Origin of the sequence: Vibrio sp. 2092 (genome assembly GCF_033339635.1) — a bacterium.
In the GTDB taxonomy this organism is placed as follows: Bacteria; Pseudomonadota; Gammaproteobacteria; order Enterobacterales; family Vibrionaceae; genus Vibrio; species Vibrio alginolyticus.
This window is the reverse complement of sequence record NZ_JAWOUY010000006.1, coordinates 282946-323626: the sequence shown is the minus strand read 5'-3', so window position 1 is coordinate 323626 and position 40681 is coordinate 282946. Positions and strand designations below refer to the sequence as shown.

Below are 40681 nucleotides of genomic sequence, written 5' to 3'. Positions count from 1 at the left end.
CTACAGTGAGTTTAAAAGCGAGGGAGTAATCGCGCTGAGTTCTTTTAGTTGTTGATTTCATAACACTCTCCAATTTTTTTGGGGGGGAAAGTGTCAACCTTATTTAGGACGGCACATAGATGTGAAAAGCGGCTCAATTGAGCCGCTTTTTTTTGCGGTTGGTTTTTTCTTGGGCTAATTACTTAACTTTCATGACGTAACCACATTTTGTGCATACGTATACTTCCTTGATGCCCAGCAGCTTTTGAAAAAAACTGCGCGGTACGCGTTGTAAGTAAGCACCATGTGTACACACTTCAACTTCCATATTCATGCTGTTTTACATTTGTGCTAATTAATGGGCGTAAATCAGTATAGAAAAATAATGTGTCGAGTTGTCGACAGTTTTGCAAAGCGGACGAAGTAAAGTGACGATATGAGAAGTAAGTAGAGTTGCTAGTTAATTATTATGTTTATCAATAATTTTGTATGGATTGTTCTACTATTTCAACGGGTTGAATCGTTCATTCAATAGTTTAGGTGATAAAAAAGCGACGTTGATTTCGTCGCTTTTTTCAATTCTCGTGAATTAAATATTAAACAGCGTTTTGGCATTCTCAGTCGTTATGGCATCGATGGTTGCGATGTCGACATCACGCAAGTCGGCAACACGTTGTGCAACGAGAGAAGTGTAGGCTGGTTCATTACGTTTACCACGGTGTGGCACCGGCGCTAAATATGGACAGTCGGTTTCTAAAATGACCCACTGCATATCCAAATGCGGAATGACTTTATCCATCCCGCCATTCTTAAAGGTTGATACGCCACCTAAGCCTAAGTGGAAGCCTAGCTCATTGATTGCTTGTGCTTCTTCTAAGCTGCCTCCAAAACAGTGGAATACACCACGCAGACGACCATCTTGCTCTTGTCGTAGCAAAGTGAGTGTTTCTTCAATCGAATCACGAGTGTGGATAACGACCGGCAAATCCATCTCTTTTGCCCAGTCAAGTTGAGCTACGAACGCCATTTCTTGCTCAGCACGATAGGTTTTGTCCCAATACAGGTCGATACCGATTTCGCCCACCGCAATAAACTTGTGTTTCTCAAACCAGCCGCGGATGATCTCCAACGTTTGCTCAACGTTGTTATCCACATAGCAAGGGTGCAGCCCCATCATTGAGTGGCATACGTCAGGATATGCCGCTTCGGTTTTTAGCATGGGCTCAATTGAGTCCAGATCGATGTTTGGCAACAGGATTTTATTAATGCCTTGCGTTAAGGCGCGTTGTACTACTTCATCGCGGTCGTTATCAAATTCGCTAGCATAGATGTGCGCGTGGGTATCGATCATCGTTACTCTCTGTGCTTCATGGTTGGTTTCGTATTCGAAGTATACTTGAGTGTGAGTGCTGGGTCATTTTCAGTTTTTTTCATTACCTTTTTCCAGATTGTCACTCGCAACATGCATCAAGAGTGATATGATTTTGTTCACCAGATGATTTGATCATCATAACCGTCCAGACAAGGAGAAAATGGTGTCTGTATCAATTCAAGGTCCATTCCCTGCACGCCGTATGCGTCGTTTACGTAAGCACGATTTTAGTCGTCGTTTGATGGCTGAGAACCAACTTTCTGTTAATGATCTGATTTATCCAATGTTCATTCTTATGGGTAAAGATCGTCGTGAGAGCGTGGAGTCCATGCCGGGTGTAGAGCGTTTGTCGATTGATTTAATGCTAGAAGAAGCACAATACCTTGCAAATCTAGGCGTTCCAGCAATCGCGCTTTTCCCTGTCGTAAACCAAGACGCTAAAAGCTTATGTGCTACTGAAGCCTACAACCCAGAAGGTTTGGTTCAGCGAGCAGTACGAGCGCTTAAAGAACACATTCCTCAAATTGGTGTAATCACAGACGTGGCACTCGACCCATTCACGACACATGGCCAAGACGGCATCATCGATGAAGATGGCTACGTAATGAATGATGAAACCACAGAAGTATTGGTTAAGCAGGCTTTGTCTCATGCAGAAGCTGGTGCTGACGTAGTCGCGCCTTCAGACATGATGGATGGCCGAATTGGTAAGATCCGCGAAGCATTAGAAAACGCGGGCTACATTCATACTCAAATCATGGCTTACTCGGCTAAGTACGCATCGAACTACTACGGACCATTCCGTGATGCGGTTGGCTCTTCTTCAAATCTAAAAGGCGGCAACAAGAAAAACTACCAAATGGACCCTGCAAACATTGACGAAGCGATCCATGAAGTGGCGCTAGACATCAATGAAGGTGCGGACATGGTGATGGTTAAACCTGGTATGCCATACTTAGATGTAGTTCGCCGAGTTAAAACCGAACTTCAGGTACCGACGTTTGCTTATCAGGTGTCTGGTGAGTACGCGATGCATAAAGCGGCGATCATGAATGGCTGGCTCAAAGAGCGTGAAATTGTGATGGAATCACTATTGTGCTTCAAACGTGCAGGTGCAGATGGCATCTTAACGTACTTTGCGAAAGACGTTGCTGAGTGGTTGGCAGAAGAGAATGCACAAACTGCTCAACACCTAAATCGTACTCCGGAAGCGACAGAAGAGTAATTATCGCTCAGTGAGAAATACCAGACCAACAAGAGTTGTTCGTCTGTATATACCCAAGTAACCTCAGGCGGATTACAACAGTAACAATCCAAGGTGCTTGGGTATTTTTATTTTGGAGAAGAGAACAATGACAATGCTGATTCGTGAAGGCACATTGGAAGAAGCACTTCAAGTTGTGGCGCGTGTTACCGAGTTTTCGAAAGGAGAAGCGGTAGACTCCATGACTCAACGTTTAGAAGAGAAAAACAGTTTAATCCTCGTTGCAGAAAAAAATGGCACGATTGTCGGCTTCAAAATAGGTTACGAATTAGAGGATGGTGTTTTCTATAGCTGGTTAGGTGGTGTTGTCCCTGAAGCTCGAAATGAAGGCGTGGCACAGCTGCTTTTGGAAGCTCAAGAGGATTGGGTGGCAGAACAAGGCTACAACACATTAAAAGTGAAATCTCGAAACCAGTTTCCGGCTATGCTTCGCTTGTTATTGAGAAATGGCTATATCATTGAAAAGTTTGAAGAAAAAGTAAATCTTCGAGAGTCTCGAGTGCATTTCATTAAAGCAATGTGAAAATAAATGAGATTTTTTCTCATTTAACTGTTGACTACGAAATGAGAATCATTATTATTAAGCCTGTCTTAGGGAATGAGGAAAGTTCACAAGGACGTTGAGTGACTTATTAACAGAAGTTAATTAACTGAAAGTTGAGAAGTGATGAAACATTTTTCCGAGAACTTGCACGAATTCTTTTTGACACGACATTGCTCACATTGCTTCCAGTGTAATTTATAGCTTCTTGGTTAAGCTGCTCTATTTACAGAATTTGCTTTACCACTTCTGCTAGGCGACCCCATTCGGGTCGCTTTTTTCTTTTCTACGATTTCTATTTGACGTCACTATTAATATCTTTTCCACATGCGATGATCATTTTAGGATCGTTGATCTTCTCGCCGTCATGCGAATTTATTATTATAAATCAATAGGTTGAGTTGGTGTTTTCTTGTGTTTTTTGTTATTGGATAACCAGTGGATAATTTCTATAAACAGAGTTATCCACAGGGGTGGTGTTTTCTTGAATAAAGTCGGAAAAATTTACGCGACCTAGATCGAGCGAACAAGATAGATTCAGATCAGCAGTCATGGCATCCTAGGCAGATCTCTCAAGTACTGAATTGGATACAGACAATTATGGCAAGTATTCCTGAAAATCCGTTGATCCTTATCGACGGCTCTTCTTACCTATATCGCGCTTTTCACGCCTACCCGGGCACCATGAGCAATGGTGAAATTCCAACTAATGCCGTTTACGGCGTCGTGAACATGTTACGCAGCATGATGCGTCAGTTTGCGTCTGAGCGCATCGCGGTGGTTTTCGATGCAAAGGGAAAAACCTTTCGTGATGATATGTATGCAGAATACAAAGCGAATCGTCCGCCAATGCCGGATGACCTGCGTTGTCAAATTGAACCATTACACAATGTTATTCGTGCAATGGGTTTGCCGCTGATCTGTGTTCCTGGCGTCGAGGCGGATGACGTCATCGGTACGTTAGCATACCAAGCATCACAAAAGGGCATGCCTGTATTGATCAGTACTGGTGATAAAGACATGGCGCAGCTAGTGGATGATAACATTACCTTGATCAACACCATGACGAACGTCGTAATGGATCGTGAAGGTGTGGTTGAAAAGTTTGGCATTCCACCTGAGTTGATCATCGACTACTTAGCACTGATGGGCGATAAAGTAGATAACATTCCTGGTGTACCGGGTGTCGGTGATAAAACAGCGACCGCACTACTGCAAGGTATTGGTGGTCTGACGAAGTTGTATGAAAACCTCGATGATATTGCAGGGCTTGGTTTCCGTGGTTCTAAAACCATGGCGAAAAAGCTCATCGACAACAAAGAAAATGCCATGCTTTCGTATGAGCTCGCGACCATCAAATTGGATGTTGAGCTTGAGGAAACGCCAGAATCATTGCTGAAAGCGGAACCAAATAAAGACGAATTAGTGAAGCTGTATGGCCAACTGACGTTTAAATCTTGGTTGAATGAACTACTTGAAGGCGGTTCTGGATCTGTGGAGGCCGTAGAGCTTGCAGGATCTTCACAAGCTTCTTCTTCTCAAGCCGAGATGGAAACTTCTGCGGTAACAATCGATCGCAGCCAATATGAAACAATTCTGGATAAAGAAACCTTCAATGCTTGGCTAGATAAACTTCAAACGGCTGAGCTGTTTGCATTTGATACGGAGACCGATAACCTAGATTACATGCTAGCGAATCTAGTTGGTTTGTCATTCGCTGTCGATGAAGGTATTGCGGCTTATGTGCCAGTTGCACATGACTATTTAGATGCGCCTGAACAGCTTGATCGTGATTGGGTACTAGAACAGCTGAAGCCAATTCTTGAAGATGCAGCGAAAGCAAAAGTCGGTCAAAACTTAAAGTATGATGCGTCTGTACTCGCTCGTTACGACATTGAGCTAAAAGGTATTAAGCACGACACGATGTTGGAATCGTATATCTACAACAGTGTCGGCGGTAAACACGATATGGACAGCTTGGCGCTTCGCTTCCTACAGCACAGCTGCATTTCTTTTGAGCAAATTGCAGGTAAAGGCAAAAATCAGCTTACGTTTAACCAAATCGAACTGGAACAAGCATCGCCATACGCGGCAGAAGATGCGGATGTGACCCTTCGTCTGCACAATCGCTTGTTTGCTAATATCGAGCAGGATGAAAGCCTGAAGACAGTTTACGAAGAGATTGAAATGCCGTTGGTGCCAGTTCTTTCGCGCATTGAACGCACTGGGGTCTTTATCGATGAAATGAAGCTGAGTGCGCAGTCGGTCGAGATTACCGCTCGCCTTGATGAGCTTGAAAAGAAAGCGTACGAAATTGCAGAGCAAGAGTTTAACATGAACTCGCCAAAGCAATTACAAGCCATCCTATTTGAAAAAATGGGTTTACCGGTTGTGAAGAAAACGCCATCAGGCACACCATCGACGAATGAAGAAGTTCTGCAAGAACTCGCGCTAGACTACCCACTACCAAAACTGATTTTGGAATACCGTGGTTTGGCGAAGCTAAAATCAACTTACACCGACAAACTGCCGAAGATGATCAACCCATCGACGGGGCGCGTGCATACTTCTTACCACCAAGCAGTGACTGCAACGGGTCGTCTATCTTCTACTGATCCGAACTTACAGAACATTCCAATTCGTAACGAAGCTGGCCGTCGTATTCGTCAAGCGTTTGTCGCGCCATCAGGGCATAAAATCTTAGCGGTCGACTACTCGCAAATCGAACTGCGCATCATGGCGCACCTTTCTGGCGACCAAGCTTTATTGAATGCATTCCGTGATGGCAAAGATATCCACGCGGCAACCGCAGCAGAAATCATGGGTGTTTCTATTGAGGACGTTTCAAGTGAGCAACGTCGTCGTGCGAAAGCGGTTAATTTCGGTCTTATTTACGGCATGAGTGCGTTTGGTTTGGCGAAGCAATTAGGCATTCCTCGTGGTGAGGCTCAAGCGTACATGGATACATACTTTGAACGTTACCCAGGCGTGATGCAGTACATGGAAGACACACGCAGCACAGCAGCAGATAAAGGGTATGTTGAAACGATTTTTGGTCGACGTTTGCATTTGCCAGAAATCAAATCGCGCAACGGGATGCGTCGTAAAGCTGCTGAACGTGCGGCAATCAACGCACCAATGCAAGGTACGGCAGCGGACATCATTAAGAAAGCGATGCTGTTGGTTGATCAGTGGATTCAGGAAGAAGGCAATGGTCGTGTGAAGTTATTAATGCAAGTACACGATGAATTGGTCTTTGAAGTTGAAGAGTCATCATTGTCCGAAATTGAAAGTAAAGTACAGAAATTGATGGAATCTGCAGCAGAGCTAAAAGTACCGTTGGTTGCAGAAGCAGGTCACGGTGATAACTGGGATCAAGCTCATTAGTCACTTTTAGACCAAAATAACCAATTAATTATGAGCCAGCGCACAAACGCTGGCTTTTTTTTGAGATTAAAAAAGCTAGCGCAAAGTTAACTTTGATGTTGCTTAATAAAAATTTCATGAAAAAAAACTACAAAAATTCTTTGCAATTCTGACCAATTGTTGTACATTAATACTCGTAGGGTACAGAGGTAAGATGTTCTATCTTTCAGACCTTTTGTTTCACGTTATTGGATTAGGCTGATTCAGCCGCCCCAGTCAGTTTTTGACTGGGGCGTTTTTTATTGGGCGAAAGAAAATTATTCTTTTGGATCAGCAGCTTAAAGTTAGCCTTCAAAAACCTTCTTTTTTGACCTTTCTAAGTCACTGCAAAATCTCGATTTTTCCTTCAAATTTATTGCGTTATTCATCCTGTAAATTTACGCCAGTCACACTATTATTTTTTCTTGAAAGAAACTAAGTTACATCTTTTTGAAGATTTGCTTGGCTTAACTGTCTGAATTGTAACGCTATTGGGTGTTTTTGGAGTGAATGTTTGGTGATACACAGGAAACAAGAGCGCTTTTTAACCTATTGAAATCGAATCTCAGTTCAGCAATGCTTCGTCACATAACAATAATTACCAATTTTTCTCTCCCGTTATCCCTGCCAGGAAGGCGGGGATTTTTATTGCCTGTTATTTAGTTCAGATAAACAAAAGCCCCACCAAATGGCAGGGCCGTGTCGAAGAAATTTAACAAATATTGTTAATTATTCTTCATCGCTCGCTGGTATCTCTTGTTCGTCTTCTTCTATCAGGTGTGCTAGTGCTGGTGCAAACCAGGTATCCAGTTTTGCACGTAGCTGATCGACACCTAATCCTTTCAGTGAAGAGAACACATCAACAGAAACGTCACCACCGAAAGTTTCTACTTGCTTACGAACTTTCAGTAGAGTTTGTTTGCGTGCACCACTTTTTAGTTTATCTGCTTTGGTTAGCAAAACTTGCACAGGAATGTGGCTATCGATGGCCCAGAAAATCATTTGTTGGTCGAGATCTTTCATTGGATGACGAATGTCCATTAGAACCACTAAGCCTTTTAGGCACTCGCGTTTCTGTAGGTATTCACCCAAAGATTTCTGCCATTTGTTTTTCATTTCTACCGGTACTTGAGCAAAACCGTATCCAGGTAGATCGACAATGTGACAACCTTCTTCTACTTTGAAAAGGTTGATTAATTGCGTACGACCAGGTGTCTTTGATGTCTTGGCTAAGCTTTTTTGATTAGTTAGACGGTTAAGTGCACTCGATTTACCAGCGTTTGAGCGTCCTGCAAACGCAATTTCGACACCTTCGTCTTCCGGCAGGTGACGAATATCGGGTGCGCTGGTGATGAAATGCGTATTTTGGTAATGAATTTTTACGCTCACTGTTAACTCCATCTCGACTTTGTGTAGTCGATTGATTACTTTTTTGTGAAAATGTGTAAAATAACCGTGCTCGGCATAAGGTCGCCTATTGTACCATGAGTGTACGCGGTATGTTCACATTCCGTGGTACTGGAAGCTTGATAATTATAATGGAATGTCATGAAGAAATTAGCGCTAATTTTGAGTCTTTTAGCCAGTTGCTCAGTATGGGCCCAAGGTAATATTGAGGCTGGTAAAGCAAAATCACAAACCTGTGTCGCCTGTCACGGAGCAGATGGCAACAGTGCAATAACAACGTACCCGAAACTCGCAGGCCAACACGCTAAGTATCTTGAGAAGCAGTTAAAAGAACTTAAGCTAGGCATGACAAGTGGTGGTAAACAAGGTCGTTACGATCCTGTAATGAGTGGTATGGCAATGCCACTGAGCGATGAAGATATCGCAGACCTATCTGCTTACTACGCTTCGCTACCAGTTTCAGAAAACTCAACACCTGAAGATGTAGTAGCAAAAGGCAAAACGCTTTATACCGCTGGTGATGCCGAGCGTGGCCTAACCGCATGTATTGCATGTCATGGTCCTCGTGGCAATGGTACTGAGCTTTCAGGTTTCCCGAAAATTTCTGGTCAGCATGCTGACTACATCAAAGCTCAGCTAGAAAAATTCCGTGATGGCGACCGTGGCAATGATATGAATGCCATGATGCGCGACATCGCGAAGAAAATGACAGACGAAGATATCGAAGTGCTGTCTAAATACGTTGGCGGTCTGCACTAATATACCTAAATCGCTCAAGATCCTGCATCTTGAGTTGGTTGGGTAGATGTCCCTACATCGTTCGAGCAACTTGTACAAAAATGCCCTAGTGAATCCACTAGGGCATTTTTGTTCGTGACAGATATCACAGTCGAGTTTGGATGCGAAAGCGATAGTTGGCTCGGCAGTTTGTGAGACATTTGCCATACTTGATGTTGGCTTTTTCTTGTTAGTGTTTTTAAGCTTTTGATTAAATGATAATTTTGATTTTTTAGAAAAATAGGCGGATTATTTTTTCAACCCATTACTTGTGAGCATAACGGGATGGCGTAAAGTAGAAGTCGTTCACAGGGAGTGAATGTAAGGATTTAAGACCACGGTTTAGGTCTCCAAGGATGTAGCTCGGATGCTTGGTGATTTAGAAAGGGATTTAGATAGGTAGGGAGCCTATCGGATAAGGATGGTCATCTCGTCTGACGGTTAAGACAGTGAAACGGATCAGGCACAGGAAGTTGCTCAGTAGACAGGAAGTAAACGGATAGCCAAAACTCATCAGGAAGATGAAAAACAACTCTTTTTGGCAGGGAAAGCTCTAAAAACAAAGGGATCATTGGTGCACCAAATGTGTGCAACACAGTTTCGCCAATTGATGGCACTTAGAAAGCGACAGTCTGACTGTCGCTTTTTTTATATCCGTTGACTTGCTCAGTCGTAACTTGAATTGAGATTACTGCACTTATTTAGCTTTATAGGTTGTAAACAAAGTTTTTTAATAAAAATTGCTGAAAAAATACTCAACAACACTCCAATCCGAGTTCACTTTCTGGTATGTTTCGCATCCCTGTTTGAGGAAGTCAGCATGCATACCTGTCCTTTATGCCAAAATCAGCGCACTCACCATTATTTTGAAGATAAGCGTCGTGAATATCTTCAATGTGAGCAGTGCAGCTTGGTATTCGTAAATCCAGACCAACGTTTGGATGCGGAAAGCGAAAAAGCTCACTATGATTTGCATGAGAACAACCCCGATGATTTGGGTTACCGACGCTTTTTGTCGCGTATTGCTGACCCGATCACAGAGCGAATTTCTCCACAATCAAATGGTATCGACTTTGGTTGTGGTCCTGGCCCAACGCTCTCCTTGATGCTGGAAGAGGCGGGGCACAACATGGCGTTGTACGATCTCTACTACCACCCTGATACGTCGGTTTTAGAAAAAACGTACGACTTCATGACAGCAACAGAGGTGATAGAGCACCTCTACCACCCAGATTTGGTGTGGAAGCAATGGTTGAATTTAGTTAAGCCAGGGGGCTGGATAGGCCTGATGACGAAAATGGTCATCGACGTGGAGGCTTTCAAATCATGGCATTATAAGAACGATCTCACTCACGTAGTGTTCTTTAGTCGTGACACGTTCCAGTTCCTAGCAGAGCGGGATAAGCTCGAACTCGAATTTATTGGTAATGATGTAATTTTACTGAGGAAACCCCAGTAATGAGCCGTAGTAAAAAATCTAGAAAACCGGGTGCCGCTGGTGCACCTGAGTTTGTTGTAACTCGTAACCGTACAGAATCTGATGTGGAAGGCCGTTTACGCAAGCGTGCTAAAAAGCGTAAAGGTCTGAAAACGGGTAACCGTAACTCAGAAGTTAACGAGCAGAAAAAGCAAGCTGCTGCACAAAATCGCGACCCGCGCTTAGGCAGCAAAAAGAAAATACCTCTGATTGTTGAACCTGCGAAGAAAATGACGAAGCAAGAGCGTCGTTTGTCGGCAGAGCAAGAACTAGAGATGCTAGAAAATGACGCGCAATTGAACGTGTTGCTAGACCGTATTGAAGCGGGTGAAAACCTGGGCACAGGTCTACAGAAATTCGTCGATGAGAAACTTGATCGCATTGAGAAACTAATGGACCAACTAGGTTTGTTGGAACCTGAAGAAGAGGAAGACTTCACTGCACCTGCTGAGAAAAGCACGCGCAACGATGATGACTTGCTGGCAGATTTCGACGACATTAATTTCGACGACTATAAAGGATAATTAAGCTATGAATGTAACCTTATTAGCTATTGCTGGTGTTGTGATTATCATCGCACTCGCTTCTTATGCAGGTTACCTTCTGCTTCAATTGAAAAAGCAAAAGGAATTGCAGCTGAAGCATCAAAAATTGGCGATAGACAAACGTAACGCCAACATTTTTGAGAATGTGCATACCTTGTGTCAGGCGGGCATTCAAGGTCAGTGTGATTTGTCTGAAATCAGCATCCGTGTTTACAACATCATGGACTATGTTCAGGGTGAAGACCGTGTTGATTTTGATAAAACATACCCTGCGATTTCTGAGCTGTATCATGTTGTGAAAGATATGGCGCGCGGTGAAGACCGTCAGAACCTTGCTAAGAAAGAGCGTATGCAACAAAACTTAGATCGCCATAAAGCGGAGCAGCGCTTAACGGATGCGATCATAGAAGAACTCAAAGTGTTGCAAAAAAACGTCCAGCCACTGAATAACCAAATCAATATTCAGATGATCTAATTCGTACCCCTGATGGTTTCCTTATCACCATTGGGGGTATCGTGATCACGCTAGCACTTCTTTGGTTTTATACTTAAAAAGCCGCCAACGGCTACCGTAGTTGCCATCGTCGTATGGCAAAATAGCGGTTTCTGAATATCGGGTGGCGATATACGTCTCCCTAGCATTTAACGGAAAGTACCACCATGTCGAATCAACATACTGAATCGAAACAGCAAATCGTCTGGGATCAAGCGGTGTTGGATAAGTACAACTACTCTGGTCCGCGCTACACGTCGTACCCGACTGCGCTGGAATTTCATGAAGCGTTCACCATTTCTGATTATGATATGGCATGCACTCAATACCCAGAACGCCCATTATCGCTGTACGTACACATTCCGTTCTGTCACAAGCTTTGTTACTACTGTGGATGTAATAAAGTCATTACGCGCCACTCGCACAAAGCGGATGAATACCTCGACGTGCTTGAACACGAAATTCGTCAACGTGCTGCATTACTTGTTGGTCGCACCGTGACTCAATTGCATTTTGGTGGTGGTACACCAACTTTCTTATCTGAAAAACAAATCACACGTGTGATGGACTTGTTACGCCAAGAGTTTACCTTTAGTGCGGATGCAGAAATCAGTATTGAAGTTGACCCTCGTGAAATTGAGCTAACCATGCTGGATCACCTTCGTGGTGAAGGCTTCAACCGTCTGAGCATTGGTGTGCAGGACTTCAACAAAGAAGTTCAGCAGCTTGTGAACCGTGAGCAAGATGAAGAATTTATCTTTGCCATGGTAGCTCGTGCGAAAGAACTTGGTTTCCGTTCGACTAACCTTGATTTGATTTACGGCTTACCGAAACAAACTAAGGCGTCTTTTGCGAAAACATTAGAGCAAGTGCTAGAAATGCAACCGGGTCGTTTGTCTGTGTTTAACTACGCACACATGCCGCAATTGTTCGCTGCGCAGCGTAAGATTAAAGACGACGATTTGCCAAAAGCGGAAGAGAAGATGGCTATTCTGCAAGACACCATCGCAACGCTAACAGGCGCTGGTTACCAGTTCATCGGCATGGACCACTTTGCAATGTCGGATGATGAGCTTGCTGTGGCTCAGCGTGAAGGTATTTTGCATCGCAACTTCCAAGGCTACACGACGCAAGGTGAATGTGACTTGGTAGGCTTTGGGGTTTCTGCGATTTCAATGATTGGTGATGCGTACGCGCAAAACCAAAAAGAGTTGAAGAAATACTACGCACAAGTGAATGAATCTCGCCATGCATTGTGGAAAGGTGTATCACTGGATGCGGATGACCTATTGCGTCGCGAAGTGATCAAACAGCTTATCTGTAACTTCAAGTTGGACAAGAAGGCCATTGAGTCTGAGTTTAGCGTGCAGTTCGATCAATACTTCAAAGAAGACTTAGGTCTACTGCAAACCTTTATCAATGATCAGTTGGTAGAAGTGGATGACAATGAAATTCGTGTGACGCTGCGAGGTCGTTTGCTGATCCGTAATATTTGTATGAGCTTCGATAAGTACCTGCGAGCGAAGGCGCGTCAGCAACAATTCTCTCGTGTTATTTAATCAGAGATACAGATTCAAGATATAAAAAATGCCAGCAGATGCTGGCATTTTTTATGTTTTCGCTGGATTTAAGCGCGATCTTTTACTTTTTCTCTCAGTTCCGCTTTTTCTGCTTCTGAAAGGAACGCAATCTCAAGGCCATTGATTTGCGCTTGGCGAATCTGGTCTTGGCTCAGACCAGCGGCTGGTGCTGCTACTTCGTATTCGTATGGCAGTTCGATGCCTTCAACCGCTGGATCGTCAGTGTTCAGACACGCAAGAACGCCATGCTCTAGGAACTGCTTGAGAGGGTGGTTTTCTAGCGTTTCTACTGTACTTGTTTGGTAGTTTGACGTCAGGCAAGATTCAATACCAATGCGGTTTTCTGCTAGGTAATCCATCAGTTTTGGATCGTGAATCGCTTTTACGCCGTGACCGATACGAGTTGCGCCCAGCTCATTGATTGCTTGCCACATGCTCTCTGCACCTGCTGCTTCACCAGCATGGACCGTTACCCCAAGGCCAGCATCGCGTACTTGCTTGAAGTGAGACACAAAGCGATCACCCGGTTGGCCTAGCTCGTCCCCCGCAAGGTCGACGGCAACGATGTGATCTTTCTGGCTCAGAATGCCGTCCAGTTCTTGTTGACATGCGTCAGTGCCAAATGTGCGACTCATGATACCGATCAGGTTGGCTTTCACGCCAAAATCGCGCATACCCGCTTGCACACCGTCCACGACGGCTTCAACAACCCCCGCTACTGGTAGTTTGTGTTTCATCGCCATGTAGTAAGGAGAGAAACGCAGCTCTGCGTAATCGATTTGTGCGTTTAGCGCGTCTTCTACGTTTTCGTACGCGACACGACGACATGCATCTAGATCGCCCAGTACAGCAACACCCCAGTCGAGCTTAGAAAGGAAAGCAACAAGAGAGGGTTCCGCTTCGACAATTTGAACGTGAGGAGTGAGAGACTCAATATCGTACGCTGGTAGGGCAATGCCAAACTTTTGGCCTAGCTCAAGAATCGTTTTAGTACGAATGTTACCGTCGAGGTGACGGTGCAAATCAGTAAGAGGAAGGTTCTTCGTTATCATTTTGTCGATCCGGATAGTTATGAACTGGAACAGGGCCCAAACATCATCTGTGACAATACATGGGTAAGATTTGCAGTTAAGTATAAATAACAGTTGGGTAGATTGTCAGTAGAGGATGACTAGGAAATCAACGATTCTCGCTCTTTTCTACTTCATGTTCACCAAATGTGTTGGCCATTCTTCTAGTGGCATAGGGCGGCTGTAGTAGAAGCCTTGCACCTGATTACAGCCTAAAGAGCGCAGTAATTGTGCTTGATTGCTATCCTCGACACCTTCCGCGACGACATTAGTTTTGAGACCTGCTGTGATATTGATGACGGCTGCGACGACTGAACTGTTTAAGTTTTCTTGTGTGAGTTGATTGATGAAGGTGCGATCAATCTTCAAGCAGGTAAACGGCAGAGAGTGGAGGTAACCCAGTGATGAGTAGCCGGTGCCAAAGTCATCTATCGCGATACCAATACCCATTTCACGCAGTTTAGTCATATTTTCTAGTGTGGTCGGTGCGCTATCAATGATACGTGATTCTGTGATCTCTAGTGTGAGGTTACTTGCTGGTAATTTCGTGATATCCAATACGCTTGTCACCGTATCAACAAAACTTGGGCAGGATAGTTGATTAACAGAGATATTCACATGCAGTTGGAAGTCCGACGGCCACTGTTTGCTTTCGATCGCTTGGTAAGTGTCGCGACAAGCTTGTAACAGAATCTGTTGGCCGATGGCTTTGATCATGCCGCTTTCTTCCGCGATTGGGATAAAATCTAATGGTGACACCATACCTGAGTCGCTATGCCAGCGCGCAAGTGCTTCGGCGCCACACACTGTGCCACTGACGAGATCCACAATCGGTTGGTAATGAGGAATAAACTCTCGGTTTTCAATGCCAGTTTGGATCTTGGTCAGCATTTGCGTACGAAACTTTGAAGCGCTCGCTAGTTCTGGGCTGTAGTGACATACACCAGTCAGTGAGTCTTGTTTAGCGTAACTTAATGCGATGCTGGCGTTGCGTAACCATAAAGGCATGGTTTCGTTTGGCTGGGTTTGTACAATACCAAGTGAAATCTTCATCACTACATTCTCGCCTTCCACCATAAATGGGGTGGAAAAGAGTTGCTGTAATCGACGCTCGGTTTGTTTAATTTTGGTTTCAGTGTCGACATTTGAGAGAAACACCGCGAACTCATCACCACCAATCCGAGCCAATAATGCGTTGTCACGAAACCGCTGTTTTAGCCTTTCAGCGATGCTGACCAACAACTGGTCGCCGTTGTGATGACCCACACTGTCGTTGATATCTCTAAATTTGTTGATACCAAGTAAAAATAAACTGCCGTGACAAAGATGAGACTGATTTTCACAGATTTCGACCAAACCCTGACGGCTATATAAGCGTGTTAGAGAGTCATAAACTAACTGTTCACGCAATGCTTTGAATGAAGCTCTTAGATTGTTCGCCATTTCATTAAAAGCATGAACCAGTACGGTTGTCTCATACACATAACCAGGCTTTGGCATGCCGCTATCCCAATCCCCATTTGCCAGGTGCTGAGCGGCGGCGGCCGTCGCGTTAATTGGTCTGGTAACTCGGTTGAAAATGATCCAACTGATGGCGATCCCAAATAGGCTTACAATAATGCCAACGAGCCAACTCTCTTGCTGGCTTTTCGGTAACAGGCCGAGAAGCTCAGACTCCGAAATGGAGGTGCCGATAAACCATGTTAAGCCGTCTTGGTCTCGATACGGGGTTAGCCGACTGAAAATACGTTGGCCATCATGTTCAAATGAAAAAGTATAAGGTTGCTTGGTGTTGTTGAGATCGAAAGACCGGACGCGGCTCGCACTGATTTTGATGATCGGGTCTGCGTTTTCAGCGGCAAGCAAACGCTGCCCTTTATCCGAAAATTTTGTGCCCCATGAGATGACGCTTCCCGGGCCTGAGTGAGCGATTAAACGATGATCTGGGTCCATGATGTAGACCGACGCTTTAGTGTTGTATTTTAACTCGCGCAGGAATTCGTTGAATGTATTGATACGAATGTCTGTCACCAAAACACCAGCAAATTGGTCGTGTTTGTACACCGGCGTCATGGCTGATAGCGTAATATCCTGGCGTTCATCAGCATTGGTATAAATTTCAGACCAAGTGGCGTTTTGGCTCTCTGCAACGGGCTTATACCATGGGCGAGTGCGAGGATCGTATTGGGAGATAACCGTTCGAATGTTGTTACTCACATGGTTGGTTCCATAAATAACCAGATCACCATCGGTGTAGCGATCTTGCACCATTAAGGTGTAATCGTCGGAAAGCTCGCGGCGAAAGCCTGCAAAGTCGCCGTTTTCTGAACCAAATGCGATTACATCCAACTGCGGTATCGATTGGTAAAGATTTTTGAATGCACTCAGCAGGTAGTTTTGAATGTCTGAGGTATCGTGAGGGCGATAAAGGTTGTGATAGCTGACGTTGTGCGCGAGAGCCATAACCGCAGTAAAAGGCTTACGTAGATAGCTATTGAGGTGGTCGTGGACACTTTCGGTTAACACGGAAAGTTGCTTGTCACTGATATCCGTGACCACTTCTTCGTAACTTTGTTTTTGGACGTAGACAATGACACCGATCGCCAGTAAGAAGATCATGACAAATGGAATCAGAACAGCAGTACGCAGTGTAATTTGAGTCGTAGCAGTAGACATCGCCTAATCACATAGATGGTGGTGCGCCACAATTGTACTGATGTTTTTATTAATATCGAGTGACAAACGACGCTCGTTGTTAACGCACCACGTAAGTGATTGTCAGTACAATTCTTTTAATTTTCTGGTGAGTGTATTTCGCCCCCAGCCTAATACTTTAGCGGCATCTTGCTTATGACCTTTAGTGTGCTCTAAGGCTGCTTCTAATAAAATGCGTTCAAATTCTGGTAAAGCGTAAGAAAGTAGTTCTTTATCTCCTGCTGCGAGTGAATGCCGTGCCCAATCCGCCAATTGTTCTTGCCAACTACCATGTGCAGAGTCTGAAATGGATTTTTTCTCTTCGAGTAGCTCGCTTGGCAAGTCATTTGGTAACACCTCGCTACCACTGGCCATAACGGTTAACCAACGGCAAATATTCTCTAATTGACGCACGTTGCCAGGCCAATCAAGGCGGTTAAGAATCTCTACGGTTGACGGGTGGAGAGTTTTTGTTTCCACACCAAGCTCATCAGCTGCACGGATAAGAAAATGCTGTGTAAGCTTTTCAATGTCTTGCTTACGCTCACGCAGTGCCGGGATCTGAACGCGAATCACGTTTAAGCGATGAAATAGGTCCTCACGGAAGTCACCTTCGTGCACCAGCTTTTCTAAGTTCTGGTGTGTTGCCGCGACAATTCGTACATCGACACTGATCGGAGAGTGACCGCCCACTCGATAAAACTGCCCGTCAGCTAGAACGCGTAGTAAACGAGTTTGAATGTCTAATGGCATGTCGCCGATTTCGTCTAAAAATAGAGTGCCGCCATTGGCTTGTTCGAATCGTCCTTGACGAACATTGTTTGCTCCCGTAAACGCGCCTTTTTCGTGGCCAAACAGTTCTGATTCAATCAAGTCTTTGGGAATCGCCGCCATATTGAGCGCAATGAAAGGTTTGTTAGCACGTGGACTGTGACGGTGCAGTGCATGAGCAACGAGTTCTTTACCCGTGCCCGATTCACCGTTAATCAAGACTGAAATAGAGGAGCGAGAAAGACGACCAATGGCGCGAAACACCTCTTGCATCGCTGGTGCTTCACCGATAATTTCAGGCGTTTCTGCTGGAATGTCTTCTGGAGAGAGCTGCTCGCGTTTGTTTTCGTGGCTGTGTGCAATGGCTCGTTCAACCAGAGTTAAAGTTTCATCAATATCAAAAGGTTTTGGTAAATATTCAAAAGCACCTTTTTGGTACGCATTCACTGCCGCATCTAAATCTGAATGCGCGGTCATGATAATCACGGGAAGGTCTGGGTAATCGCGCTGTACTTGCTTTAGTAGCTCCAACCCATCAATACCTGGCATGCGAATGTCTGATACTAGAACATCCGGCACTTCGCGTTCGAGCGCCATTAACACGCTTTCTCCATCGGCATAGGTTTCACATTTGATGTTGGCAGAGGAGAGCGTTTTCTCCATTACCCAGCGAATTGAACTGTCGTCATCAACGACCCAAACATATCCTTTACTCATGTAGTAATCCTTGCAGCAAACCGAAAAACTGACGCGACTTGAAGTCCATTAGCGCAATCAGATCGGCAGATAAATAGTAAATGTTGTGTGACCAGGCCAGCTTTCTACGTCTATTTTTCCATTGTGCTGGTCGATCAAATTTTGCGAAATAGATAGCCCTAATCCAGTTCCTCCCTCGCGGCCACTGACCATGGGATAGAACAGCGTGTCTTGTAGTTCCGGTGGAATACCTGGGCCGTTGTCTGTGATTTCGACACGAGCAGCGAGTTTACAGCGTTTGCCGTGAATATTGGCTTGATGCACCGTTCTGGTGCGAATGGTTATTTTCCCGTGTTCTTGATGGCTAAGAATTTGTGCGGCGTTGCTGACGATATTAAGCATTGCCTGTTCGATTTGGTCTGTATCCATCAAAATCTCTGGCAAGCTTGGGTCATAATCTCGTTCAATGATGATTGAGCGTTGTGACTCTAATTCAACCAGCTGGCGAACCTTTTCAAGAATTTGGTGCAGATTCTCTTGTGTCTTCTTACCTGGCTTCTGCGGTCCTAGTAATCGATCCACGAGCGCCCTTAAACGGTCTGCTTGCTCAATGATGATGTGTGTATATTCGGTGAGAGAGGGCTCTGGCAGCATTTTTTCTAGCAATTGCGCCGCACCGCGTAAGCCGCCAAGCGGATTTTTAATCTCATGTGCAAGCCCTCGGACTAACAGCTTCGCTGCTTGTTGTTGGGCGTGTTGGTTCAGTTCTTGAGAGAGTCGGCGCTGCTGATCAATTTTGCGCATCTCGACCAGAAGCATCAACTGCTTTTGCCAAGTGATAGGGCTAACCGTCACCTCTAGCATTAAAGGGCGGCCATCAACAACGAAAGTGACGTCACTGTCGGTGATGCTTTGGCCACTTTGCAACGGTTGAGTGAGCAGCGCGAGATCCAGCGACGCATGCTGAATCAATTGAGAAAGTGATTGTTCAATAATTCGTTTGGCGCTTTGAGAAAACAGCAATTCGGCAGCCGGATTGGCATAACGGATGGCCAATCCATCATCAAGAATCAGCGTTGCTGTCACCATATTGTTGAGAATGGCACTAGGAAGACTGGTATCCACATTACGTCCTTGTTTTGCTTTAAGATTGTGCGATGCACAATAATGGTGCAATTGAACGTTAAGTATGGCGAATAAATCTTAGAAGAAAAAGTGAAAAGCATCGCTGTGATGTGATTTTTTTCACCAGATATTCTATTTTGCCCCTTTTACGGTCGGCTTAACACTTGCTCTATGTAAATGCACCGTTATAGGGCTAGTAGATGCAATAAGCTTGCCGCTTCTTTTCGCGTGCACAGCAAGTGTGTGAGTGCCTCGGTCAATATTGTTTAACTGCCACACTATATGGTTTTGTGGTGCACCATAAGGTTTTCCATCGAGTAACAATTGCAATTGCTCACCGATACCAAGCTTGCGATTGGTTTCTAATTGAATATTGATGATGCCTCGATTGCTGCGGATGGTCTCGTTGTGCTTGGGGGTCTGCATTGAAAGTTCTAATGGAAGAGGCTTCTCGGTTGTTTTCTCTGGCTTGTTTTGTGATGCAGTAGATGGCGTAGTCTGAGGTGCGAGCGATTCAGTACTTTCTACCTCAGGAGCTGGTGCGCTGGCTTCAAGGTTTGGCAGTGCGATCGCTTTTGCTCCTTTGTTTGGCGTATCACTAAAGTGAACCACGCCATTTTCATCTACCCACGTATACGCGACCTGCGCGAAGGCGATAGAGGCGATTAACAATCCGCTGAGTGCACACAGTGATGGAATAAGCTGAACTTTCATTGCTCACCTTCTCTTGTTCGATGATTTCACGTTTCAATGGCTTAGCTCTTTGACCTGTAAGGAAAAATTCTAAGCGTATTTTTATTATCCCCTCATGTTAAACGTCGAAGCTTGAGTGGCGAATACAAAAAAGGCCCGCCTGCGAGGCGAGCCTAATATTTTATTGCTGTGTTTACATTTTACACAGTGTCGACCTTACACAGAGTAGTAAAGTTCGAACTCAACAGGGTGAGTTGTCATGTTTACACGCTCTACGTCCTGAGACTTAAGGTCGATGTATGAATCGATGAAGTCGTCAGAGAATACGCCGCCCGCTGTTAAGAACTCACGATCAGCATCTAGCTCTGCTAGCGCGTCTTTTAGTGAGTATGCAACAGTTGGGATTTCTGCTGCTTCTTCAGCTGGAAGATCGTAAAGGTCTTTATCCATCGCTTCGCCTGGGTGGATCTTATTCTTGATACCGTCAAGACCAGCCATAAGCATTGCTGCGAAACATAGGTATGGGTTCGCCGCTGGGTCACCGAAACGAACTTCGATACGACGTGCTTTCGGGCTTGGTACCACTGGGATACGGATTGAAGCAGAGCGGTTACGCGCTGAGTAAGCTAGCATTACTGGTGCTTCGAAGCCTGGTACAAGACGTTTGTACGAGTTTGTTGATGGGTTAGCGAATGCGTTGATTGCACGAGCGTGTTTGATGATACCACCGATGTAGTAAAGCGCCATTTCAGATAGACCGCCGTACTTGTCACCAGCAAATAGGTTTACGCCATCTTTTGCTAGAGACTGGTGAACGTGCATACCGCTGCCGTTGTCGCCAACAAGTGGTTTAGGCATAAACGTCGCTGTTTTACCAAACGCGTGAGCAACGTTGTGTACAACGTACTTGTAGATTTGGATTTCGTCAGCTTTGGTTGTTAGCGTGTTGAAACGAGTTGCGATTTCGTTTTGACCCGCCGTTGCCACTTCGTGGTGGTGCGCTTCAACAACAAGACCCATTTCTTCCATTACTAGACACATAGCAGAACGGATGTCTTGAGATGAATCTACTGGAGCTACTGGGAAGTAACCACCTTTAACGCCTGGACGGTGACCTTTGTTACCTTCTTCGTAGTCAGAACCTGTGTTCCATGCCGCTTCTACGTCGTCGATCTTGAAGAAAGAGCCTGACATGTCCGTCGAGAACTTCACGTCATCAAATAGGAAAAATTCTGGCTCAGGACCGATAAGTACAGTATCTGCAACACCTGTAGAACGCATGAAGTCTTCAGCGCGTTTTGCGATAGAGCGTGGGTCACGGTCATAGCCTTGCATTGTTGCAGGCTCTAAGATGTCACAACGGATATTTAGTGTTGCGTCTTCCGTGAATGGGTCAAGCACAGCAGAAGATGCGTCAGGCATCATTACCATGTCTGATTCGTTGATACCTTTCCAGCCAGCAACTGATGAACCATCGAACATTTTACCTTCTTCGAAGAAGTCTGCGTCGATTTGGTGAGCAGGGATCGAAATGTGCTGCTCTTTACCTTTTGTATCAGTGAAGCGTAGGTCAACAAACTTAACTTCGTTTTCTTGGATCAGCGATAGAACGTTTTCTACTGACATCTTGGATAACCTCCAGTGTTAATAAGCGGTAAAAGCTCGATTTATGAATTATTCATGAAACCTGGCATTGATTAATCAATTTGACTTTTCATTAATCGATGCTGTTTTAACTAAAGCCAAAACCGTGCCAAAAAAAATATTCCATTAATTTCAAGCAATTGTGTTTTTGAATGCTAGTTTGGTGCAGTTGCTTGCACCAAAATGATCTTTGATTGCACTATTATGGTGCTAAAAATCATTGTTGCACCATAATGTGACAGGTACATTGCGTATTCAGCCCAGTTTTTGAGCAAGAGTCAATTTGAATTATGCATCGATTAGAATAAAGTTGCGTTTAATCAATTCGTTCTGAGGAAGAAAATGGGCATTAAGCGTAAAAATCGCAGAAATGCTCGGGAGTAGATCACATATTTCTAGGCTTTTTGCTAAAATCTGGTACATTATGGCCGTTTTTTTAATCAGCAAATGTCGCCAGAGAGCACCCGTTCTCAGCGTGGGGGCATTTCATCTATCTAAGTGAATCAATATCCATGGCTACTCCACAGATTGATAAATTAAGAAATATCGCGATCATCGCGCACGTTGACCACGGTAAAACCACGTTGGTTGACAAGCTGCTACAACAATCGGGCACGCTTGAGTCTCGCGGTGAAGCTGAAGAGCGAGTCATGGACTCGAACGACATCGAGAAAGAGCGCGGTATTACCATTCTTGCTAAAAACACAGCAATCGACTGGAACGATTACCGTATCAACATCGTAGATACTCCGGGACACGCGGACTTCGGTGGTGAAGTTGAGCGTATCATGTCGATGGTAGACTCTGTACTACTTATCGTTGACGCTGTTGATGGTCCAATGCCTCAAACGCGTTTCGTAACACAAAAAGCGTTTGCTCACGGTTTAAAACCAATCGTTGTAATCAACAAGATTGACCGCCCTGGTGCACGTCCTGATTGGGTTATGGACCAAGTGTTCGATCTATTCGACAACTTAGGTGCAACTGATGACCAGCTAGACTTTAAAGTAGTTTACGCATCTGCACTTAACGGTTGGGCTTCTCTAGAAGAAGGCGAAACTGGCGAGAACATGGAACCACTATTCCAAACTATCGTTGATGTTGTTGACGCGCCAAATGTTGACCTTGATGGTCCACTACAGATGCAAGTTTCTCAGCTAGACTACAGCTCTTACGTTGGTGTTATCGGCGTGGCTCGCGTAACTCGTGGTAGCGTTAAACCAAACCAGCAGGTAACCATTATTGGTGCTGATGGTAAAACTCGCAACGGTAAAGTGGGTACAGTAATGGGCTACCTTGGCCTAGAGCGTCACGAAGTTGAACAAGCTAACGCGGGTGATATCATCGCAATCACTGGTCTTGGCGAGCTGAAAATTTCTGACACTATCTGTGCACAAAACGCAGTAGAAGCATTACCACCATTGTCTGTTGATGAACCAACAGTAACAATGACGTTCCAAGTAAACACGTCTCCATTCGCGGGTAAAGAAGGTAAGTTCGTAACGTCACGTAACATCCTTGAGCGTCTTGAGAAGGAACTGGTACACAACGTTGCACTACGCGTTGAGCAAACAGACGATCCAGATAAATTCCGCGTATCAGGTCGTGGTGAACTTCACCTTTCTATCCTGATCGAAAACATGCGTCGTGAAGGCTTCGAGCTAGCAGTATCTCGTCCAGAAGTAATCATCAAAGAAGAAGATGGTCAGTTGATGGAACCGTTCGAAACGGTAACTATCGACGTAATGGAAGAGCACCAAGGCGGCATCATGGAGAACATCGGCCTACGTAAAGGTGAGCTGAAAGACATGTCTCCAGACGGTAAAGGTCGTGTGCGTATGGACTTCGTTATGCCATCACGTGGTCTGATCGGTTTCCAAACGGAATTCATGACACTGACTTCAGGTTCAGGTCTTCTTTACCATACGTTTGATCACTACGGCCCTCACAAAGGCGGTAACATCGGTCAACGTGTAAACGGTGTACTAATCGCGAACGCGATGGGTAAAGCGCTAACTAACGCACTGTTCAACCTTCAAGAGCGTGGTCGTCTATTTATCGGTCACGGTGTTGAAGTTTACGAAGGTATGGTTATCGGTATTCACAGCCGTGACAACGACCTAACGGTAAACGCACTGAAAGGTAAGCAGCTAACCAACGTTCGTGCATCAGGTACCGATGACGCACAGGTTCTTACTCCGCCAATCAAGATGACTCTTGAGCAAGCACTAGAATTCATCGATGACGACGAGCTAGTAGAAGTAACGCCTGAAAGCATCCGTATCCGTAAGAAGTTCCTAACGGAAAGCGACCGTAAGCGTGCTTCTCGTGGCGCGAAATAATTTTCGTTAAGCGATTCAATTAAGAAGAAGCCTCGAGTTATGCTCGGGGCTTTTTGTTTTCTGGAGTTGAATATGAACCCGATTATTATCACCGGTGGGCCTGGTGCGGGAAAAACAACACTGCTGAATGCGCTAGACGCGTGTGGTTACGCCACGTTTCCTGAAGGGTCTCGCGACTTGATTGAGCAGCAAAGCCAGTTAGAAAATGGTATTTTGCCGTGGACGAATTTACCTGAGTTTGCCAAGTTATGCCTTGGGTTGATGGACAAACAAAAGAGTGATGCGCGTTGTCATGATGTTGCGTTTGTTGATCGCGCCATCCCCGACATCATTGCATACCTACAAGTGGGCGGCTGTAAGGTTGACCAAGCTTTCTTAACCGAAAGCGCTGGGTACCATAGTCAGGTGTTTACTTGTCGACCTGAAGCATCCATTTACGTACAAGATGAAGTGCGTCCGCACAGCTTTGAAGAAGCATTGGAGATTCATCAGTCGTTAGTGAGTGTCTATACTGAGTTGGGTTATGAAGTGGTAGAAGTGCCATGGGGAACTGTGCCAGAGAGGGTAGGCTTTGTTCGAAGAGTCATCGGTTTACTCGGTAAGGTCGCCGACTAAAACCTCCTCACTAGGAGGAGGTCTAAATCATTTACTTTTGATTGAGCTTTTGTAGGAATTTATCGGACTCTGCAATCGCTTCGTTCATTTGTTTGATCGCAAACTGAATGTCTTTCTCTAAGCTAGAGAACTCACCTTGCAAAGAACCAATCGCACTGGCGTTAAGGTTGTGTTTTAAGTACAACGTGTTGTCACGCAGCGTATCCAGTACCGGTGCCATCTTTTTCTCTGCACGCTTCATAGCGCTAAGCATGGTTTTGTACGAGGCTTTGGTTTCACGTAGCTTTTGCTCGCTTGAACGACGCAGTTTCGCACTCGAGTACAGCTCTAGCTCATCTTGCCACTCATCAAACAGTGCGCCGGATACGTCTTCAATCGCAGCAATACGGTCACGTACGTCTTGAGCCGCTTTTTCGCTATCTTCGTATTTGTCATTGATGTTGTTGTAGACATTTTCTAGCTCACCACCATCAAAGTTGGTGATCGCAGACAAGGCTTCAAGTGCACTGGTGAATTCTTCTTGTGCATCTTGTTGAGATTCTTTGGCATCTTCGACGCGGTCGACCATAATATCTCGTTTATGATACCCAACCTGCTCCATTGCTGAGTAATAAGCAGATTGACACCCTGTTAAAGTGAAAATTGATAGTACAATTGCTAATAAATAAGGCATTCTTATGTCCTCGGCGCTAATTATGGGATGAACTATGAACCAGTTATCAGAGAGTTACAAGGCGAGATTAATCAATCTACTGCCAAGTTGCGTCGCGTTTTTTACGTACCTTCTTAAGCGATTAACGCATGACCGTGTGAATGTGAACGCGGGCTATCTTGCCTACATTACCTTGTTGTCTATTGTGCCAATGCTGACGGTATTGTTATCAATATTGTCGAAATTTCCCGTTTTTGCGAACGTTGGTGAGGTGCTGCAAGGCTACATTATTGAGAATTTTGTGCCAGCTTCTGGAGAAGCTGTACATACGGCATTACAGGAATTTGTGGCGAATACGGGCAAAATGAGCGCGGTTGGCGGTGGGTTTTTATTCATCGCAGCGGTCATGCTGATTTCCAACATTGATAAGAACTTAAACTACATTTGGCGAGTTAAAGACAAGCGCCGTTTAGTCTTTTCATTCTCTATGTATTGGATGGTACTCACGTTAGGGCCGATCATGGTCGGTGCGAGTATTGCGGCGACGTCGTACGTGACTTCGCTGCAAATTTTAGAGAACGAGACATTATCTGGTGCGTTTAATTTATTTCTGCGTTGGCTACCGTTGTTGCTGTCCTTTTTTGCTTTTCTTGGCTTGTATATTCTAGTGCCGAATAAAAAAGTACACCTCGCTCATGGTGCCATGGGGGCAGCAGTCGCCGCGATACTGTTCGAGTTGAGTAAAAAAGGCTTTGCGCTTTACATCACTCAGTTTCCGTCTTATCAGCTCATCTACGGCGCGTTAGCGGCGATTCCTATCTTATTTGTTTGGGTGTATTTATGCTGGATGATCGTGTTATTGGGGGCGGAAGTTACGGCTGCGCTTGGTGAGCGAGAGCACTGGAGTGAAGATTTAGACATGATACACTCGACCGCTGAATCTCAGTTAACAGATGAAGGAAGCGAGAGTAGTGATAGCGCTAATTCAACGAGTCAGTGAAGCAGCCGTCCGCGTGGATGGTGAAGTCGTAGGAGAAATTGATCGTGGTCTGCTGGTCTTATTGGGCGTAGAGAAGGACGACGATGAAGCTAAAGCAAAGCGTTTAATGGAGCGTGTTACAACCTACCGTGTGTTCGAAGATGACGAAGGCAAGATGAACCTGAACGTTAAACAGGTGGAAGGTAAAGTGCTGGTGGTTTCTCAATTTACGCTGCCTGCGGATACAAAAAAAGGCACGCGAGCTGGCTTTTCTCGTGGTGCGCATCCTGTTGATGCAGAGCGCTTGTATGATTACTTTTCTGACTTGTGTGAAGAAGTCTTACCCACACAGCGTGGCCGCTTCGCTGCCGATATGAAAGTGTCCTTGGTGAATGACGGTCCTGTGACGTTTTGGTTGCAGGTCTAATCTGGTAACACAGGCGCCATAGTCTAAGCTTTAACTCCAAGCTCATGGAATTGGCTTGGAGTAATTTTTCCGACACTGATTAGTGTTGTGCTTTCAAAGGATTGATATGTTCAAACTCATTACTCCCAAAACCGATAATCAGATAAACAAGTATTATCAGTTTCGCTGGCAACTGCTTCGTGAGCCATGGCGTATGCCGATCGGCTCAGAGCGCGATGAATACGACGAAATGAGTCATCACCGCATGATTGTTGATGGTCGAGGTCGTCCTATGGCGATTGGCCGTTTATACATTACGCCGGACAATGATGGCCAGATCCGCTATATGGCGGTTAAAAATAATCGCCGTAGCAAAGGGATGGGTTCGCTGGTTTTGGTTGCACTAGAGTCGTTAGCACGCCAGGAAGGAGCGAAACGCTTGGTGTGTAATGCCCGTGAAGATGCCATCGCCTTTTATGAAAAAAATGGCTTTGAGCGTCGAGGTGAGCTGACCGATGAGCGTGGCCCTGTGCGCCATCAGCAAATGGTGAAGCAACTGGATCCGATGGCCAATGTGTTACGTCGCCCTGAATGGTGTACTGAGCTTCAACAGCGCTGGGAGCAACAAATCCCAATTAGCGACAAAATGGGGATCAAGATTAACCAGTACACGGGTTACCAGTTTGAATGCTGTGCGCAGCTTAATCCTAACCTTAATCCGCATAACACCATGTTCGCTGGGTCAGCTTTTACCTTAGCAACCCTGACAGGGTGGGGGATGACGTGGCTGCTGCTTAAAGAGCGTGGGCTGCACGGTGATATTGTGTTGGCCGACAGCTCGATTCGCTATCGTCAACCAGTCGAACAAAACCCCGTGGCGAGTACTTCGTTGGATGGGATCAGTGGTGACCTAGACCGATTGGAGTCGGGACGCAAAGCACGCATCGTTATTCACGTAGTGATTTATAGTGGTGACACGCCAGCTGTTGATTTTGTCGGTACCTATATGCTGATACCGAACTACTCGCAGTTACTCAGTTGCTGATGGGGTAAGCGCCGACTGATCTGCTGGGCGCTTATCTGTTTCACCTTCTTGCTCTGTCGGTGAGAGGGGTTGTTCTGCTGCGGAATTCGTGTCGGGTACTTCATCTTCTTCGATAACTTCTTCGTAAAGCTCTTCCTCTTGAGTCTCCAAATTGATGTTATCAATTACGATTGGCTGCTCGATGGAAGGTTCATTTTTCTGTGGAGTCTCAATATCAGTAGGCTCGGCCAGTTTTGATGCGTTCACGCATTCATTACGGTGGGTTTTGCCACTTAGTAGATCGCCTTCAATGTTTCCGCACGACTCTTCCAATTGATAAGTAATGCCACTTAGCGGGTTGTTGGCCATATCAAATGTTCCCCAAACCTTACCACTTATGGCTTTTCCTGAGATGGTGACCGGCTTTATGGCAACTTCCCCTCGTTGCGCGCTTAAATGCAGTGGACTTAAGGTAATGGCTTTGAGCGAATGATCCGCTTGGGACTTCAAGCGGGTATCTCGGAGATTGGCTTCCACTTCACCCGATAAGCTGTAGGCCAGCATGTTGCGATCACCTGATAACCCTTGTAGATCGAGGCTGAGATCGGAAAAACCATCAATAGCCAGTGTGTCGGGTAAAAAATAATCGTGGAAGAGCGATAAGGGAATACCATCAGCATTGACGTTGAGCGCCCAAGGTTGGCTCGGGGTACTCAAATCTATTTGTCCGATGCCTTCTACGTAGCCTTGCTCGAGTGGCGCAAAAAGGCGAGTCAATTGCCAAAAGCCATCTTTGCTTTGCATGGCAAGTGCTGCGTGAGACGTGAGTATTTGGTCATAGCTGGCGTTGACAACGCTGACTTCCAATTCGCCTTGCCAAAGGCCCCAACGTTGAGCCGACTGTTTAATATCAAGCTGTTGCCCTTCGATATTTAAACCGGAAAGTTGCCAATAAGGTTCGTGAGATAGCTGGATAATTTGGCTGCGCTCAATGTCGAGTCGTTCGATTGCAACATGCTCTAACTCGCTGGTGGCGGCGTGCCACCAATTTAGGTTGTCTTCTGGCTGTGTTGCCCACTTGAGGCCTTGAATAGAGGCTTCTTTGAGCTTCCATTGTGTTGGCGTGAACAATCCAGAAACTTGCACTCGACCTTGCTGCCAATCTAAGCTGAGCTCGTTGAGCTGGATTACTCCTGGCTCGATAGCGGCACTCAAACGTGGCTCTATTGCGGTTTGCTGCTGGAATCGAACGCTATCCGCCTGCAATGACACTTGAGCTTTTGTCTTCCAGAGAGACAGTGGCAGTGTGGCGTTTTCCACAGAAAGATCCAAGTTCTGCCAGTGCCAGTCGCCCCATTCAATATCGGCGTTAAGCAAATCTAAGCTATTAATATGATTAATGTTAAATGGTAGATCGTGCCAAGGTTTTGCAAGCAGTGATTGGCGCTGCGTATTACTCAGTTTCAGCTTGTTGATGGTCACATTTACTAAAGACCAGCCTTGAGGATACTGCTCCCCTTGCCCAGATATTTGACTGTTACGCCAGTTAAAAGAGGTGCCATAAAGCGTACTGTCTTGCGGTTTGTAGTCTATATCGACTAAGACTTGATTAAAGGCTTCGCCATTCCAATAGAGTTGGTCAGCTGCAAGTTGAACTTCGCCATATGGTATTAATTGACCATTCCATTGTGGTGATTGAATTTGAAGGTCAATGCCATTGGCAGAGAACTGCTCGTCGGCGTAATCAATATTTTTGAGCGCGATTTGATGGAATAAAACGTTATCTAAAGGTGGGAGCTTTGGTGCGCCATACTGCAAGCTCATACCATCAATCAATAAACTATCAACGATCCATTTACCATCGCGATAAACATCGGGATTCATCCATAAATCGACTTGCTCGATGTAAGACGCATCGTCTCCGCTGGTGTTCACGCGTTGTAAAGTTAGGTGATAGGGAAAGCCATAACGCACGCTTTCGGCCCGGAAGGGAAGAGAAAAGGTGTTTGACAGCAAGCGCCAGGTTGCGTCCGCGTAAGATGTTGTTAGCAGCGCAATCGTAGCGGCTGGAATGGCAACTAAGATAACCAGTAACAGAAGTAGAACTCGACGCGCTGTTTTCATCTTTGCTAGAACCTACGTGTGTTATGAAATAAAACTAGATAGGCTTTAGCTTGTATCAATATTCTGTGGTATTCAATAAAAAGCCCCTCAAAAGAGGGGCTTGAAGCAATTTTTGTAACTTGGCCTACGTAAAGGTGATAAGTTAATGCCAACTTTTCACTGCGTTTACGCGACGTCGCTGTTACTCGATTTAATCAATCTGAGGACCAGCCGCAACCAGAGATTTACCTTCAGCGTTGTCTGTGTACTTATCAAAGTTATTGATAAAGCGCGCTGCTAAATCTTTCGCTTTGCTTTCCCACTGAAGTGGGTCAACGTACGTGTCGCGAGGGTCTAGAATGCTAGGATCCACACCTGGTAGTGATGTTGGTACTTCAAGGTTGAAGATTGGAATGTGCTTAGTTGGTGCTTCTTCAATCGAACCATCAAGAATGGCATCAATAATTCCGCGTGTATCTTGAATAGAGATACGTTTGCCAGTGCCGTTCCAACCAGTATTCACTAGGTAAGCCTCAGCGCCTGCTGCTTCCATGCGTTTAACCAGTACTTCTGCGTATTTAGTTGGGTGAAGCGTTAGGAACGCCGCGCCGAAACAAGCAGAGAAAGTTGGTGTTGGCTCAGTAATACCGCGCTCTGTTCCCGCTAGTTTGGCGGTAAAGCCAGACAGGAAGTGGTACTTAGTTTGCTCGGGTGTCAATTTAGATACTGGAGGCAGTACGCCAAATGCATCGGCTGATAGGAAGATCACTTTATTCGCGTGACCGCCTTTTGATACTGGCTTAACGATATTATCGATATGGTAGATAGGGTAAGAAACACGTGTGTTTTCTGTTTTCGAACCATCATCAAAGTCGATAGAGCCATCGCCACGTACTGTTACGTTTTCTAGCAGTGCATCACGACGAATTGCATTGTAGATGTCCGGCTCTGCTTCTTTCGAAAGTTTGATGGTTTTTGCGTAACAACCACCTTCGAAGTTGAAGACACCGTCATCATCCCAGCCGTGCTCATCATCACCAATTAGCGCACGTTTAGGATCAGTCGACAGGGTCGTTTTACCTGTACCAGATAGACCGAAGAATACCGCTACATCGCCATCTTTGCCCATGTTAGCGCTACAGTGCATTGATGCGATGTCTTTTAGTGGAAGGAAGTAGTTCATCATGGCGAACATACCTTTCTTCATTTCACCGCCGTACCAAGTACCACCGATAAGTTGCATGCGCTCGGTTAGGTTAAATACGGTGAAGTTTTCTGAGTTCAGGCCTTGCTCTTCCCATTTTGGATTAGTGCATTTTGCGCCATTCATTACTACGAAGTCTGGTTCAAATGTCGCTAACTCTTCTTCTGTCGGGCGAATAAACATGTTTTTAACGAAGTGCGCTTGCCATGCGACTTCTGTGATAACACGAATGCTCAAACGTGTATCTGGGTTTGCACCACAGTAACCGTCAACAACAAACAAGCGTTTGTTAGAAAGCTGGTTTGTGACCAGTTCTTTTAGCTCGTCCCACACTTCAGGAGTGATTGGCTTGTTATCATTTTTCACTTGATCAGACGTCCACCACATATGTTCTTCTGTCGTAGCGTCTTTGACGATGTATTTATCTTTTGGTGAGCGACCAGTAAAGATGCCAGTGTCAACGGCAACCGCACCTAGTTCAGTAACCACGCCGCGCTCATAACCGGTTAGGTCTTCACGCGTTTCTTCCTCAAACAACATTTCGTAGCTTGGGTTGCGAATAACCTCTTTTACGTTATGCAGTCCGTGCTTGGTTAGATCAAGTGTTGCAGCCTTAGTATGTTCCATAACGGTCATAGGTGCTCCTTATAAGGATTTTGTAGGGATTTTGTAAGAATGTTTTAATTTTAATCTGCTCACCATGCTAGCAACGGGGCGGGGAGAAAACAGGGAGATAGCTCAAAATTTACCCATGATTTCAATAAGGTTTTAGGTAACCCGTCACATATTGGTGGGAATAGTCTATCGTGCACGCAATCCTTTGCGCTAGGGCAAAATCATTATTAATTGTTTAAAATTAAGCAGTTGTTTTATTACGCTTGAGGCTAGTTATTACGAGGGGTTGATCACAAAAAGGCCAGCATTAAGCTGGCCTTTTGTAGGGTAAATTACGTGCTTGATAAGCTATATAAATTAATGCAGGGTTTTCTTGTCCGTAGAAGCTTGTGCATACAGTTCAGTGACTTCAGATTCGTCGAACGTATAAGTTGTGCCACAGTAATCACAATGTAAAGAAACTGATCCAACTTCTGCCAAAATGTCATAAATTTCAGCTTTCTCAACGGTGATGATTGCGGCACCGCTACGCTCACGAGAACAGCCACAATGGAACTCGACAGGTTGCGGCTCGTACAGACGTACTTTGTCTTGGTTATATAGTCGATACAATAACTCGTTCGCTTCTAAACCAAACAATTCTTCATCTTTTACTGTGTCAGTGAGCTGCTCTAGATGTTCGAAATCATCTGGAGAGCCAGTGCCGTCAGGGATCACTTGAATCAACATACCTGCTGCGTGTGCTTTGCCTTCATGCTCACCAGTGCGGATCCATAGGCGCGTTTTTAACTGCTCTGAGTTTGCAAAGTAGCCTTCTAGCACTTCTGCTAAAGTGTCACCTTCTAGTCCAACGACGCCTTGGTAACGCTCGCCGTTTTTCGGTTCGATGGTGATCACAAGGTAGCCCTTACCCATTAGATCGTGAATGTTTGCGTCATCGGCAACATCGCCTTCCCAGCGAGCTACGCCACGAACACGTTGGTTATGGTCACCGTTGATAACGGCAAGAGACACAGGACCGTCGCCTTGTAGCTGGATGGTGATCGAACCTTCGAACTTAAGAGTGGCAGTTAAAAGAGTAGTTGAAACGAGTAGCTCACCCAGCAGTTTCTCTATTGCTGCCGGATATTCCTTGCTGGAGATAACACGTTGGTACGCTTCATCCAATTGTACCAACTCGCCACGTACTGAAAGATCTTCGAATAGGTAGCGGTTTAAAACATTATTTGCCATGGAGTGCTTTCCTCGTTGGTAATTCCGGCTTTTATTGGTGTTTGAACTTAATGATGTCTCGGCGCTGCTTTTTATCTGGGCGGCGTTCCGGACTTGGGTTGTGGGCATTAAGCTTACGTTGAGTCGCGTGTTCCTCACGTTTCGCGATACTCTCATTGGTTTCGCGATATAAGGTTTGTGCGATGGGAGCGCCTCGGCGTTGATCTGAGATTTGTTCGATGATCACGATTTTTTCTTCGTTGCCTTGACGAAGTCTGACTTCAGCGCCCACTTCAACGATTTTACTCGGCTTGCTTCGTTGGCCATTATAGTGGACTTTACCGCCATCGACCATGTTACGCGCGATGGAGCGGGTTTTGTAAAATCTTGCGGCCCATAGCCATTTATCTAGCCTAACGGCTTCATTTAGGGAACTCATAGAACACTACGCTATCTAATCACTGCCCGAATACGGCAATGAGTGATGGATTATTCACCTACAGATGGAGTCAAGGCGTATTTTTTTCAAGGGAGTTGGCAAAAACTGCATAAGAAAAAGGTATGAAAGACAACTTGTGATATAGTTCACTGCTCTTTGTTGAGTAATAATTTTATTGCAAATTTAGCAATTTAAAGTCGATAGCTATCGTTATAGCTTAAATGACGGACGTTAGAATAAAGGAATCCATTCAGTGAAACGTTTAGAGCTAAGTGCAGGATTATCAAGCAGACCGCTACTGGCTCAGATCAAGTCCAATCATTATACCATTCAAGCCAAACTTAGCTTGTTGCTTACCTGTCTGTTTATTGCGATAACCGGATGGATACTTGGCAAAATTGTGTGGTTAGCCATACCTCAATCGTCGGAAGTGCCGCAATGGCGTCCATCGGCGAGTAGCGTTGCTGCGAGCAATAAAGGCGACGCGATAGATTTTAATGCCCTTCAGAATGCCAACCTATTCGGTAAATACACTGAGCAAAAAGCGGCGGTTGTAGAACAGCCTATTGTTAAAGACGCCCCTAAGACGCGCCTTAACCTTACGCTGGTCGGTGCGGTTGCCAGCAGTGATGCCAACACCAGCCTTGCTGTTATTGCTAACCGAGGTAAGCAAGCTACGTACGGTTTGGGTGAAGAAATCGAAGGGACACGTGCGACACTAAAAGCGGTATTGGTGGATCGCGTCATCATTGATAACCAAGGTCGAGACGAGACCTTAATGATGGAAGGTATAGAATATAAGAAGCTATCTGAATCGCCGCAGGTAGCTAGGGCGCAAGCTCAGCGAGCAGAAGCAGCGACGTCTGACGTTGGAGAGAAATTAGAGCAAATCCGCGAAGAAATTGCGAAAGATCCACAAAGCGTTTTTAAATACATCACCATTTCACCCGTCAAAAAAGACGGAGACATTGTTGGTTATCGAGTATCACCTGGTCGTGATGCCGCATTATTTAATGATGTAGGGCTACAACCTGGTGATATTGCGGTTCAACTGAACGGGATCGATTTAAGTGATCCGTCTTCTTCAGTACAACTGATGCAAGTGATGAGCGATCCGCAAGAATTAAATTTAACTGTTGAGCGAGACGGCCAACAGTACGATATCTATATCCAATTGTAAGACTTAGGCAACCGGCGTAAGTTCAGGGAGACATACGTGAAACATTGGTTCAGCAAAAGTGCTTGGCTACTAGCAGGAAGTTTACTCTGCGTACCAGGTGCAATGGCAAACGAATTTAGTGCGAGCTTTAAAGGCACTGATATTCAAGAATTCATCAACATAGTGGGTCGTAACCTCGAAAAGACCATCATTGTTGATCCTTCAGTACGCGGTAAGATCGATGTCCGCAGCTATGACGTACTTAACGAAGAGCAATATTACAGCTTTTTCCTTAATGTCCTTGAAGTATACGGTTACGCAGTCGTAGAGATGGACAATGGGGTACTTAAGGTTATCAAAGCAAAAGACTCAAAAACCTCAGCAATCCCTGTGTTAGGTGATGGCAGCGCGCAAGGCGATAGTGTTATCACTCGAGTTGTCGCGGTGCGTAATGTGTCGGTTCGAGAGTTGTCTCCTCTACTTCGTCAGCTGATTGATAACGCCGGTGCCGGTAACGTGGTTCATTATGATCCAGCGAATATTATCTTGATCACAGGTCGTGCGGCAGTAGTGAATCGCTTAGCAGAGATCATCAAGCGTGTTGACCAAGCCGGTGATAAAGAAATTGAATTGGTAGAGCTGCGTAATGCATCTGCTGCTGAAATGGTACGCATTGTTGAAGCACTGAATAAAAGTGCGAATCAGAAAAGCACGCCAGAGTTCCTTGAACCTAAAATTGTGGCCGATGAACGTACTAACGCGATTTTAATTTCTGGTGATCCAAAAGTAAGAGCCCGCTTGAAACGTTTGATTCGTCAACTTGATGTTGAAATGGCGACAAAAGGTAACAACCGAGTTGTGTACCTGAAAAATGCGAAAGCTGAAGATTTGGTGGATGTATTGAAAGGTGTTTCCGATAACCTACAAGCTGAAAAACAAGCCGGTCAGAAAACATCAGGTGCATCGCGTGGTGAGGTCGTCATTGCTGCTCACGCTGCAACTAACTCGTTAGTTTTAACAGCGCCACCAGATATTATGATGGCATTACAAGACGTCATTTCTCAACTCGATATTCGTCGTGCTCAGGTTCTTATTGAAGCGTTAATTGTCGAAATGTCTGAAGGTGATGGTATTAACCTAGGTGTTCAGTGGGGTTCATTAGAAACGGGTGCTGTAATTCAGTACGGTAACTCAGGAGCCCCGATTGGTCAGGTGATGGTTGGGCTAGAAGAAGCAAAAGATCAAACCCGAACTGAATACTATACCAACTCTAATGGCGAACGAACGCCATATGATGTTACTGAATCAGGTGACTACTCTACGCTAGCGTCAGCACTTAGCGGAGTAAATGGTGCGGCAATGAGTATTGTCATGGGTGACTGGACAGCGCTAATTAGTGCTGTTGCTTCTGACTCCAACTCAAACATTCTATCTTCTCCGAGTATTACCGTAATGGATAATGGCGAAGCATCATTTATTGTGGGTGAAGAGGTTCCGGTTATTACGGGCTCTACGGCTGGCTCAAACAACGACAACCCATTCCAAACGGTTGACCGTAAAGAAGTCGGTATCAAACTCAAAGTAGTGCCACAAATTAACGAAGGTGACTCTGTACAGTTAAACATTGAACAAGAAGTTTCCAACGTATTAGGCGCAAACGGTGCGGTTGACGTTCGCTTTGCTAAACGACAGTTAAACACCTCTGTCATGATCCAAGATGGTCAGATGTTGGTTCTTGGTGGTTTGGTCGATGAACGCGCACTTGAAAGTGAGTCCAAAGTGCCGCTATTGGGTGACATTCCGGTACTTGGCCATCTGTTCAAGTCAACTAGCACGCAAACAGAAAAACGTAACTTGATGGTGTTCATCAAGCCGACGATTATTCGCGATGGTGTGACGGCCGACGGTATTACGCAGCGTAAATACAACTTTATTCGCGCAGAACAGCTTTACAAAGCGGATCAAGGGTTGAAGTTGATGGCTGACGAGAAGATCCCGGTTATGCCTGCCTTTGGCCAGGAGCGTCAGCACCCAACAGAGATTCAAGCGTTTATTGATCAAATGGAAAACAACTAATGGTTGATATGTTAGACACAGCGCCAAGTATGCGTCGTCTGCCATTCAGTTTTGCCAACCGCTTTAAACTGGTGCTGGAGACAGAGCATCCTGAGCGTCCACCTATTCTTTACTATGTCGAGCCGCTTAACCCTGCGGCTCTGGTTGAAGTCCGTCGTGTATTAAAGAAAAGCTTCGTACCACAACCTATCGATAAAGAAGCCTTTGATAAAAAGCTGACCGAAGCATATCAACGTGACTCGTCTGAAGCGCGTCAGTTGATGGAAGATATTGGTGCTGATAGCGATGATTTCTTCTCTTTGGCTGAAGAACTGCCGCACGATGAAGACTTATTAGAATCGGAAGACGATGCGCCAATCATCAAATTGATCAACGCCATGTTGGGCGAAGCGATCAAAGAAGGTGCTTCGGATATTCATATTGAGACGTTCGAGAAAACCCTTTCGATTCGTTTCCGTGTCGATGGCGTATTGCGTGAAGTCCTGACTCCAAGCCGTAAGCTAGCGCCTTTGCTAGTTTCTCGTGTGAAGGTTATGGCTAAACTAGATATCGCAGAAAAGCGTGTGCCTCAAGATGGCCGTATTTCGTTGCGTATCGGTGGTCGTGCGGTGGACGTGCGTGTATCTACGATGCCGTCCTCACATGGTGAGCGCGTGGTAATGCGTTTGTTGGATAAAAACGCGACTCGTCTTGATTTACATAGTTTGGGCATGACACCTTCAGTGCATGACAACTTCCGTCACTTGATTGGCCGCCCTCACGGTATCATCTTGGTGACGGGCCCGACAGGTTCTGGTAAATCCACCACCTTGTATGCTGGCTTGCAAGAGATCAATAGCAACGAGCGCAACATTCTAACGGTTGAAGACCCGATCGAATTTGATATTGATGGCATCGGTCAAACTCAGGTGAACCCAAAGGTCGACATGACTTTTGCGCGTGGTTTGCGTGCCATTCTGCGTCAGGACCCGGATGTGGTGATGGTCGGTGAGATCCGTGACTTAGAAACCGCACAAATTGCAGTGCAAGCGTCCTTAACGGGTCACTTGGTAATGTCTACTCTCCACACCAACACCGCAGTGGGTGCGATTACGCGTCTACGTGATATGGGTATTGAGCCATTCCTTATTTCTTCTTCGTTATTAGGGGTGCTAGCGCAGCGCTTAGTTCGAACGCTTTGTCCAAGCTGTAAAGAGCCGTATGAAGCCGATGCTGAACAGAAGAAACTGTTTGGTATGGAAGCGCATGAACCACTAGAGCTACACCGTGCTAAAGGCTGCGAAGCGTGTAACCAAAAAGGTTACCGAGGTCGAACAGGTATCCACGAGCTCATTATGGTCGATGAGCAAGTGCAAGAATTGATTCACCGAGAGTCTGGTGAGCAAGAAATTGAGAGAGCCGTTCGCGCCCATACGCCAAGTATTCGCAGTGATGGTCTAAGCAAAGTACGTCGTGGTATTACGTCACTTGAAGAAGTGATGCGAGTGACGAAGGAAACCTAATGGCGGCATTTGAGTACAAAGCGCTAGATGCAAAAGGCAAGCATAAAAAAGGCACGATAGAAGGGGACAACGCCCGACAAGTGCGCCAGCGACTCAAAGAGCAAGGGATGATCCCGATTGAAGTGGTGGAGACGAAAGCTAAATCGGCTAAGTCTTCAGGCTCAGTCAGCTTTAAGCGCGGCATCTCAACATCTGAGCTGGCACTAATCACACGTCAATTGTCCACGTTAGTCCAATCAGGCATGCCTCTGGAAGAATGTTTGCGCGCGGTCTCTGAGCAGGCTGAAAAGCCGAGAATTCGTTCTATGCTGGCTGCGGTTCGCTCGAAAGTAACCGAGGGTTATCCGCTCGCCGACAGTTTTGCTGATTACCCACACGTGTTTGATGAACTGTACCGCTCTATGGTTGCGGCGGGCGAAAAATCAGGTCACCTCGATACCGTATTAGAGCGTTTGGCAGACTATGTCGAAAACCGCCAAAAGATGCGATCTAAATTGCTTCAAGCCATGATTTATCCTGTAGTTTTGGTGGTATTCGCGGTTGTCATCGTTTCGTTCTTATTGGCGACAGTGGTTCCTAAAATCATTGAACCCATCATTCAGATGGGCCAAGAGTTACCTCAATCGACGCAATTTTTACTGGCAGCCAGTGAGTTTGTGCAAGATTGGGGGCTGATTATTTTCGTTGTGCTGGTGGCGCTTTTCTATGGCCTCAAACTGGCGTTGCAAAAGCCAGACTTTCGCTTAGCTTGGGACAGAAAAATCTTGAGCTTACCGCTAATAGGTAAGATCTCTCGAGGTTTGAATACCGCACGATTCGCACGAACACTTTCGATCTGTACTTCCAGTGCGATTCCAATTCTCGAGGGTATGCGCGTTGCGGTAGATGTTATGTCTAACCGTTATGTGAAGCAGCAAGTCTTGCTTGCAGCGGATAACGTCCGAGAGGGCGCTAGTTTGCGTAAGGCGTTGGACCAAACTCGCTTGTTTCCACCAATGATGCTACACATGATCGCCAGTGGTGAGCAAAGTGGTGAATTAGAGAGCATGTTGACGCGGGCAGCCGATAACCAAGATCAAAACTTTGAATCAACAGTCAATATTGCTCTGGGTGTGTTTACTCCTGCGCTGATTGCATTAATGGCTGGATTAGTGTTGTTCATTGTGATGGCGACCTTGATGCCAATGCTAGAAATGAATAACTTGATGAGCGGATAATTTCGAATTAAGACGTGTCTACTAACGGCATGGCTTTAATCTAACTTTCGGAGAAAAAAATGAAGTTTAAGCGTAGTAAACAACAGGGTTTTACACTTTTAGAAGTGATGGTTGTTGTAGTTATCCTGGGTATTTTGGCAAGTTTTGTTGTTCCAAACCTATTGGGTAACAAAGAGAAGGCAGACCAACAAAAAGCGATTACGGACATTGTCGCGTTGGAAAATGCCTTAGATATGTACAAGTTGGACAACAGCGTTTACCCAACAACGGACCAAGGTCTAGAAGCATTGGTTAGCAAGCCATCTAACCCAGAGCCACGCAACTACCGTGATGGTGGTTACATCAAACGTCTTCCTAATGACCCTTGGGGCAACCAGTACCAATACTTAAGCCCAGGTGATAACGGTACAATCGATATCTTCACTCTAGGCGCAGATGGCCAAGAGGGTGGAGAAGGTCCAGCTGCAGATATTGGCAACTGGAACATGCAAGACTTCCAATAATTGAGCCTAAGCCAGCACTAATGAAACAAATGCGAAAACATAACGGTTTTACATTGATAGAAATTCTATTGGTGCTGGTTTTGCTATCTCTTACGGCTGTGGCCGTGATCTCGACGTTACCGACTAGCCAAAAAGATCTTTCCAAACAGTATGCTCAAAGCTTTTTTCAGCGTTTACAGCTGCTCAATGAAGAAGCGGTGCTGAGCGGTAAAGATTTTGGCGTTCGAGTGGATGATGCCAAATCGACCTACGCTCTACTGAGTTTAACCTCAGAAGGTTGGCAGCCTCTGAAATTAAAGCAGATTCCGAGCAAAACCAAGCTAGAAGAAGATATTACGCTACAACTCGAGCTCGGAGGTGGTGCTTGGGATAATGATGAGCGCTTATTCAAACCAGGTTCTCTTTTTGATGAAGACATGTTCGCAGAAGAAGAGGACGAAAAGAAAATTGAGCCACCGCAAGTGTTTATATTTTCCAGCGCCGAAGTCACGCCATTTACCCTGTCTTTTTTTCCGCAAAATGGTGATGCCTTTAATGACGGTTGGCGAGTCATTGGCAAAGAAAGTGGACAAATTTTGTTATTAGCTCCGGGCGAAGAAGTGAAAGAGGATGAGAATGCGCAATTTTAAGCAAGCTCACCCAAATTTGAGTCATCGCCGGACGAGAGGCATGACCTTACTGGAAGTATTGGTCGCACTGGCAATTTTCGCCACCGCTGCCATCAGTGTCATTCGCTCCGTGAGCCAGCATATTAATACAATCAGTTATTTAGAAGAAAAAATGTTTGCAGCCATGGTTGTGGATAATCAGATGGCAAATGTGATGTTGAATACCGGAGAACTCAAAGCGAAAAACGGCACAGAAGAGCTGGCAGGACGCACTTGGTTCTGGAAAGTCACGCCAGTCGCCACGACGCAGCCATTGCTGAAAGCATTTGATGTGAGCGTCTCGGTAGAGAAAAGCGCGAGCCCTGTAGTAACGGTACGAAGCTATGTGGCGCAATAATAATCCCCGCGCAAATACGCGCCAAAGGGTAAAAGGTTTTACACTTATTGAAGTGTTGGTATCGATTGCCATCTTTGCCAGTTTAAGTGTCGCTG

Annotated in this window: 34 protein-coding genes (1 of these 34 cut by a window edge); 21 read left to right on the top strand and 13 right to left on the bottom strand. The window is 45.4% G+C overall.

Annotated features, from left to right (window positions below):
- Positions 1-568: 568 nt before the first annotated feature.
- Complete coding sequence (locus tag R7P80_RS13525; RefSeq protein WP_017635020.1) at positions 569-1330, bottom strand: TatD family hydrolase; 762 nt, start codon at positions 1328-1330, stop codon at positions 569-571.
- A gap of 184 nt (positions 1331-1514) precedes the next feature.
- Here R7P80_RS13525 and hemB point away from each other — a divergent pair, with 184 nt between their 5' ends.
- From hemB to polA, 3 genes are all read left to right on the top strand, one after another.
- Positions 1515-2576 (top strand): porphobilinogen synthase, encoded by a 1062-nt coding sequence (gene hemB, locus R7P80_RS13520; RefSeq protein ID WP_031777176.1) that lies wholly within the window; start codon positions 1515-1517, stop codon positions 2574-2576.
- A 127-nt stretch (positions 2577-2703) separates the two neighbouring features.
- Positions 2704-3138: a GNAT family N-acetyltransferase gene (locus tag R7P80_RS13515; protein ID WP_225492238.1), complete on the top strand. Its 435-nt coding sequence runs from the start codon at positions 2704-2706 to the stop codon at positions 3136-3138.
- A 618-nt stretch (positions 3139-3756) separates the two neighbouring features.
- Positions 3757-6543, top strand: a complete 2787-nt coding sequence (gene polA, locus R7P80_RS13510) for a DNA polymerase I (protein WP_053303417.1) — start codon at positions 3757-3759, stop codon at positions 6541-6543.
- A 747-nt stretch (positions 6544-7290) separates the two neighbouring features.
- Here polA and yihA read toward each other — a convergent pair.
- Complete coding sequence (gene yihA, locus R7P80_RS13505) at positions 7291-7950, bottom strand: ribosome biogenesis GTP-binding protein YihA/YsxC (RefSeq protein WP_017635019.1); 660 nt, start codon at positions 7948-7950, stop codon at positions 7291-7293.
- Between the two features lie 159 nt (positions 7951-8109).
- Between yihA and R7P80_RS13500 the strand changes: the two genes are divergently transcribed.
- The 5 genes from R7P80_RS13500 to hemN all read left to right on the top strand — a co-directional run bounded on the left by R7P80_RS13500 (position 8110) and on the right by hemN (position 12819).
- Positions 8110-8727: a c-type cytochrome gene (locus R7P80_RS13500; protein ID WP_005379248.1), complete on the top strand. Its 618-nt coding sequence runs from the start codon at positions 8110-8112 to the stop codon at positions 8725-8727.
- 838 nt (positions 8728-9565) lie between these two features.
- Positions 9566-10204 carry a class I SAM-dependent methyltransferase gene (locus tag R7P80_RS13495; RefSeq protein WP_005379250.1) on the top strand — a complete coding sequence of 213 codons (639 nt, stop codon included), beginning with the start codon at positions 9566-9568 and terminating at the stop codon, positions 10202-10204.
- Positions 10204-10746 (top strand): Der GTPase-activating protein YihI, encoded by a 543-nt coding sequence (gene yihI, locus R7P80_RS13490; protein WP_005379252.1) that lies wholly within the window; start codon positions 10204-10206, stop codon positions 10744-10746. Before R7P80_RS13495 ends, yihI begins: the two co-directional genes overlap by 1 nt.
- A 7-nt stretch (positions 10747-10753) precedes the next feature.
- Positions 10754-11242 carry a DUF2489 domain-containing protein gene (locus tag R7P80_RS13485; protein ID WP_225492239.1) on the top strand — a complete coding sequence of 163 codons (489 nt, stop codon included), beginning with the start codon at positions 10754-10756 and terminating at the stop codon, positions 11240-11242.
- A gap of 185 nt (positions 11243-11427) precedes the next feature.
- Entirely contained in the window at positions 11428-12819 is a 1392-nt protein-coding gene (hemN, locus tag R7P80_RS13480) for an oxygen-independent coproporphyrinogen III oxidase (RefSeq protein WP_225492240.1), read from the top strand.
- Positions 12820-12887: 68 nt separating this feature from the next.
- Here hemN and add read toward each other — a convergent pair whose 3' ends face one another.
- The 6 genes from add to glnA all read right to left on the bottom strand — a co-directional run bounded on the left by add (position 12888) and on the right by glnA (position 21515).
- Positions 12888-13892, bottom strand: coding sequence for an adenosine deaminase (add, locus tag R7P80_RS13475; RefSeq protein ID WP_005379257.1), 1005 nt, complete (start codon positions 13890-13892; stop codon positions 12888-12890).
- A gap of 147 nt (positions 13893-14039) precedes the next feature.
- Positions 14040-16586 carry an EAL domain-containing protein gene (locus tag R7P80_RS13470; RefSeq protein ID WP_225492241.1) on the bottom strand — a complete coding sequence of 849 codons (2547 nt, stop codon included), beginning with the start codon at positions 16584-16586 and terminating at the stop codon, positions 14040-14042.
- 102 nt (positions 16587-16688) lie between these two features.
- Entirely contained in the window at positions 16689-18092 is a 1404-nt protein-coding gene (gene glnG, locus R7P80_RS13465; RefSeq protein ID WP_005379267.1) for a nitrogen regulation protein NR(I), read from the bottom strand.
- A gap of 57 nt (positions 18093-18149) precedes the next feature.
- Positions 18150-19196, bottom strand: a complete 1047-nt coding sequence (glnL, locus tag R7P80_RS13460) for a nitrogen regulation protein NR(II) (RefSeq protein ID WP_017821940.1) — start codon at positions 19194-19196, stop codon at positions 18150-18152.
- A gap of 132 nt (positions 19197-19328) precedes the next feature.
- Entirely contained in the window at positions 19329-19910 is a 582-nt protein-coding gene (locus tag R7P80_RS13455; RefSeq protein ID WP_136976535.1) for a DUF4124 domain-containing protein, read from the bottom strand.
- Between the two features lie 195 nt (positions 19911-20105).
- A complete protein-coding gene (glnA, locus tag R7P80_RS13450) occupies positions 20106-21515 on the bottom strand; it encodes a glutamate--ammonia ligase (protein WP_005379275.1) in 1410 nt (469 codons plus the stop codon).
- Between the two features lie 530 nt (positions 21516-22045).
- Here glnA and typA point away from each other — a divergent pair.
- Both typA and R7P80_RS13440 read left to right on the top strand, forming a co-directional pair.
- Positions 22046-23875, top strand: a complete 1830-nt coding sequence (gene typA / locus R7P80_RS13445) for a translational GTPase TypA (RefSeq protein WP_005379276.1) — start codon at positions 22046-22048, stop codon at positions 23873-23875.
- Positions 23876-23947: 72 nt separating this feature from the next.
- Positions 23948-24490, top strand: a complete 543-nt coding sequence (locus tag R7P80_RS13440; RefSeq protein WP_065275007.1) for an AAA family ATPase — start codon at positions 23948-23950, stop codon at positions 24488-24490.
- 31 nt (positions 24491-24521) lie between these two features.
- On the opposite strand, the gene R7P80_RS13435 is transcribed toward R7P80_RS13440, so the two are convergent.
- Positions 24522-25163, bottom strand: a complete 642-nt coding sequence (locus R7P80_RS13435) for a DUF2959 domain-containing protein (RefSeq protein WP_225492242.1) — start codon at positions 25161-25163, stop codon at positions 24522-24524.
- 34 nt (positions 25164-25197) lie between these two features.
- On the opposite strand from R7P80_RS13435, the gene R7P80_RS13430 reads away from it, so the two are divergent.
- From R7P80_RS13430 to R7P80_RS13420, 3 genes are all read left to right on the top strand, one after another.
- Positions 25198-26142 carry a virulence factor BrkB family protein gene (locus R7P80_RS13430; protein ID WP_033905908.1) on the top strand — a complete coding sequence of 315 codons (945 nt, stop codon included), beginning with the start codon at positions 25198-25200 and terminating at the stop codon, positions 26140-26142.
- Complete coding sequence (gene dtd / locus R7P80_RS13425; protein ID WP_005379282.1) at positions 26114-26548, top strand: D-aminoacyl-tRNA deacylase; 435 nt, start codon at positions 26114-26116, stop codon at positions 26546-26548. The genes R7P80_RS13430 and dtd overlap by 29 nt, the downstream gene beginning before the upstream one ends.
- A 106-nt stretch (positions 26549-26654) precedes the next feature.
- Positions 26655-27572, top strand: coding sequence for a bifunctional GNAT family N-acetyltransferase/hotdog fold thioesterase (locus R7P80_RS13420; RefSeq protein WP_005379283.1), 918 nt, complete (start codon positions 26655-26657; stop codon positions 27570-27572).
- Here the strand turns inward: R7P80_RS13420 and R7P80_RS13415 are convergent.
- The 4 genes from R7P80_RS13415 to hslR form a co-directional block, all read right to left on the bottom strand.
- Entirely contained in the window at positions 27558-29675 is a 2118-nt protein-coding gene (locus tag R7P80_RS13415; protein ID WP_225492243.1) for an AsmA family protein, read from the bottom strand. The genes R7P80_RS13420 and R7P80_RS13415 overlap by 15 nt on opposite strands.
- A gap of 190 nt (positions 29676-29865) precedes the next feature.
- A complete protein-coding gene (gene pckA, locus R7P80_RS13410) occupies positions 29866-31494 on the bottom strand; it encodes a phosphoenolpyruvate carboxykinase (ATP) (protein ID WP_005379288.1) in 1629 nt (542 codons plus the stop codon).
- A gap of 336 nt (positions 31495-31830) precedes the next feature.
- On the bottom strand, positions 31831-32706 hold the full coding sequence (gene hslO / locus R7P80_RS13405) for an Hsp33 family molecular chaperone HslO (RefSeq protein ID WP_005379290.1): 876 nt from the start codon (positions 32704-32706) through the stop codon (positions 31831-31833).
- Between the two features lie 31 nt (positions 32707-32737).
- Positions 32738-33124: a ribosome-associated heat shock protein Hsp15 gene (hslR, locus tag R7P80_RS13400; RefSeq protein WP_005379292.1), complete on the bottom strand. Its 387-nt coding sequence runs from the start codon at positions 33122-33124 to the stop codon at positions 32738-32740.
- Positions 33125-33377: 253 nt separating this feature from the next.
- On the opposite strand from hslR, the gene gspC reads away from it, so the two are divergent.
- The 8 genes in view from gspC to gspJ are tightly spaced (at most 59 nt apart) and all read left to right on the top strand, a layout consistent with a single transcriptional unit that may run on beyond the window.
- Positions 33378-34304, top strand: a complete 927-nt coding sequence (gene gspC / locus R7P80_RS13395) for a type II secretion system protein GspC (protein WP_005379294.1) — start codon at positions 33378-33380, stop codon at positions 34302-34304.
- Positions 34305-34340: 36 nt separating this feature from the next.
- Positions 34341-36359 carry a type II secretion system secretin GspD gene (gene gspD, locus R7P80_RS13390; protein WP_005379295.1) on the top strand — a complete coding sequence of 673 codons (2019 nt, stop codon included), beginning with the start codon at positions 34341-34343 and terminating at the stop codon, positions 36357-36359.
- A complete protein-coding gene (gene gspE / locus R7P80_RS13385; protein ID WP_005379296.1) occupies positions 36359-37861 on the top strand; it encodes a type II secretion system ATPase GspE in 1503 nt (500 codons plus the stop codon). The genes gspD and gspE overlap by 1 nt, the downstream gene beginning before the upstream one ends.
- Complete coding sequence (gspF, locus tag R7P80_RS13380) at positions 37861-39078, top strand: type II secretion system inner membrane protein GspF (RefSeq protein ID WP_005382993.1); 1218 nt, start codon at positions 37861-37863, stop codon at positions 39076-39078. The genes gspE and gspF overlap by 1 nt, the downstream gene beginning before the upstream one ends.
- A gap of 59 nt (positions 39079-39137) precedes the next feature.
- Entirely contained in the window at positions 39138-39581 is a 444-nt protein-coding gene (gene gspG / locus R7P80_RS13375; RefSeq protein WP_005379298.1) for a type II secretion system major pseudopilin GspG, read from the top strand.
- A 29-nt stretch (positions 39582-39610) separates the two neighbouring features.
- Positions 39611-40210 (top strand): prepilin-type N-terminal cleavage/methylation domain-containing protein, encoded by a 600-nt coding sequence (locus R7P80_RS13370; protein ID WP_017635010.1) that lies wholly within the window; start codon positions 39611-39613, stop codon positions 40208-40210.
- On the top strand, positions 40197-40586 hold the full coding sequence (gene gspI / locus R7P80_RS13365) for a type II secretion system minor pseudopilin GspI (protein WP_017820691.1): 390 nt from the start codon (positions 40197-40199) through the stop codon (positions 40584-40586). The genes R7P80_RS13370 and gspI overlap by 14 nt, the downstream gene beginning before the upstream one ends.
- Positions 40573-40681, top strand: the start of a protein-coding gene (gene gspJ / locus R7P80_RS13360; protein WP_047103742.1) for a type II secretion system minor pseudopilin GspJ. It continues 569 nt past the right edge of the window; 109 of the gene's 678 nt are visible here — the first part of the coding sequence; its start codon is at positions 40573-40575; the stop codon falls past the right edge of the window. The genes gspI and gspJ overlap by 14 nt, the downstream gene beginning before the upstream one ends.

What these genes read in the sequence shown, in the direction of transcription:
- R7P80_RS13525 (WP_017635020.1), bottom strand. Translation starts at nt 1,330, where the DNA reads ATGATCGATACCCACGCGCACATCTATGCTAGCGAATTTGATAACGAC.
- R7P80_RS13515 (WP_225492238.1), top strand. Translation starts at nt 2,704, where the DNA reads ATGACAATGCTGATTCGTGAAGGCACATTGGAAGAAGCACTTCAAGTT.
- polA (WP_053303417.1), top strand. Translation starts at nt 3,757, where the DNA reads ATGGCAAGTATTCCTGAAAATCCGTTGATCCTTATCGACGGCTCTTCT.
- R7P80_RS13500 (WP_005379248.1), top strand. Translation starts at nt 8,110, where the DNA reads ATGAAGAAATTAGCGCTAATTTTGAGTCTTTTAGCCAGTTGCTCAGTA.
- R7P80_RS13495 (WP_005379250.1), top strand. Translation starts at nt 9,566, where the DNA reads ATGCATACCTGTCCTTTATGCCAAAATCAGCGCACTCACCATTATTTT.
- yihI (WP_005379252.1), top strand. Translation starts at nt 10,204, where the DNA reads ATGAGCCGTAGTAAAAAATCTAGAAAACCGGGTGCCGCTGGTGCACCT.
- R7P80_RS13485 (WP_225492239.1), top strand. Translation starts at nt 10,754, where the DNA reads ATGAATGTAACCTTATTAGCTATTGCTGGTGTTGTGATTATCATCGCA.
- hemN (WP_225492240.1), top strand. Translation starts at nt 11,428, where the DNA reads ATGTCGAATCAACATACTGAATCGAAACAGCAAATCGTCTGGGATCAA.
- add (WP_005379257.1), bottom strand. Translation starts at nt 13,892, where the DNA reads ATGATAACGAAGAACCTTCCTCTTACTGATTTGCACCGTCACCTCGAC.
- R7P80_RS13470 (WP_225492241.1), bottom strand. Translation starts at nt 16,586, where the DNA reads ATGTCTACTGCTACGACTCAAATTACACTGCGTACTGCTGTTCTGATT.
- glnG (WP_005379267.1), bottom strand. Translation starts at nt 18,092, where the DNA reads ATGAGTAAAGGATATGTTTGGGTCGTTGATGACGACAGTTCAATTCGC.
- R7P80_RS13455 (WP_136976535.1), bottom strand. Translation starts at nt 19,910, where the DNA reads ATGAAAGTTCAGCTTATTCCATCACTGTGTGCACTCAGCGGATTGTTA.
- glnA (WP_005379275.1), bottom strand. Translation starts at nt 21,515, where the DNA reads ATGTCAGTAGAAAACGTTCTATCGCTGATCCAAGAAAACGAAGTTAAG.
- typA (WP_005379276.1), top strand. Translation starts at nt 22,046, where the DNA reads ATGGCTACTCCACAGATTGATAAATTAAGAAATATCGCGATCATCGCG.
- R7P80_RS13440 (WP_065275007.1), top strand. Translation starts at nt 23,948, where the DNA reads ATGAACCCGATTATTATCACCGGTGGGCCTGGTGCGGGAAAAACAACA.
- R7P80_RS13435 (WP_225492242.1), bottom strand. Translation starts at nt 25,163, where the DNA reads ATGCCTTATTTATTAGCAATTGTACTATCAATTTTCACTTTAACAGGG.
- R7P80_RS13430 (WP_033905908.1), top strand. Translation starts at nt 25,198, where the DNA reads ATGAACCAGTTATCAGAGAGTTACAAGGCGAGATTAATCAATCTACTG.
- R7P80_RS13420 (WP_005379283.1), top strand. Translation starts at nt 26,655, where the DNA reads ATGTTCAAACTCATTACTCCCAAAACCGATAATCAGATAAACAAGTAT.
- R7P80_RS13415 (WP_225492243.1), bottom strand. Translation starts at nt 29,675, where the DNA reads ATGAAAACAGCGCGTCGAGTTCTACTTCTGTTACTGGTTATCTTAGTT.
- pckA (WP_005379288.1), bottom strand. Translation starts at nt 31,494, where the DNA reads ATGACCGTTATGGAACATACTAAGGCTGCAACACTTGATCTAACCAAG.
- hslO (WP_005379290.1), bottom strand. Translation starts at nt 32,706, where the DNA reads ATGGCAAATAATGTTTTAAACCGCTACCTATTCGAAGATCTTTCAGTA.
- hslR (WP_005379292.1), bottom strand. Translation starts at nt 33,124, where the DNA reads ATGAGTTCCCTAAATGAAGCCGTTAGGCTAGATAAATGGCTATGGGCC.
- gspE (WP_005379296.1), top strand. Translation starts at nt 36,359, where the DNA reads ATGGTTGATATGTTAGACACAGCGCCAAGTATGCGTCGTCTGCCATTC.
- gspF (WP_005382993.1), top strand. Translation starts at nt 37,861, where the DNA reads ATGGCGGCATTTGAGTACAAAGCGCTAGATGCAAAAGGCAAGCATAAA.
- gspG (WP_005379298.1), top strand. Translation starts at nt 39,138, where the DNA reads ATGAAGTTTAAGCGTAGTAAACAACAGGGTTTTACACTTTTAGAAGTG.
- R7P80_RS13370 (WP_017635010.1), top strand. Translation starts at nt 39,611, where the DNA reads ATGCGAAAACATAACGGTTTTACATTGATAGAAATTCTATTGGTGCTG.
- gspI (WP_017820691.1), top strand. Translation starts at nt 40,197, where the DNA reads ATGCGCAATTTTAAGCAAGCTCACCCAAATTTGAGTCATCGCCGGACG.